Consider the following 54,496-nt stretch of genomic DNA (forward strand, 5'->3'; position numbering starts at 1 on the left):
ACAGTCCTCGATGTAGCGCCCCGGGTTGTAGACCGGGACGACGACGCTGACCTTGACCGGCATGGGCTCCAGGTCCCCTCGGGGTCGCTTGTCGTTTACGGAACGGTTCGGTACGCGTTGCCAGATGCTAACCCCGCCGGGGCGGTCGACACCCTCTGCGAGCACCGGCCGTCCTACCCTGAAGCCGTGCGTCTGCTCCTGATGTCCGACACCCACCTGCCGAAACGCGCGAAGGAACTGCCGGCCCCGCTGCTCGCCGAACTCCCGCACGCCGACGTCGTGTTCCACGCCGGGGACTGGATCGACACCGCCACCCTCGACCTGCTGGAGAACCGCTGCCGCCGGCTCGTCGGCGTGTACGGCAACAACGACGGCCCCGAGCTGCGCGCCCGCCTCCCCGAGGTGGCGTACGCCGAACTCGACGGCCTGCGCTTCGGCACCGTCCACGAGACGGGCTCCGCCCAGGGCCGCGAGTCCCGCTGCGCCGCCCGCTTCCCCGACCTCGACGTCCTGGTGTTCGGGCACAGCCACATCCCGTGGGACACCACCGCCCCCACCGGCCTGCGGCTCCTCAACCCGGGCTCCCCGACCGACCGCCGCCGCCAGCCCCACTGCACCTATATGACCGCCACGCTCGCCGACGGCCGCCTCACGGACGTGACACTGCACCGGCTGCCGCCGCGCTGAGCGCTGTTTCGCCCGGCCGGACAGCCGTGCGGCGCCCCCTCAGGTGATCAACGGCGCACTCCACGACAGCGCCTGACCACGGCATGGCTCCGCACCGCTCGGGGCCGCCTCCGCCGACGTGCGCGCGCGACTGCCACGACCACCGCGACGGCCGCCGCCACACCCGCCGCAGCCGCCACGCGCTTGGCCACGGCAGGACCGGCCGCGCGGAGCAGGTCCAGGGGTTCCGACGGCTCCGGGACCTCTGCAAGGTCCACAGGGCGGGGCTCCGCCGTCGGCTGCTCAACGGCCCCCGCGGGCGCCGGCGTGAGCCGCTCCGACAGACATGCCGCGAACTCGCCGACGAGCCGGTCGCCCACCTCCGCCAGCACCCCGCGCCCGAACTGGGCGGGCCGCCCGGTCACCGCCAGATCGGTCCGCACCGACACCGCCGTACCGCCGTCGCGGTCGGTCAGCGTGCTGGTGACGGTGGCCCGTGCGGTGCCGGGCCCCCGGGTCTCCCGCCCGCTCGCCAGCAGCACCATGCGGTGCGCCGACTCGTCCTGCTCCTCGAAGACGGCAGTGCCCCGGTACGTCACCGTGACCGGTCCGACCTTCACCTTCACCGAGCCCGTCATGGTCTTGCCGTCGTACTCCTCCACTGTCGCCCCCGGCAGACACGGCGCGACCCGCTCGATGTCGAGGAGCGCCCGCCAGGCCTCGTCGACCGGCACGGGCACGGTGAACTCGTGGTGCAGTTCCATCTGTTCCTCCTCAACGGCCGCCACACATCGACGGCCGGAAATCGGCGGCTTACGGCGACGGGTGGATCGCGCCCTCCGTGGCCGTCAGCGGGGCCCCGCTGCCGCCCCAGCGCAGCGCGACGATCTCGGCGGCGACGGACACGGCCACCTCCTCGGGTGTACGGGCCCCCAGGTCGAGCCCGACGGGCGAGCGCAGCCGGGACAGTTCACGCGGGGTGAGTCCGGCCTCGGTGAGCCGTTTCTCCCGCTCGTCATGGGTACGGCGGCTGCCCATCGCCCCGATGTATTCGGCGGGCCGGCGCAGCGCCTCCTCCAGCAGCGGCACATCGAACTTCGGATCATGGGTGAGCACGCAGATCACCGTGCGCTCGTCGGTTTCGGTGCCGCGCAGGTAGCGGTGCGGCCAGTCGACGACGACCTCCACGCCGGGCGGGAAGCGCTTGGCGGTGGCGAAGACGGGGCGGGCGTCGCACACGGTGACCCGGTAGCCGAGGAAGTCGCCGATGCGGGCCACCGCCGCCGCGTAGTCGATCGCGCCGAACACCAGCATCCGCGGCGGCGGCGCGAAGGAGTGCAGGAACACCGAGACGGTGTCCTCGCGCCGCTCCCCGTGCGGCCCGTAGTGCCGAACCCCCGTGGCGCCCAGGGCGAGTTCGCCGCGCGCGTCGGCGGTGACGGCCACGTCCAGGCCGCTCGCACCCAGCGTGCCGGACACCTGGTCCGGCCACACGGCGAGCGTGGCCCCGCGCGGCGCCGGCCCGTCGATCACGGTCGCCACGGTCACCGGGCGGCCCGCGGCGACCGACTCCGCGACCGCACCGAAGGACGGGTCGCGCTCGGGCGTCACGGGCCGGACCAGTACGGTGATCTCACCGCCGCAGGTCAGCCCCACCGCGAACGCGTCGTCGTCGCTGTACCCGAAGGTCTCCAGCTGTGCCTCGCCGCTCGCCACCACCTCCTGGGCGAGCTCGAACACCGCGCCCTCCACGCAGCCCCCGGACACGCTGCCCACCACCTCGTCGTCCGGTCCCACGGCCATCGCGGCGCCCGGATCGCGGGGTGCGCTGCGGCTCACCGCGACGACCGTGGCCAGGCCGAACGGGGCCCGGGCTGTGTACCAGCCGCTCAGTGCCGGAAGGATGTCTCGCACGATCCGCTCCTCTCACCGTGGCCGCGCACCACCGCCGCCAGCCGCTCCAGCGCCGCCAGGCTGTGCCCCTCGACAAAGGCGTCCACGCTCGGCAGCGCCGCCGCCATCCCGGCCGCCAGGGGCGCGTAACCGGGGCGTGCCTTGCGCGGATTGGCCCAGATCACCTGGTGCGCCAACCGGTGCAGGCGCCGCATCTGGGCCCCGAGCAGCTGCGGATCGTCGCGCTCCCAGCCGTCGGACAGCAGCAGCACGACCGCGCCGCGCGCCATGCCCCGCTGCCCCCAGCGATCGAGGAACTCGCGCAGCAGTTCCCCGAGCCGGGTGCCCCCGCGCCAGTCGGGCACGGCCGCCGCCACCTCCGCCATCGCCCGGTCGGGGTCGCGGTGGGACAGCTCCCGGGTCACCCGGGTCAGCCGCGTGCCGATGGTGAACACCTCCGTGCGCGCCCCGCGGGCGGCCGCGTGCGCGAAACGCAGCAGCGCGTCGGCGTACGGCGCCATCGAGCCGCTGACGTCCACCAGCAGCACCACCCGCCGCGGCCGTTCGGCCCGGGCGTGCCGCCGCAGCAGCGCGGGCTCCCCGCCGTGCCGCAGCAGCTCCCGCACCGTACGGTGCGGATCGACGTCGCCGCGGCGGGCCGGGCGCCGTCGTGCGGTGCGGCGCGCCTGCCCGGCCAGCGTGAACGCGGCCAGCAGCCGGTGCAGTTGCGCGCGTTCGGCGGCGTCCAGGTCGGCCACGTCACGGTGGCGCAGGACTTCCGCGGAGCTCGCGAGCGTGGCGGCGGGCGGGGCCCGGTCCTCGTCCGGCGAGGAGGTGCGGGGGCGGCTTCGGGCGTCGCGGGCGACCAGGCCGAGGCGCGGCGGGGGAGCGGTACGGGCCGGTTCGGCCGCCCCACCGGAGCCGAAGTACGCCGCGAACACCCGCTCGTACCGCTCCAGGTCGTCCCGGTCGCCGCACAACGTCAGCCGCCCCGCCCAGTACACGTCCCGGCGCACTCCGGGCCGCAGCACCTCCACGGCACGCAGAAACGCGTGCACCCGCTCGGCGCTCGCGTCGACGCCGGCCGCCCGCAGTGCACGGGCGAAACCGAGGAACGCCGCCATGCCCATGCCCGTCACCTCCCGTGCGCCGCCAGCACCGCCGTCAGGTCGAGTCGGCGGGCCCGTTCGGTGTCCTCCCGGTACTTCAGCACCGACCCCAGCGTCGTCACCGCCAGCTCCGCGTCCACCTCACTCGCGCCCAGCGCGTCCAGGGCCGCCGCCCAGTCGATGGTCTCCGCCACGCCGGGCGGCTTGAGCAGATCCTGTGCGCGCAGCGTCTGCACCAGCGCGGTCACCTGCTCGGCCAGCCGTGCCGACACACCGGGCAACCGCCGCCGCACGATGGCCAGTTCGCGCTCGAAGGACGGATGGTCGAACCAGTGGTACAGGCAGCGCCGCTTGAGGGCGTCGTGCACCTCGCGGGTCCGGTTGGAGGTCAGCACCACCACGGGCGGCTCCTGGGCGCGCAGTGTGCCCAGCTCCGGCACGGTCACCGAGAACTCGGACAGCAGCTCCAGCAGGAACGCCTCGAACTCGTCGTCCGCCCGGTCGATCTCGTCGATCAGCAGCACCGACGGCGTGGTCTCCAGGGCCTGCAGCAGCGGTCTGGCCAGCAGGAACCGGCGGTCGTACAGCTCGCCCTCCAGCCGCTCGGCGTCCCTGACCCCGGCCGCCTCGGCGGCCCGCAGATGCAGCAGCTGGCGCGGGAAGTCCCAGTCGTACAGAGCCTGCGCGGCGTCGATGCCCTCGTGGCACTGCAACCGGATCAGCGGGGCGTCGAGCGCCTGAGCGAGGGCGGACGCGAGCGCAGTCTTGCCGACGCCCGCGTCGCCCTCGCAGAACAGCGGCCTGCCGAGCCTGAGGGCCAGGAAGCAGGCGACGGCCAGCCCCTCGTCGACGAGGTACCCCGTCTCCTCCAGCCGGGCCCGCACCTGCTCCGGGCCGTCCATCGGCGTGATCGGCCCTCACCCCATTCCGGCGGCGGCCAGGACCGCCCGCTTGGTCAGCACCCGCGCGAGGTGCGCCCGGTACTCGGGCGAGCCCGAGGTGTCCTGCGGCGGCCGGGTGCCGTCCGCCGCCGACTCCGCGGCCCGCGCCACGGCCTGCGCGTCCCCGGCACCGGACAGGGCCGCCTCGGCCGCCGCGGCGCGCAGCGGGGTCGCGCCCATGTTGGACAGTCCGATCCGCGCCTCGGCGATGCGCCCGTCGTCGCGCCGCACCAGCGCGGCCACGCCGACGATCGGCCAGGACTGGGCGACCCGGTGGAACTTCTCGTAGTGGAAGCCCCAGCCGTCCGCCTTCGGGATCCTGACCTCCACCAGCAACTCGTCGGGCGCGAGTGCGGTCTGCAGATAGTCGACGAAGAACTCGCGCGCCGGGACGGTGCGCCGGCCGCCCGGTCCGACGGCGACGAGTTCGCCGTCCAGCGCGAGCAGCACCGCGGGCAGGTCGCCGGCGGGGTCGGCGTGCGCGAGCGAGCCGCCGAGGGTGCCCCGGTGTCGTACGGCCGGGTCGGCGACCGTTGCCGTGGCGGCGGCGAGCAGCCCGGCGTGCCGACGCACCAGCGGATCGCGCATCACGTCGTGGTGCGTGGTCGTGGCACCGATGACCAGGGCGTCGCCCTCCTCGCGGACCCCGCGCAGCTCCGGGATCCGGCCGACGTCCACGACGAGCTCCGGGAAGGCCAGCCGGAGCCGCAGCAGCATCAGCAGACTCTGACCGCCGGCCAGCACCTTCGCCTCCTCGCCCACGTCGGTGAGCGCGCGTACCGCCTCGTCGACGGTCGTCGGCCGGGCGTAGTCGAATGCCGGGGGAATCATGCCTGCGCCTCCTTGACCGCACGCCATACGCGCTCGGGTGTACAGGGCATCCGCACGTCCGTCACACCCAGCGGCCGCAGGGCGTCCACGATCGCGTTCACCACGGCCGGCGTGGACGCGATGGTGCCTGCCTCCCCGACTCCCTTGACGCCCAGGGAGTTCGTGGACGCCGGCGTCTCCGTCCGGTCCGTCACGAAGTCGGGCAGGTCGGGCGCGGACGGCACGAGATAGTCGGCCAGGGTGCCGGAGACGAGGTTGCCGTCTTCGTCGTACACGGCCTCCTCGTACAGGGCCTGCGCGATGCCCTGGGCGAGTCCGCCGTGCACCTGACCCTCGACGATCATCGGGTTGATCACCCGGCCGACGTCGTCCACGCACACGTACGAGCGGATCCGGGTCTGCCCGGTCTCGGTGTCGACCTCGACGGCGCACAGGTGGGTGCCGTGCGGGTAGGAGAAGTTGTCGGGATCGACCACGTGCTCGGCGTTGATGGTCGGTTCCATGCCGTCGGGCAGGTCGTGCGAGGAGAACGTCTCGAAGGCGATCTCCTGGATGGTCTTACGTGCCTCCGGGGAGCCCTTGACGGAGAACACGCCGCTCGTGAACTCCAGGTCCTGCTCACTCGCCTCCAGGAGGTGGGCGGCCACCTTCCGTGCCTTGTCCACCACCTTCGTCGCGGCCCGGTGCACGGCTGTTCCGCCCACGACGAGCGAGCGCGAGCCGTAGGTGTCCATGCCCTGCGGGCTGGCCTTGGTGTCGCCGTGCACCACCTCGACGTCCTCGAAGGGCACGCCCAGCACGTCGGCGGCGATCTGGCTCCAGCACGTCTCATGGCCCTGCCCGTGCGGGCTCGTGCCGGTCACCACCTCGACCTTGCCGGTGGGCAGCATTCGGATGCTCGCCGCCTCCCAGCCGCCGGCCGCGTACCGCAGGTCCCGCAGCACCCGGCTCGGCGCCAGCCCGCACATCTCGGTGTACGTCGACACGCCGATGCCGAGCCGCACGGTGTCCCCGCGCTCGTTGCGGTCCGCCTGCTCGGCGCGCAGCTTGTCGTACCCGAACAGTTCCAGGGCCTTGTCGGTGGCGGCCTCGTAGTTGCCGCTGTCGTACGTCAGACCCGCGATCTGCTCGTACGGGAACTCCTCGTGCCGGATCCAGTTGCGGCGCCGCAACTCCACTGGATCCAGGCCGAGTTCGGCCGCCAGATCGTTCATGATCCGTTCGATGGCGAAGGTCGCCTCCGGGCGTCCGGCGCCGCGGTAGGCATCGGTGGGCGTACGGGTCGTGAACACACCGGTGCAGGTGAACTCGTAGGCGTCCATCTTGTAGATCGCCGGATACATGAACGCGCCCAGGATCGGGATACCCGGTGTGACCAGCATCAGGTAGGCGCCCATGTCGGCCAGCAGGTCCACCTTCAGGCCGAGGAGCCTGCCGTCGCGGTTCGCGGCGATCTCGACGTCCTGGATCATGCCGCGGCCGTGGTGTGTCGCCAGATAACCCTCGGAGCGGGACTCGGTCCACTTCACCGGCCGGCCCAGGCGCCGGGCGACGTCGAGGGCGATCGCCTCCTCGCCGTACACCTGCAGCTTGGAGCCGAAGCCTCCGCCCACGTCGGGGGCGACCACCCGCAGCTTGTGCTCGGGGACCCCGGTGACCACGGAGAGCATGACCCGCAGGATGTGCGGGATCTGCGTGGCCGAGTACACCGTGAACTCCCCGGATGCGGCGAGCGGGGTGACGACGACGGCGCGTGGCTCCATGGCGTTGGGAATGAGGCGCTGCTGGTGGTAGCGGCGCTTCAGCGTCACTTCGGCGCGGTCCCGCACGGCATCGAATGCCTCGCCGGTCTGCAGCGGCCAGACGTAGCAGCGGTTGGTGCCCTTGTCGCTGTGGACCAGGGGGGCACCGTCGGTGAGTGCGACCTCCAGATCCAGCACGGGGGGCAGCGGCGTGTACTCGACCTCGATCGCCTCCAGCGCGTCGGCGGCCGCATACCGGTCGCGGGCCACCACGACCGCCACCGGGTCACCGGCATACCGCGCCTCGTCGACCGCGACCGGCGGATGGTCGGGCAGCACGATGTCCTCGGTCACCGGCCAGGCACAGGGCAGCGAGCCCAGCCCGTCGGCGAGGTCGGCGCCGCTGAACGCCGCGACGACGCCGGGGCGTTCGAGAGCGGGGGAGACGTCGATCCGGTCGATGCGGGCGTGCGCCATGGGGCTGCGCAGGATCGCCAGGTACAGCAGCCCGGCGACCTGGATGTTGTCGGTCCAGTTGGTCTGCCCGGTCAGCAGCCGGGCGTCCTCCTTGCGGGCGCGGGAGCGGCCGACCTCGGGCTCGGCGATCTGGTCGGTCATGCCGTCACCTCCTCCTCGGAGGCAGCGAGCACCGCGCGCACGATGTTCTGGTAGCCGGTGCAGCGGCAGAGGTTGCCCTCCAGGGCGTGGCGCACCTCGTCGGGGGTGGGGTGGGGGTTGTCGCGCAGCAGATCGCGCGCCGCCATGATCATGCCCGGGGTGCAGTAGCCGCACTGCAGGGCGTGCCGGTCGTGGAACGCCCGCTGCAGCCCGGTCCACTCCCCGTCGGTGGCGAGTCCCTGGACGGTCGTCACCTCGGCGCCGTCCGCCTGGACGGCGAGCACCGAGCAGCTCTTGACGCTCACCCCCTCCAGGTCGACCGTGCAGGTCCCGCAGTTGGAGGTGTCGCAGCCCACGGGGGTGCCGGTCAGTCCCAGCCGGTCGCGCAGGTAGTGGATCAGCAGGAGCCGGGGCTCCACCTCGTCCTCGTACGTCGTGCCGTCCACTTTCACCGAGATACGAGTCATGTGCCCTCCCGAGCCGTGCGGGCGGAATGAGGGAAATCAGCGGCTGAGCGTGATGGAAGTCACTCTATGGCGAGGTCTGGTCGACGGCGAGTCGTGCGGCGGGCCTTGTTGAGCGTTAATCCATTGCCCGTGGATGCCCGGTTCTGCTGCACTGCACGGACCCCGTCACCGCACCGTGAGGAGCAGCAGATGCGCGCAGCGTTCGTGTCCACCCAGGAAGGAATCCCCCTCACCCCTAAGGACATGACGCTCAGTGCCCCTGCTCAACCTTGGCATCCTCGCGCACGTCGACGCAGGTAAGACCAGTCTGACCGAACGGCTGCTGCACACCGCCGGAGTGATCGACGAGATCGGCAGCGTCGACGCCGGCAGTACGCAGACCGACACCCTCGCGCTGGAGCGGCAGCGCGGCATCACCATCAAGTCGGCCGTCGTCTCGTTCCCGGTCGACGACGTGACCGTCAACCTCATCGACACACCCGGCCACCCGGACTTCATCGCCGAGGTGGAGCGGGTGCTCGGCGTCCTGGACGGCGCCGTACTGGTCGTCTCGGCCGTCGAGGGCGTCCAGGCGCAGACCCGCGTCCTGATGCGGACACTGCACCGGCTGCGCATCCCCACGCTGGTCTTCGTCAACAAGATCGACCGCCGCGGGGCGCGCTACGAGGACGTGCTGCGGGCGATCTCGCAGCGGCTCACGGCGGCGGTCGTACCCATGGGCTCCACCACCGGACTCGGTACCCGCGCGGCCCGCTTCACCCCCGGACTCGGCCCGGCCGCGCTCGACACCCTCGCCGACCACGACGACGACCTCCTCGCGGCCTACGTCGAGGACACCGTCTCCCCCGACCTCCTCCGTGCCTCCCTCACCGCCCGCACCCGTCAGGCCCTGGTCCACCCGGTGTACGCCGGCTCCGCCATCACCGGAGCGGGCGTGGCCACGCTGCTCGACGGCATCAAGGAACTGCTCCCCGCCGCCGACGGCGACCCCGACGGCCCCGTCTCCGGCACCGTCTTCAAGGTCGAGCGGGGACCGGCGGGGGAGAAGATCGCCTACGCGCGGATCTTCTCCGGCACCCTGCGCATCCGGGACAGGGTGCCGTGCGGCGACCCGGGCCGGGAGGGCCGGGTCACCGCGATCAGCGTCTTCGACCACGGCACCGACGTCCGCAGCGACGCCGTACCGGCCGGCCGGATCGCCCGGCTGTGGGGCCTGGCCGACATCAGGATCGGTGACTCGATCGGCGAACCGCGTAGGCCGTACGGGCACCTATTTGCCCCGCCGACCCTGGAAACGGTCGTCGTACCGGGGCCCGCGGCCGACCGGCGCGCCCTGCACCTCGCGCTCACCCAGCTCGCCGAGCAGGACCCGCTCATCGGCCTGCGCCACGACGAGGTGCGCCAGGAGACCTCCGTGTCCCTCTACGGAGAGGTGCAGAAGGAGGTCGTCCAGGCGACGCTCGCCGACGAGTACGGACTGGACGTCGGCTTCCGGGAGACGACCCCCCTGTGCATCGAGCGGCCGGTCGGTACGGGGGCGGCGGTCGAGTTCAACAAGAGAGACCCGAACCCGTTCCTCGCAACCGTCGGACTGCGCGTCGACCCCGCACCGGCCGGTTCGGGCACCGCGTTCCGGCTGGAGGTGGAGCTGGGATCGATGCCGTACGCGTTCTTCAAGGCCGTCGAGGACACCGTCCGGGAGACCCTCGCGCAGGGCCTGCACGGCTGGCAGGTCACCGACTGCACGGTCACCATGACCCACTCCGGCTACTCGCCCCGCCAGAGCCACGCCCACCAGGGGTTCGACAAGAGCATGTCGAGCACGGGCGCCGACTTCCGCGGTCTGACGCCGCTGGTGCTCATCGAGGCGCTGCGGCGAGCGGGCACCCGGGTCCACGAGCCGATGCACCGCTTCCGCGTCGAGGCCCCGGCGGACACCCTGGGCGCACTGCTGCCGGTCCTGGCCGGGCTGCGGGCCGTACCCCGGACGACCGAGACCCGGGGCGCCGGCTGTGTCCTGGAGGGCACGGTGCCGGCGGTCCACGTCCACGCGCTCGAGAAGCAGCTGCCCGGGCTCACCCGAGGGGAGGGCGAGCTGGAGAGCGCCTTCGACCACTACGCGCCCGTCGCGCAGGGCGCGGTCCCCGAGCGGCCGCGCACCGACCACAACCCGCTCAACCGGAAGGAGTACCTGCTCAACGTCACGCGTCGCGTCGGCACTTGAGGTGGCCGAGAACGAACTTACTCCAGAGTCAGAAGTGTTGACGGTGTCCGGAAATGGTCGGACTGTAGTGGACATGCCGAATAAACGTGCGCGTCTGCTCGTTGTTCTGGTTCTCCTCTGTGGATTCCTGACGGTGGCGGGCACCCATCCCGCCACCGCCGCCCCCCTCTCCGACTCCCTCTGGTTCGACGGCTCCCCGCTCACCGTGCAGAACGGCCGCTTCACCGACGCCTCCGGCCGGGAAGTGGTCCTGCGCGGCTACAACGTCTCCGGCGAGACCAAGCTGGCGGAGAACGGCGGCCTCCCGTTCGCCTCGGTCGCCGACGCCCGCAAATCCGCGACCGCACTGAGGGCCCTCGGCGGCGGCAACACCGTCCGCTTCCTGCTCTCCTGGGCCTACGCCGAGCCCGTGCGCGGCCAGGTGGACACGGCGTACCTGGCCGCAGCCACCGACCAGATGCGCGCGTTCCTCGACGCCGGTGTCCGCGTCTACCCGGACTTCCACCAGGACCTCTACTCCCGCCACCTCTTCGACCCCGACAGCTGGTACACCGGCGACGGCGCCCCCAAGTGGGCGGTCGACGCCGGGAACTACCCCGACGAGTTCTGCGGGATCTGCCTGTTCTGGGGCCAGAACATCACCCAGAACGAGGCCGTGAAGCGGGCGTCGTACGACTTCTGGCACAACGCGCACGGAGTCCAGGACGCCTTCCTCACCACGGCCCAGAAGACCATGGCCTACGTCAGACAGCACCTGTCGGCCGAGGACTTCGCCGGCATCGTCGGCTTCGACCCCTACAACGAACCGCACGCCGGCGTCTACGACCCGGGCCAGACCAGCCGCACCTGGGAACGGGACGTGCTGTGGCCCTTCTACGAGAAGTTCCGTGCCCGCATGGACGCGGCAGGCTGGCAGACCAAACCCGCCTTCGTCGAACCGAACCTGTTCTGGAACGCCAACCTCGACTTCCAGAAGGAGGAGGGCGGCCTGCTGGACGCGGGCACCCTCGGCCCCCGTTACGTCTTCAACACCCACTTCTACGACCAGAAGGCGATCTCGGGCGTCTTCATGTGGGGCAAGGCGGTCGACGGTCAGTACGCCGGCGACTTCGGCACGGTCCGCGACCGGGCGGCGGCGACGGCGACGCCCGCGATCGTCAGCGAGTTCGGCCACCCGCTGTCCGGCAGCGTCTCCGACAAGGCCCCGACCGTCCTCAAGGCCATGTACCAGGCCATGGACTCCCGTCTGCCGGGCGCCCGTTGGTGGTCGAACCCGAAGGCGTCGGGGCCGGTCCTGTCCGGCACGCAGTGGCAGTGGGACATCTACAACGGCCGGCACCACGAGCTGATGAACGGCAACCCCGACAAGGTGCTCACCGAGGGCGACGCCTGGAACGACGAGGACTTGTCCGCCGTCCACCTGGACGACGCGGGCACGGCGGCACTGCGGCAGGACGCCCGGCTCCTGGACCGCGTCTACCCGAGCGCGACCGCCGGTACGACGGTCGCCTTCACCTACGAGGACCGCTCCCGGGACGGTTCCACGACCCTGACCTGGAACCCGGTGCCGGGTTCGCTGCCGAATGCCGCCCGTCTGGTCGGCTCGGGCCAGTACGCGCTGCTGCTGTGGCGGTCGGACGGCGGCGAGGCGCCCACGGAACTGCATCTGCCGACGTCGTTCCCGACCTCGGCGACCACGGTCGTCTCCGACCTCGGCACGGCGTACGCCCCGCCGTCGTACACCGGCACCACCCCGATCGGCGTGACCGCCGAACCGGGCGGGACGGGCAGCCGCCGCCTGCTGCTCACCGCGCCGGACTCGGGCGTCCTGCACTACGCACTGGTGACCAACGGGGCGACGGCGCCGTCCGCGGGCCTGCTGGGCGCGGCCCGCGCCGAGCTCACGGCGTGGGCCGCGCAGGCGGTCAACTAGCCGACGGGCCGGTCCAGTCGGCGGGCACCTGGGCCAGGCGCACACGCTGGGGGTGGTCGCCGACCGGGACCGACACCGTCTTGCGGCCGGTGGCGAAGTCGATCGCGGTGACCTGGTCGGCGCCGCTCTCGGAGACCACGCAGGACCTGCCGTCACCGCTGACGGTCGACCAGTAGGGCTTGGAGACGGGGACGAGGGGGCCTTCCTGAAGGGTGGCGCGGTCGACGACGGTGGCGTAGTCGTCCATGGTGCCCGCGATGCACAGCTTGGTTCCGTCGGGCTTCATGGTGATGCCGTGGTGGCGCGAGTCGTTGACCCAGGTGGTGCGGTCCTCGCTGGTGTCCGGGTTCTCGGGGAGGGTCTTGGTGCGGGTGATCTTGTCGGAGGCGACGTCGTACTCGAAGAAGCCGTTGAAGAACGACACCTGGAAGTACAGCTTGCTCTCGTCGGGGCTGAAGGCCGCGGGGCGGACGGCGTCCGAGTGGTCGTCGAGGCCGATCGCGTCCAGGCGTGCGCGCATGTCGATCACCTTGACCTGCTCGAAGGTGGTCGCGTCGACGACGGTGATGCGGCGGTCGCCCTTCGTCCAGTCCAGCCAGGGCTCGTCGAGGGCGGTGTTGACGTCGCCGATGGCCATGTTCCAGATGTACTTGCCGTCCCGGCTGAAGACGTTCTCGTGCGGCTTGTCGCCGGTGGCGAACGAGCCGACCTGCTCGCCGGTTTTGATGTCCAGGACGTGCACGGTGTTGGACGTCGAGGCGGAGACGGCGACGCGGGTGCCGTCGGGGGAGACCGCCATGTGGTCGGAGCGGTAACCGGACACGGGGAAGCGCCAGTTGATGTCCCCGGTGGCGAGGTCGATGGAGACGACGTCGGCGAAGCTCGGCCGGGAGACGACCATCGACCGGCCGTCCGGGGTGGAGTACATGTCGTCGACGAACTGGTCGTGTCCCTCGCCGACGCTGTTGCGGATCGCCATGAAGTAGATCCACTTGATGGGATCGGCGTTGATCTCCGCCAGCCGCTCCTCCTTGTCGGGGATGACGTTGATGCGGCCGATCTTCGCGAAGTCGCTGGTGGACCTGATGACATCGGCGGTGCCGTCCCAGTTGTTGCCGACGAACAGCACCTCGCGCAGGGCGGCGGAGTCGGGGCCGTCGGCGACGGCGGTGGTCGCGGGGGCGGTGAGGGTCAGGGCGAGGGCGGCTGCGATGGAGCAAAGGTGCCTGGGGCTGACGGCAGGCATGGGTGCTCTCTCCTCTGGAGATGGGTGGCTGGCGCGGGCATGCCAACGAGCGAATCTGAATACGAGGTCGTTCAGACTTTGACTTACTGGAAAGTAAGGAGCGGGCACCCTTCTCCACAAGACTGCGTACACGACAAAATTGGCGAACGGCGAAGGACAGGAGGGACGTTGGTAGGCAGGCTCAGGGCGCCGACCGGCCGCTACGGCGGCAGGTCCGCCGAGGAACGGCAGGCCGAGCGGCGCCGACGCTTCCTGGACGCCGCGCTCCAGCTCTTCGGCGACAGCCCCGGCTACCGGTCCACGACCGTCGCCGCGCTCAGCGAGGCCGCGGGACTGTCCACCCGGCAGTTCTACGAGGAGTTCCGCACCCTGGAGGACGTACTGGCCGACCTGCACCTGAAGGTCAACGACTGGGCCGAGGAGGCCGTCCTTGCCGCCGCGGCCGACACCGAGGGCCTGCCGATCGAGGACCGCGCCACCGCCATCTTCCGTTCCTACGCCGGGAACGTCACCGCCGATCCCCGCCGCATCCGCATCACCTTCGTCGAGATCGTCGGCGTCAGCCCCCGCCTCGAGGAGCAGCGGCTCGCCCGCCGCGCCCGCTGGGTCGACTTCATCTGCGCCGAGGCGCAGGCCGCCGCCGAACGCGGGGAAGCGGCACCCCGCGACTACCGCGTCGCCGCCACCGCGTTCATCGGCAGCGTCAACGGACTGATCCACGACTGGAGCGCCGGATGGGTCCCGGCGACGCTGGACGAGGTCGTCGACGAGCTTGTACGGCAACTGCTGGGGATCCTGCGGCCGGGGGGCTGGGGCCCGGCAGCGCCCTGACGCACCACGGCGAACGGGCCTTGGGCGCACGGCCCCGGACCGGGTGACCGAGGCCGTGCGGCGCCGTACTGACTACTCCTGCTCGTCCCAGGCCTGGATCAGGGTCTGTTCGGCGATCTTGCCGCCGCGCAGCGTGATCATCGACTCGGCGAGGACGCGGGCCCCGTCGGCGTACTCGCAGGACTCGCTGTAGGCCGCGCGGTCACCCTGGATGACACAGTTCTCCAGCTTGTGCGTCATATCGCGGCTGTAGACGTCGTCGAGCATGGCGCTGATCTCGTCGCGGCCGTGCAGCACCCGTGGGTGGCTGGGCTGTGAGTTGCGGTCCACGACACGCAGTTCGGCATCGTCGGCGTAGAGCGACAGGAGAGTGTTCGGATTGCCTTCTATGCCCCGGCGCAACGTCTCGGTGTCGAAGCTGGGGCTTGCCGCAGTACCCATCGTGACCTCCTTCGAGGGCCGCGGCCCGGCGGGGGAGCGGGCCGTACAGGGCCTCTCCTACGAGATTCCTCCGCCCGGTCGGCCTCGGCAAGCGCGGCAGGCCTGCCCGGCCCGGCCGCTCAGTCGGCGTCGGCCGTGGCGAGGAACTGGGTGGCCGCCAGCTCCGCGTACAGCGGGTCGGCGGCCACGAGTTCGCGGTGGGTGCCCACCGCACGGACCTTGCCGGCATCCATGACCACGATCCGGTCGGCCATCGTCACCGTGGACAGCCGGTGGGCGACGACCAGCACCGTGGTCGTCCGGGCCACATCGGCCACGGTGTCGCGCAGCGCGGCCTCGTTCACCGCGTCCAGCTGCGAGGTCGCCTCGTCGAGAAGCAGCAGCCGGGGGCGGCGCAGCAGGGCGCGGGCGATCGCCACCCGCTGACGCTCACCGCCCGACAGCTTGGTGCCGCGGTGCCCGACGAGCGTGTCCAGTCCGCGCGGCAGCCGCCCGACCAGACCGTCGAGCCGGGTCGTCTTCAGCACCCGCGCGAGGGTGTCGTCGTCCGCGTCCGGGTTGCCCAGCAGCAGGTTCTCGCGCAGCGAGCCCGACAGGACGGGCGCGTCCTGCTCCACATAGCCGATCGCGGATCGCAGCTGCGGCAGCTCCCACCGGGCGAGTTCCCGGCCGTCCAGCGTGATCTCGCCCGACTCGGGGTCGTAGAACCGCTCGATGAGGGAGAAGACGGTGGTCTTGCCCGCGCCGGACGGGCCGACGAACGCCGTCATGCCCCGTGCGGGCACGGCGAAGGTCACCCCGTGGTGCACGTACGGCAGGTCGTCGGCGTACCGGAAGCGGACGTCGGTGAAGGCCAGCGCGGCCGGTTCGGCGTCGGCCGACGGCAACGGGGCGGCCTCGGACGCGGGTTCGGCGGGCAGCCGCAGCGCCTCCTGGATGCGGGACAGCGCCGCGGCACCCGTCTGGTACTGGGTGATCGCGCCGACGACCTGCTGGATCGGCGACATCAGATAGAAGACGTACAGCAGGAACGCGACCAGTGTGCCGACGTCGACGGCGCCGGTCGCGACCCGTGCCCCGCCCACCGCGAGCACCGTGATGAAGGCGATCTGCATCGCCAGTCCGGCCGTGTTGCCCGCGGCCGCCGACCACTTGGCGGCACGCACACTCTGCCGCCACGACTCCTCCGCCGCGGCGTGCAGCGCGCCCTCCTCCCGGTGCTCGGCGCCGGACGCCTTCACCGTGCGCAGCGCGCCCAGCACCCGCTCCAGCGAGGCGCCCATCACGCCGACCGCGTCCTGCGCCTGCCGGCTGGCCCGGTTGATCCGGGGCACGATCACGCCGAGGACCGTGCCCGCGCACAGGATCACGGCCAGCGTGACACCGAGCAGCACGGGGTCGACGAAGCCCATCATCACCACGGTCGCGACCAGCGTGAGCCCGCCGGTGCCGAGGCCCACCAGGGAATCGGTGGTGACCTCGCGCAGCAAGGTGGTGTCCGAGGTGATACGGGCCATCAGGTCGCCCGGCTCGGTACGGTCCACGGCGGCTATGCGCAGGCGCAGCAGATACGACGACAGGGCGCGCCGCGCGCCGAGGACCACCGACTCCGCGGTGCGCCGCAGCACGTACGAACCCAGCGCGCCCACCGCCGCGTTGGCGACGACCAGCGCCGACATCGCGACCAGCGCACCTGTGATGGCCCGGTCGTGGGAGAGGTCGTCGATCAGGTCCCGCGCGACCAGCGGCAGCAGCAGGCCGGTGGCCCCGGTGACCAGCGAGAGCACCGCGCCCGCGAGCAGGGCCCACCGGTGCGGCCGTACATAGCCGAGGAGCATGCGCCACGGGGGCGTACTCGTCTGCGTCTGTGCCTTGCTCACGCTGCTCCTTCGCCGGTCGAACAGGGCGTTCAGCCTACGGTGGAGCCGAGCCGTACGGCCGCCCGTTTCGCCGTCGGCCTACCGGGCCGTGAGCGCCGCCAGGGTGGCGTCCAGGTCGGCGGGGCGCGGCCGGTTGTGCGGCAGCTTGCCGAGGACGACGGCCATGCCGCAGGTGTTGGTCAGGGCGGAGAAGACCAGTCCGCCCGCGATCCCGGCGGCGAGCAACTGCCAGGCGGGGTGCAGCAGTCCGAGACCGAGGCCGGTCAGGACGATGCTGCCCGCGGTGAACCGGACCTGGCGTTCCATGGACCAGGTCGTGCGGGTGCTCTGCTGTGGCCGGGCCAGTTCATGACCGCGCCGGGCCCAGTCCTGGGTTCCGCCGGTCAGCGTCATGGCGCCGATGCCCTCCGCGGCGAGGGCCGTGCAGGCCTGCTCGGAGCGGGCCCCGGAGGCGCACACGAGAAGCAGTTCGCCGTTCACCTGACGGAGCGTGGGCAGGGCCCGGCGGAGCTGGTCCAGGGGGATGTTGAGGGCGCCGGGCACGTGGCCGGTGGCGTACTCGCCCGGGGTGCGGACGTCGATGACGGTGAGCTCGGGCAGCCGGGTCCGGGCCTCGTCGGCGTCGAGAGTGCGGGGAGCGTTCATGGTGCGTGCGATCCTTCCTTGGCATGCGGTGAGGGGTACACACCCCGGGGGAGGTAAAATACCCCCAAGGGTATACAGAGGAGTGGGTGGCCGTGGATGTGCGGTTCGAGGGTGATGAGCTGAAGTCGGTGCTGAACCGGCTGCGCCGGGCGCAGGGTCAGATCACCGGAGTGATCAAGATGATCGAGGAGGGACGCGACTGCGAGGACGTCGTCACACAGCTCGCCGCCGCCTCGCGCGCCCTCGACCGGGCCGGTTTCGCGATCATCGCGACCGGGCTCCAGCAGTGTCTGACCGACGCCGGCAACGGTGACGGCAACGGCGAGACCACGGACGAGATGAAGGCCCGCCTGGAGAAGCTGTTCCTCTCCCTGGCCTGACCGTCCGGCCCGTCCTCACAGGACGGCGTCGGCCAGCATGAACGCGGCCACCGCCAGCAGGGCGCCGGCGAAGATCCGCTGGAGCGAACCGGCGGAGATGCGGGCCGCGAGGCGTTTGCCGTCCCATGCGGCGAGGACCGCAGCGGCGGCGAAGGGTGCGACACGCGCCCAGTCGACGCTCACGTCCGCCCCCGCCCGGGCCGCCAGCGCGACCAGCGAGTTGAGCGTGATGACCAGCAGGCTCGTACCCACGGCCGCCCGCATCCGCAGCCCCACCACGTTCACCAGCGCCGGTACGGCGAGAAAGCCGCCGCCCACCCCCAGCACCCCGGTGACCGCGCCGAGTCCCGCCCCGGCCGCGGCGACCCGAACCGGGCGGGCCGGCGCCTCGGTGGGCGCGGAGGCCGACGGGCGCAGCATCCGCAGCGCGGCGACTGCGGCGATCACGGCGAAGACGCCGGTCAGCACTCCGGCCGGGAGCCGGGTCGAGACCGCGCCGCCGACCGCCGCGGGCCCGAGTCCCGCGAGGGCGAACAGGAGGCCGTGCTTCCCCCGCACGGTGCCCTCGCGGGCATGCCCGATCAGGGCGGTGGCGGACGTGACGGTGACGACGACCAGGCTCGCGGTGGCCGCCGCGGCAGGGGTGAGGTCGAGCAGGTAGATCAGTGCGGGCACCGCCAGCACGCTCCCACCGCCCCCGAGGGCGCCCAGGGCGAGACCGGTGAGAGCCCCGGCGACGAGGGCGAGGACGAACGCGCTCACGCGGGCGAGGTGCGCTGCTCGTCGCGCACGACCGGCAGACCCGCCTCGGCCCACGCCTGCATACCGCCCGCGACGTCTGCCGCGCGGACGCCGCGCGTGGCGAGCAGGTCCGCCGCCTCTCGGGAGCGCCGCCCGGAGCGGCAGATCACGACGACCGGCCGGCCCTGGGCGCGCTGCGGCAGTTCACCCCCGGCCGCGAGGCCGGACAGCGGGGCGCACACGGCGCCGGGGGCGTGTCCCGCGGCCCACTCGGCCGGTTCACGGACGTCCAGGAGCACGGCGTCCGCACGCGTACGGTCGCGGGCCTCGGCCGGAGTGAGGCGGTCCGGGATCAACCCGGCCTCGCGCGCCGCGTCGAAGCGGTCGTCGACGGCGACGACGTCACGCCCCGCCGCGTCGAGGAGGGACGCCGCGATGGCCGCCCGCATCCCCCCTGCGCAGTGCACCCACACGGTGCCGTCCGGAATCTCGGCGAGGCGCTCCCGCAGTCGGTGCAGCGGTATGTGGAGCGATCCCGGGATGTGCCCGGTCGCACGCTCGGAGTCGCGCCGCACGTCGAGGACCACGACAGCCTGTTGGGGCACCAGCTCCGCGAAGGTGGCGCGCGGGAACGCGCGGGGCCGCTCTCCCGCCGGCACCCAGTCGCCGGGCGAGCCGGTCGCCGCCGCGGCGGGCCGGTCGATGCCGACCCGGACGAGCTCGCGCTGGGCGGCGGCCAACTGGGCGGCCGACTCGGCGAGCAGCGTGACCGGCCTGCCCCAGGGCAGCAGCCAGGCCAGATACGTGGCGAGCTGCCCGTCGGCCTCGAAGTTCAACGCCCCGGCGGCATGCCCCTCGGCGAACGCGACCCGGTTGCGCAGGTCCACCACCCATTCGCCGGCGGCCAGCCGGGCTGCGATCTCCTCGGCGTCCGCGCGGCGGGGCGGGGTGAGGTCGACGGGGGCCGGGCCATCGGCGTTGGCCGGGCCCATGTGGGCGTAGTACGCGGGTACGTCGTCCAGGCCGGCCAGCAGGTCGGCGACAAAGGTGTCGACGTCCTTGACGAGCGCCTCGTTGGCGGTGCGCTCCCGGCCGATCGTCGTCTCCGCGCCCGTGTCGCTCTGCCCGGCGGAACAGAAGCTGCCGAAGCCGTGCGTGGGCAGCACCTCGGTCGTGTCCGGGAGCTCCGCGGCCAGGCGGTGCGCGGAGTCGTACTGGGCGCGGGCCAGCTGTTCGGTCAGCCGCGGCTCGACCAGATCGGGACGCCCGACCGTGCCGATCAGCAGGGAGCCTCCGGTGAAGACGGCCACCGCCCGTCCGTCGTCCTGAAGGACGTACGACGTGTGGTGCGGGGTGTGGCCCGGCGTGGCCAGCGCGCGCAGCGCCAGCCCCGCATCGATCTCCGCCCGGTCCCCGTCGGCGACCGGCACGCGCTCGTACGCGACCTGGGCTCCGGCCGGCACGAGATACGAGGCGCCGGTCACCCGGGCCAGCTCCAGGCCGCCGGTGACGTAGTCGTTGTGGACGTGGGTCTCGACGACGTGCGTGATGCGCACGCCCCGCCGGGCGGCGGCCGCGATCACCCGATCGACGTCACGCGGGGGATCGACGACGACGGCGCTGTGCGCACCCCCCGCCACATAGCCGCGGTTGCCCAGTCCCGGCACTTCGATGGTGTCGACGAAGTACACGGCAGCGCTCCTCTCCTCGCGAAACCCCCGGTTGATTACCCCTGGGGGTATAGGCCCACCGTAGCAGAATTACCCCCGGGGGTATGTGGAGGGCCGGCCGGAAGCAGCCATGACTGTCGGGCCGCGGGCCTGCAAACCGCGCCCTTACCGATCAGTCGCGCGTAAGGTCGGCACCGGGACGGACGCCCGCCGACAGAAGGGGTCAGCACGATGGCGCAGGAAGTACGCGGCGTGATCGCACCGGGGAAGGACGAGCCGGTCCGGGTCGAGACGATCGTCGTGCCCGACCCCGGCCCGGGGGAGGCCGTGGTGCGGGTCCAGGCCTGCGGGGTCTGCCACACCGACCTGCACTACAAACAGGGCGGTATCAACGACGAGTTCCCCTTCCTGCTCGGCCACGAGGCCGCCGGGATCGTCGAGACGGTCGGCGACGGCGTCACCGAGGTGGCGCCCGGGGACTTCGTGATCCTCAACTGGCGTGCCGTGTGCGGTCGTTGCCGGGCCTGTCTGCGCGGCCGCCCCTGGTACTGCTTCGACACCCACAACGCCGGGCAGAAGATGACCCTCGCCTCGACCGGCCAGGAGCTCTCCCCGGCCCTCGGCATCGGCGCCTTCGCCGACAAGACACTGGTCGCGGCCGGCCAGTGCACCAAGGTCGACCCCGCGGTCTCCGCGGCCGTCGCCGGACTGCTGGGCTGTGGCGTCATGGCCGGCATCGGCGCCGCGATCAACACGGGGAACGTCGGCCGTGGCGACACGGTCGCCGTCATCGGCTGCGGCGGCGTCGGCGACGCGGCCATTGCCGGGTCCCACCTGGCCGGCGCGGCGAAGATCATCGCGGTCGACATCGACGACCGCAAGCTGGAGACCGCCCGCACGATGGGTGCCACCCACACCGTCAACTCCACGCAGACCGACCCGGTCGAGGCGATCCGTGAACTGACCGGCGGCTTCGGCGCCGACGTCGTCATCGAGGCGGTCGGCCGCCCGGAGACGTACCAGCAGGCCTTCTACGCCCGCGACCTGGCCGGCACGGTCGTCCTCGTCGGCGTCCCCACCCCCGACATGAAGCTCGAACTCCCGTTGCTGGACGTCTTCGGCCGCGGCGGCGCCCTCAAGTCCTCCTGGTACGGCGACTGCCTGCCCTCCCGCGACTTCCCGATGCTGATCGACCTGCATCTGCAGGGGCGTCTGGACCTGGCCGCGTTCGTGACGGAGACCATCCAGCTCGACGAGGTGGAGAAGGCGTTCGAGCGAATGCACCACGGCGACGTGCTGCGCTCGGTGGTGGTGCTGTGATGACCGCCCGCATCGAACGACTCGTCACCTCCGGCCAGTTCACGCTCGACGGCGGCACCTGGGACGTCGAGAACAACGTGTGGCTCGTCGGCGACGACCACGAGGTCGTCGTCATCGACGCCGCCCACGACGCCGACGCCATCGCCGAGGCCGTGGGCGAGCGCCGGCTGACCGCCATCGTGTGCACCCACGCCCACAACGACCACATCGACGCAGCCCCCGCCCTCGCCGAGCGCACCGGAGCCGTCATCTGGCTGCACCACGACGACCTGCCACTGTGGAAGCAGACCCACCCCGACCGGGACCCGGACTCCTGGCTGCTCGACGGCCAGATCATCGAAGCCGCCGGCGCCGACCTGACGGTTCTGCACACGCCCGGCCACGCCCCCGGCGCGGTCTGCCTCTACGACCCCGGACTCGGCACGGTCTTCACCGGCGACACCCTCTTCCAGGGCGGTCCGGGCGCGACCGGCCGCTCCTACTCCCACTTCCCGACGATCATCGACTCCATCCGCGACCGCCTCCTCACCCTCCCGCCCGAGACCAAGGTCCTCACCGGCCACGGCGACTCGACCACCATCGGAGCCGAGGCGCCGCATCTGGAGGAGTGGATCGCGCGGGGCCACTGAAAGCGTCGTGGAACGACAGAAGGCACCCTCAAGAACGGCCCCCCGGGGGGCAGGAGCCGGGCGAGCCAGTCGGTGCGGGTTCGACGGGCTGTGGCCGAGATGTGTGCCTGCGGGTACAGGGCGTCGAACCCGTGGAAGCCGCCCGCCCAGACGTGGAGTTCGGCCTGGCCGCCGGCCGCCCAGATGCGGGTGGCGTAGTGGGTGTCCTCGTCGCGGAAGACTTCGGCGGAGCCGGTGTCGATGTAGGTGGTCGGCAGGCCTGCGAGGTTGTCGGCCAGCGCGGGTGAGACGTACGCGGGTACCTCGTCGTCGGTGAGGTCGCCGAGGACGGCGCGCCATCCGAACTCGTTCGTCTCGCGGGTCCAGACGCCGGGCCCGCCGGAGTACTGGCGGCTGGAGGTGGTGGTGTTGCGGTGGTCGAGCATGGGGCAGATCAGCATCTGCGCGGCGATCGCCGGGGTGCCGAGGTCGCGGGCCAGCAGGGTGACGCCGGCGGCGAGGCCGCCGCCCGCGCTGGCGCCGGCGACGACGATCCGGGCGGGGTCGATGCCCAGTTCGGCGGAGTGTTCGGCGATCCAGAGCAGTCCCTGGTAGCAGTCGTCGACCAGGGTGGTGCCGGTGGCCTCGGGGGCGAGTCGGTAGTCCACGCTGACCACGACCGCGCCGAACTGGTCGAGCCACTCCAGCGGGATGTCGAGCTGTGAGAAGCGGTCGCCCATGACCATCCCGCCGCCGTGGATCCAGTAGATGCAGGGTGCGGCGGGGGTGGTGCGGTCGGCGTGCGCGGGGCTGAAGACCGACAGGGGGATCTGGGCACCGTCCTTGGCGGGCACGGTGATTTCGCGCCGGTCGAGCTGCCTATGTGCAAGGAGGGACTCGACAGCGGTCGAGGGGAGCTGACGCAGTTGCGTGAGCAGTTCCGGGGTGAGCTGGGACATGAGGGGCATGTCGGCCAGGAATTCACGCAGTTCGGGGTCCAGGGCGGGTCGTGCCGCGGTCATGTCGTTGCCTCTCGTGGGGTGGTGCCGGACGGTCGGGCGAGAAAGGGGGCCCGCATTGGCAGGGGCCGGGCAGGCGGTCGGCCGGGCTTCAGAAGGCGGCCTTGCCGCGGACCGGGACGTAGTCGGTGTACTCGGGCTCCTTGGCCAGCAGCCCGTCGATCTGAGCCACGATGGCCTGGGCGGCTTCGCCGGCGAAGACGCGGTGGTGGTCCTCCTCGCTGGTCCAGCCCTCGGTGACGTGGACGACGTCGGCGTCGGACGCGGAACGGGAGACGAGGTAGACGACGCAGTGTTCGCTCGCGCCGGGGCTGCCCTCGTTCAGGCCGGTCAGCAGCAGGTCGACCAGCCGGTCGCCCATGTGGGGCTTGGCGGTCAGGGTGGCGTTGAAGCCGTAGTCGGTGATCATGGATGCCTTCTTCTCGGTGAGGGAGTGAGGTGTTTCCATTCAACCGAGCTGACCTGCGGAAACGTTAGAACGAAGCTCGCTGGCACTTGCACGATCCTCGCAGATGTGGGAGCAATGGCGTTGGAACGGTGCTGCAATGGACGCATGTGCCTCGAAGAGCTCCGCATCCTGCTGGCCCGGCATGCCCGCCCCGACTGGACCACCGCCATCGACGGCGTCCTCATCTCGAAGGTCGACCGGCCGGATCCGCCGGCGCCCTCCATGTCCGGCACGGTGCTCGCTGTCATCGCCCAGGGCGCCAAACGCCTGGCACTGGGCGACCGGGTCTACGCGTACGGCCCCGGGCAGTACCTGGTCGCATCCGTCGACCTGCCCGTCACGGGGCAGTTCACCCGGATCGAACCCGAGCGGCCGGCCCTCGGCTTCGGTCTCGTGCTGGAGCCGTCCGTCGTCGCCGAGTTGCTGTTGCAGGCCGGGCCCGGAGACATCCCGCGCACCGGGGGAGGCGTTCCGTCGGGGATCGCCGTCAGCGACGCTTCAGCCGCGCTGCTCGACACGGTGGTCCGGATGCTGCGCCTGCTCGACGAACCCCGCGACCGGGCCGTGCTGGCGCCGCTGATCAAACGCGAGATCCTCTGGCGCCTGATCACCGGCGAGCAGGGTGAGACGGTTCGCCAACTCGGCCTGGCCGACAGCGGCCTCAGCCATGTCTCACGGGCCGTGCGCTGGATCCGCGAGCACTACGCGGAGCCCTTCCGGGTCGAGGACGTGGCCAGGATGGCCGGCATGAGCGTCTCCGCCTTCTACCGCAACTTCCAGGCGGTGACCGCGATGAGCCCCATCCAGTTCCAGAAGCAGATCCGGCTGCAGGAGGCCCGGCTGCTGCTCGCCACCCACCCGGGCGACGTCACCGGGGTCGGCCGGCGCGTCGGCTACGACAACCCGTCGCAGTTCAGCAGGGAGTACCGCCGCCAGTTCGGTGCGCCCCCGAGCCGGGACGCGGCCCGCCTGCGGAACACCGGACGCACCCCCGTGGGCGTGCTGCCCTGAGCAGGCTGGCCATGGAGGAGGATCGTGCAAGAGGAAGCGAGGATAGTTCTACTGTTTCCGCAGGCCAGAGCGATTCAATGGGATCACCGGTTCTCCCGCGGAGCAGGAAAATGCCTGTCCCTCCGCGGATCCCATCACATCGCAAGGGTCACAGCATGAAGACCGTTCTGATCACCGGTAGCTCCTCCGGATACGGGCGGGAGACCGCCCTCCACTTTCACGCGCAGGGGTGGAACGTCATCGCCACGATGCGCACCCCGCGTCCGGACGTCCTTCCCGAGTCGGACCGGCTCCGCGTCGTCGAGCTCGACGTGACCGAGCCCGAGAGCATCACCGCCGCGTTCGAGGCAGCGGGGCCCGTCGACGTCCTGGTCAACAACGCTGGCGTCCCGTCGATCAGCGTGTTCGAGGGCACCTCCACGGCTTACGTGCGGGAGGTTTTCGAGACCAACACGTTCGGCGTGATGGCGACGACGCAGGCGGTGCTGCCCCGGTTCCGCGAGCGCGGCTGCGGCGTGGTGGTCAACGTGACCTCCAGCGTGGTGCTGGGCCACATGCCGCTCTCGGCGGTCTACAAGGCGAGCAAGATGGCCGTCGAGGGATTCACGGCATCCCTCGCGCTCGAGCTCGCGCCGTTCGGTGTGCGGGCGAAGACGGTCCAGCCGGGCGCCTGCCTGACGACGAGTTTCGCAGCCAGGGCGACGAACAGCGCTTCGCCGGACGAGCTGGTCCCGGCGCCCTACGCAGCCTTTGCGAAGAAGACCATGGACGGCTTCATGGGACAGGACGTGTTCACCAAGGAGAGCGACGTCGCCGAGACGGTGTGGCGAGCCGTGCACGACACCACCGGCCAGCTCCGGTTCCCGGCCGGCCCCGACGCGGTCTGGCTCGCCCAGGCGAAGTGACCGACCCGCAGGCAGGGTTGACGCCGTACTGATGCCACGAGCCGGCCCCGCGCACACGCACGGGGCCGGCTCGCTGTCGCGGAGTGGCCGTGCGCCAAAGGCGACAGAAGACGTCCGGATTTCGCGGCATGCTCGTCGGTGACGGAGTCGGACGGCACGGGAGGACGGACATGTCGGGACCCTTGATGGGCAAGGTGGCGCTGGTCGCCGGTGCGACCCGCGGTGCGGGCCGCGGAATCGCGGTGGAACTCGGCGCGGCCGGCGCCACCGTCTACGTCACCGGCCGCAGCACCCGCGAGCGGCGCTCCGAGTACGACCGCCCCGAGACCATCGAGGACACCGCCGACCTGGTCACCGAGGCCGGCGGCCACGGCATCGCCGTACCCACGGACCACCTCGACCCCGCGCAGGTCCGCACTCTGGTGGACCGCATCGCGGACGAGCAGGGCCGCCTCGACGTCCTCGTCAACGACATCTGGGGCGGCGAGAAGCTCTTCGCCTGGGACAGCCCCGTCTGGGAACACGACCTCGACAACGGCCTACGGCTGCTCCGCCTCGCGGTCGAGACGCACGCGATCACCAGCCACCACGCCCTGCCCCTGCTCCTGCGCCACCCCGGCGGACTGGTGGTCGAGATGACCGACGGCACGCAGGAGTACAACCGCGAGAACTACCGCAACTCCTTCTTCTATGACCTGGCCAAGTGGTCCGTCCTGCGCATGGCCTTCTCCCTCGGCCATGAACTGGCTCCGCGCGGGGCCACCGCCGTCGCGCTGACCCCGGGCTGGCTGCGCTCGGAGATGATGCTCGAAATCTTCGGCGTGCGGGAGGAGAACTGGCGCGACGCCCTCGAGCGGGTCCCCCACTTCGCCATCTCGGAGACCCCGCGGTACGTCGGCCGCGCCGTCGCCGCCCTCGCCGCCGACCCCGACGTGGCCCGCTTCAACGGCCGCTCCCTCTCCAGCGGTGGCCTCGCCCAGGAGTACGGCTTCACCGACCTCGACGGCAGCCGTCCCGACGCCTGGCGCTACCTCGTGGAGGTCCAGGACGCGGGCAAACCGGCGGACACGACCGGCTACCGGTGACGCGCCGGCGGCGAATATCACCGTTTGGTCGCAGTTGGTGCGTGCCTACAACCGATTCCCGTCGCTGTCGGTCCAGCTGGCAGAGATTGCGCGAGATCCGCGCATTCCAGGTGAAAGGCAAGGCCGGGCATGGGGGACGTACGCAGACGGGGAACCGTTGTCCTGGGGGCCACCGCGCTGGTGGCGCCGCTCACGCTCGCGCTGGGCGCCGGCACGGCGCAGGCGGCGAGCTGCACCACGCAGACAGGTCCGTATCAGAAGCAGGTGGAGAAGTTCCTCGGGCGGCCGGTGGACGGTGTGCAGTCCGCCGGGGACTGCAAGGCGATCCAGGCCTTCCAGACCAAGCACGGCATAAAGCCGAACGTCGGCTACGCGGGCCCGGTCACCTGGGGCGTGATGGACCTGATGCTCAAGCAGCGGGCCGTCGGGAACACGCCCGACAAGGACGGCAAGTGTCCCGTCAACAAGGGCCGTATCGCCTGTGTGAACCTCAGCCTCCAGCTGAGCTGGATCCAGGACGGCAAGAAGCTCGTCTACGGCCCCGTTCCGGTCCGCACGGGACGCGACGGCTACGAGACCCGCACCGGCCTGAAGAAGATCTACTGGCGGAACATCGACCACGTGTCGACCATCTACAACGTGCCGATGCCGTACAGCCAGTTCTTCGACGGCGGCCAGGCCTTCCACTCCGCCGGCGTCAGCATGTGGAACCCGCCCGGCTCGCACGGCTGCGTCAACATGACCGGCACCGCCGCCAAGAAGTACTGGTCGCTGCTGAAGAAGGGCGACGACGTCTACGTGTACGGCCGCAAGCCGGGCACCTGACGATGCCCGGCCCACCCCGGACGCGTCACGCCTGAGGCGCGTCCCCGAAGTCCGGGATCTCCAGCCGTACCCCGCCCTGCCGGGCGGACTCGTGGGCGATGATGCCCGGCAGGGTGTAGCGGGCCGCCGCCCACGCGTTGACCGACGGTAGGGTGCGGGTGTTCACCGCGGTCACGAAGTCGTCCACCAGGAAGTGGTGGCTGCCCTCGTGGCCGTTGTGCAGGTGGTCGAACTCCCGCGGCAGGCGGGAGCGGTCGTGCACGGGCGCCGACCCGGAGGTGAAGGCGGCCCGGAGGTCCGGCGCGATGTGCTGGAGTGACGGGTCGTCAGGGGACATGGTGGGCTTGGGCTCGAGCAGCTCGCTGATGTCCTTCACACCGTTCTTGTCCTGCCACAGGGCGACCGTGGCGAGCTGCTCCATGCTCCCTTCCGTCCCGAAGAACCGGAAACGCGACTCTCGTATGTGCGAGGGGTAGCCGACCCGCCGGAACTCGTTCGTACGGAACGACCCGCCGCCCGCCACCTCGAACAGCGCGGTGGCGTTGGAGACGTCGTTGTCGAACTGACTGACCGACCGGTCGAAGACCCCGTCGCCCCGGTCGTCGACCACCCCGATCGCCGACACGCTCACCGCGTGCGTCTGCCAGGCGCCCAGCACCCCGCCCACCGAGTGCGTCGGGTACAGCAGCGGGGGATAGCTGGCGGTCGCCTTCCAGTTGTCGCCGCCGCTGTACTGGTAGGCCTCGTAGAACCCCAGATCCATGTCGTGGACGTAGTCGCCCTCGGCGTAGAAGATCCGCCCGAAGGCACCCTTCGCGATCTGGTTGCGGGCGTGCACGGTCGCCGGGTTGTACTGGCTGGTCTCGCCCATCATGTACGTCAGTCCGGTCGCCTTGACCGCGTCGATGATCGCCGCTATCTCGTCCGTGCTGATCGCCATGGGGACGGCGGAGTAGACGTGCTTTCCGGCATTCAGTCCCTGGACGACCAACGGGCCGTGCGTCCAGCGCTGGGTGAAGATCGCGACCGCGTCGACCGCCTTCGACTCCAGCATGGCCTCGTACGTCGGGAAGGTGCCCGTGAGGCCTTCGGTGGCGGCGAGTTGCTCGGCCCGTTCGGGGAGCAGGTCGGTGACGTAGACGTCGCTGACGCCGGGGTGGGCGAGGAACAGTTTGGCGAACTGCCCGGAGAACTGCCCGGCGCCGACGATGCCGAGGGAGAACGTCATGTAAGTGGTGCCCTTCACTGGTCGAGGATCAGGTTGATCTGGTCGGTGGTCTGGTCGAGGCTGCTCACGGACTTGCCATTGCCGTAGATGGCTTCCATCGCGGGTTGCATGAGGGCCGTGACGTCCGCCGCGTAGTTGGTGATCGGGTAGGAGAAGGTCCGGAAGTCCTTCTTGTCGTCCACGGGCTCCGTGAAGGCCGAGACTTCGATGCCCTTTTTCTTGTAGGCGGCGATGGCGGCCTCGGTGCCTGCCGGAGTGGCGGGGAAGACGACGCCGTAGTCACCCACGACCTTCTGGCACTTGTCGGAGGCCAGGTAGGCCACCCATTTGCGGGCGCCCGCCTTGTTCTTGGAGGCCTTGCTGATGGAGTCGGCGAGGCCGTTCATCATCGTGGCGCGCTTGCCGGTCGGGCCGACGGGAGTGAGAGCGGTCCTGATGTCCCTGCCCTTGAAGCCGTTGTAGGTGGAGATCATCCAGGCGCCGTCGAAGACAGCGGCGGCCTTGCCCGCGGCGATCTGCGTGTTGCCCTGGTTGGACTGGACGTTGTAGTCGGAGAAGGGGGCCATGTATCCCTTCTCCGCCAGGCCGAAGTACCACTCGATGACGGACTTGAAGGTCTTGCTGTCGTACTGGTACTTCGTGCCCCAGCGCGCCTTCTCCGTGTAGCTCCACCCGGCGGATCCGGTGAAGGGACTCCACTGTGTCTGGCCGTCGCCGTAGCCGCCGCCCTGGGTGGCCAGCCCGTACACCTTGACGTTGTTCTTGTCGAAGCCGGGCTCGTCGCCCCGCTTGCCGTTCCTGTCGACGGTGAGATGGGCGATGGCCTTCTCGAAGGTGCCGCCGTCCTCGGGGTTCCAGGAGAGGCCGCCCAGCTGCTCGGCGGTGAGCCCGGCGTCCTTCGCCATCTTCTCGTTGTAGAAGAGTGCGACGGTGTCCCAGTCCTTCGGGGCGCCGTAGCGGTGGCCGTCCTGGCCGATCCAGTTGGCGGCGAGGCCCGGCTGGTAGTCGGAGTCCTTGATGCCCAGGTCGTCCAGGGGTTCCAGCACCTGCAGATCGGCGAACTGGCCGAACTTCTGGATGTGGTCGGTGAACACGTCCGGCTGGGTGCCCGCGATGAACCCGGCGGTGAGCTTGGTCCAGTAGTCGCTCCAGCCCAACTGCGTGATCCTGACCTCGAGTCCGGGGTTCTCCTTCTCGAACCCCTTCGCGCAGGCCTGATAGGCGGGCAGCTGGTTGGCGTCCCACAGCCAGTAGGTCACGGTGTTCGCGGACGACCCGGTGGAGTCGCCCTTCGCGCATCCGGTCACCAGGGACAGCGTGAGCGCTCCGGCCAGCGCGGTCAGCGTACGAAGTCGCATCAGTGGTCCCTCACTTGATCCCGGTGAAGCCGATGGAGCTGACGATGCGGCGGGCGAAGCAGGCGAAGAGCACCAGCATCGGCAGCGCGGCGATCAGCGTCGCCGCCGTGAGCCCGGACCAGTCGACGCCGGTCGCCGGGGTCTGCGCCCGGAAGATCGCCAGCGCCACGGTCAGCACGCGCGAGCTGTCGCTGTAGGAGACCATCAGCGGCCAGAAGTAGTCGTTCCAGGAGGTGATGTACGTCAGCACGGACAGCGTGAGGATCGGTGTGGACGCCATCGGCAGGACCACCCGGAAGAAGATCCTCACCTTGCCGGCGCCGTCGAGCAGCGCCGCCTCCTCGACCTCCCGGGGGATGTTCATGAAGAACTGCCGCAGGAAGAAGACGGCGAACGGGGTCATGAAGAGGCTGGGCAGCGCGATGCCGAGCAGTGTGTCCACCAGGCCGAGCTGCTTGATGAGCACGAAGTTCGGCAGCAGCGTGAAGAGGGTCGGCACCATCAGCCCGGCCAGGAACAGACCGAACACCTTGTCCCGGCCGCGCCAGCGCAGCCGCGAGAAGGCGTACGCGGCCATCGCGGAGAAGAAGATCTGACAGCCGGTGACGAGCGTCGAGACGATCACCGAGTTGAGCAGGTAGCGCCAGAAGTCGAGCCCGCCGCCCGCGCCGCCCTGCGCCACCGCTTCCTCGGCGGACTGCAGACCGAGGGCCCGCTCGAAGCCGCTGGTGGTGAGGTCCACAGGGAGGGGGTTCGTGGGGTCGGCGGCCAAGCCCGCGTTGGTGGAGAGCGCGGTGCGCAGGATCCAGTAGAACGGCAGCAGGGTGATGAGGACGATCAGGCCCAGCACGGTCCAGGCGGCGGCCCGGCCGAGGGAGAACCTGCGCTTCAGCGGTCGTATGCCGGTCGTTGTCGTTGTCGTGGCGGTCACGGCGGCCATGTCGGTGTCTCCTTTCCGTCAGCCGAGGTCGGTCCGGCCGGCCCGGGTGAGCCGGTACTGCAGGACGGTGATCGCGCTGAGCACGACCAGCAGGGCGACGGACATCGCCGAGGCGTAGCCGAACTGGAAGCGGCCGAAGGCGGATCCGTAGATGTAGAACTGGAGCACGTTGGTCGCGTTCGCCGGACCGCCCGCCGTGGTCACCGCCACGGTGTCGAAGACCTGGAACGAGCCGATCACCGTCATGATCAGCACGACCGCCAGCACCGGCCGCAGCAGCGGCATGGTGATCCGCCAGAACATCCGCCACTCGCTCGCGCCGTCGACCCTGGCCGCCTCGTACATGTCGTTCGGGATCGCCTGGAGACCCGCGAAGAGGAGCAGGGCGGTGTAGCCGACGTGCCGCCAGACGTTGATCAGGGCGATGGTGGGGATCGCCCAGGTCTCGTCGGCGAGGAAGGGGATGCGGTCGGCGCCGAGGGCACTGATGATCTCGTTGCCGATGCCGAGCTGGGTGTCCAGGATCCACAGCCACACGAGGCCGGCGACGACGTTCGACATCAGATACGGGGTGAGCACGATGCCCCGCAGCAGAGCCGACCGGGTCAGCCGCTGGAGCAGCACGGCGATGGCGAGTGCCGCCACCGTCTGTATGCCGATGTTGATGACGACGTACTCGACGGTGACCTTCAGCGAGTCCCAGAAGATCGGATCGTGGATCATCCGGCCGTAGTTGGCGAGCCCCACCCACTCCGCGGGCGTCAGGAGATTGAAGCGGGTGAAGCTCAGATAGACGCCCCGCAGCGTCGGCCACAGCAGGAAGACCAGGAAACCCAACAGGGAGGGAGCCAGGAACACGGCCGCGAGACGGCCGTCACCTCGGCGCGTCGGCGGACTGCTGGAGGCGATGCTCATCGGGAGACTCCTCGGCTACGGCGGCTCATCCTCGGGGCACTTACTTTTGAGGTGAAAGAATCCATGCGTCAAGAGGCATGCAGACATCTTCCTGATCCGGTCCGGTCGGTCTAGTGTGGGGATCATTACTTCCGTGGTGAAAAAATCTTGGGGAGTCAGGCCGTCATGACCGCAGGTACCGCCAGCTGGTTGCCGCTGAGTGCGGGGGAGCGCTCGGTGGCGATCGAGGTGCTCGTCCACGGCCCGCTGTCCCGCTCGGACCTCGCGCGCCGGCTGAGCCTCTCGCCCGGCAGCCTCACCCGGCTGACCAAGCCGCTGATCGAGTCCGGGCTGCTGATCGAGGTCCCCGACGGCGGCGCGCCGGCCGAGGGCCGGCAGGGGCGTCCCTCACAGCCGCTGGACATCGTCGCCGAGTCCCGCTCCTTCCTCGGCTTCAAGGTCACCGAGGACATGGTGTACGGCGTCGTCACCACCCTGCGGAGCGAGATCGTCGCCCGCCACGACCGCCCGCTCACCACCCACGACCCCGGCGAAGTCGCCGATCTGCTGGCGGAGATGACCGCCGAGCTGGCCCACGTCCACCCCCGCCTCGCCGGCATCGGTATCGGTGTGGGCGGACTCGTCCAGGACCGGGCCGTGGTCGGGGAGTCGCCCTTCCTGCAGTGGCGTGACATCCCGCTCGCCGCCCTCGTCGAGGAGCGCACCGGGCTGCCCGTGGTCGTGGAGAACGACGTGGCGGCCTTCGTCGAGGCCGAGACCTGGTTCGGGGCGGGCCGCGGACTGGACCGTTTCGTCGTCCTCACCATCGGCGCCGGGATCGGCTACGGGCTGGTCCTGGGCGGCAGACGCGTGCCGTCCGACGGTGAGGACCGGGGTTTCGGGCGCCGCTGGATCCTGGACCCCAACGGGCCCCTCACGCCCGACGGTGACCGCGGCAGCGCGGTCTCACTGCTGACCATCCCCAGCATCCGCTACCAGATCCGGGCCGCCACCGGACGCGATCACAGCTACGAGGAGATCCTCGCCGGCGCCGCGGCCGGGGAGCCCATGCCCGCCCGAGTCGTCGACGAGGCCGCACGGGCCCTGGGCACCCTCGTCGCCCACATCGCCAATTTCGCCATGCCGCAGAAGATCCTCCTCGCCGGTGAAGGGGTCGGCCTGATGGATGTGGCCAGGGACACAGTGGAGGAGACGATCCGTGCCCGCAGGCATCCGCTGGCCACACCGGTCGACCTGGAGACCAGGGTGTCCGACTTCCACGACTGGGCGCGCGGTGCGGCTGTTCTCGCCATCCAGGTGCTGGTGCTGGGCACGGCGGACGGGTGAACCCCCCGGCGGGTTCGGAGAGATGGACGTGATCAGTACCACTGCCCGATATGTCCGATTGACTCGCGATTACTCACAACGCCTTCACCTCTGGCGCCGTATGCTTCACACCATGTCCACCACTGTTGAAGCCGCCACCGAGCGATCGGCCGCGGAGGTCAACGAGGAGATCCGGGCGCTGTGGCGCCGGTCGGGCGGGACACTGAGCACCGAGCAGCGCGAGGAGTACCAGCGCCTCGTCATGGAGTGGGCCGCCGCGACGCCGCAATCGGCGCAGGCCGCCTGACCGGCATCCGGTGCCGGAGGCCCGGCCAGGGCCGCGCCGGCCGGGGCTCCCCGGCCTGACGGCGCCTCCCGTACCCCTTCGTCAACCCCACGTCGCCGAGTAATACCGCTGGTAGGCCTTGCGGTCCTGTTCCGTCCGGATCCACCGCGTGGCCACCAGCGCTATCAGGCTGCCCGCGATGATCAGCAGACCCGGGCCGACGTTCTTGGGGTCCGCGAGCCGGGACAGCAGCGCCGAGACGTCCTCGCCGGACACCGGAGCCGACGCCCCGGGTTCCGCCGCGTCCGGGGGAGCGATCGCGCTCTGGGTTCCCGAAGCGGAGGGCGCGGGAGAGGCGCCCTGCTCCGGCGTGGAAGTGATCAGGCGTACGCCGAGCGCGGACAGCGCCTGCCCCACCGGCTGGAAGAACGTCGTGCCGCCGGCGTTGCAGTCCCCGTTGCCGCCCGAGGTCACCCCGAGCGCGATCCCCTCGGAGAACAACGGCCCGCCGCTGTCCCCGGGTTCGGCGCACACGTTCGTCTCGATGAGGCCGGTGACCGTGCCCTCGGGGTAGTTCACCGTGGCGTTGAGCCCGGTGACCTCACCGTCGCGCAGCCCGGTGGTGCTGCCGCTGCGGAACACCCGCTGCCCGACGGACGCCTCGCCCGTGCCCGTGATCCGCACTCCCTGCCCGTCGCCGACGACCACGACGTCGGCGCCTTGTCCGGCCCGGCCGTTCGCGTACTTCACGAGGGAGTAGTCGTTGCCGGGGAAGCTCCCGGTCACGGTCTTGCCCACCTGCTCGTTCCCCTGGTTGTCGGCGAACCAGACGGAACCGTCGGGGCCGCAGTGACCGGCGGTGAGGATGAAGTCGGTCTCACCGTCGGTGACGTTGAAGCCCGCGGAACAGCGCCCGGCGGTGGAGACCATGGCCTGCGCGCCGTTGAGGCGGGTCGTGAAGGTGCCCTCGGTGCGCTCCATGCGTACGAAGCCGCCGATGCCGTCCGCGACGTCGGTCAACTCGGACCAGTCGGCGGCGGATACGGTGCTGTCACCCCGTACCACCACCTCGTTCGACCGGTAGTCCATGACCCATGCCGTGCCGACCACCCGCGGAGCCGAACGCAGCGTCGCCGTCGCCGACTTCAGCTCACGCATGCTGTGCCGCACGACCTTCGCGGTCGCGCCGGCCCGCCGGACCTCGGCCGCGGCGTCCTCGTCGGTGACCGCGACGACCGGTCGCCCGTCGGAGCCGATCCAGGTGCCTGCCGTACGGGCGGTGCCGAGCCGCTCCACGAGGTCCGCGCCGGTGCCCGCGGCCGACCGGACGGAGGCGTTCGGCGCTCCCGGGGAGCCGGAGGGTTCGCTCGCCACGGCCTGGGTGACCATCCCCGCCCCGAGCAGAAGTCCGCCGACCGCCGCCAGCCGTGTCACTCGCCGGACGATCCGTCGTCGTGCGTGCCTCATGCATGGCTCCCGAACCCCGAACTCGCGGCTGCAACACCGCGGGGCACCCGGGTGGTTGAGCGCCCCCCCTCCATACGTGCCGGGGCCCGGCCGCGTTCACCCGGAGGGCGAACGGCTCAATTCCTGCGGTCGTGCGGGCCGCTCCTCGGCGGTCGGTCACCGGCCTCCCGATTCCCGGTCACACCGCAGCCGCCTATCTTGTGGCCATGACCAGGATCCTGCACGAACCGTCCGGTGAACCGAACCCGTTGCGCGCCCTGGGCCTCGAGCTCCTGCGACGCCGTACGAGCATGAAGTGGCGGACCTACCCCGACGACGTGCTGCCGCTGTGGGTGGCCGAGATGGACGTGCCGCTCGCCGAACCCGTCGTGCGCGCCGTCACGGACGCGCTCGCGCTCGGGGACACCGGCTATCCCGCGGGCACCGCCTACGCCGAGGCGCTGGCCGACTTCGCTCAGAAGCGGTGGGGGTGGGCCGGGCTCGCGGTGGAGCGCACGGCGATCGTGCCGGACGTGATGCTGGGTGTCGTGGAGATGATCAGGCTGGTGACGGGACCCGGGGACGCCGTGGTGGTCAATCCGCCCGTGTATCCGCCGTTCTTCCAGTTCGTGACGCACATGGACCGGCGGGTGGTCGAGGCTCCGCTCGGCCCCGACCTGCGGATCGACTTCGGCACGCTGGAGGAGACCTTCCGGCAGGCCGTGGCGGGCGGACGGCGGGCCGCGTTCCTGCTGTGCAGCCCGCACAACCCGACAGGCACCGTGCACACCGCCGCGGAACTGTCCGCCGTCGCCCGCCTCGCCGAGCGGTACGGCGTGCGCGTGGTCGCCGACGAGATCCATGCGCCGCTCGTCCTCGCCGGGGCCGACTTCGTGCCGTACCTGAGCGTCCCGGGCGGCGAGCGCGGACTGTCGCTGATGTCGGCGTCCAAGGCGTGGAACCTCGCCGGGCTCAAGGCCGCCCTCGCCGTCGCGGGACCGGCGGCCGCCGCCGACCTCGCCCGGCTGCCCGAGGAGGTCAGCCACGGCCCCAGCCACCTCGGCGTCATCGCCCACACCGCGGCCCTGCGCGAGGGAACCGCCTGGCTGGACGCCGTGCTCGCGGCCCTCGACGACAATCGGCGCCTGCTCGCCGACTTCCTCGCCGAGCACCTGCCCGCGGTCGACTACCGACCCGGCGAGGCCACCTACCTCGCCTGGCTGGACTGCCGGGCGCTCGGCCTCGGCGACGACCCGGCGGACGTCTTCCTGCACCGCGGCCGCGTCGCTCTCAACTCCGGGATCCCCTTCGGCGCAGGGGGCGTCGGGCACGTACGGCTGAACCTGGCCACGTCACCGGAGATCATCACGGAGGCGGTACGGCGGATGGCCGCCGCGCTGGGGTGAGCGGGGCCTGCCTACACTTCCGGCCATGGACGACTCGTCACTGGACCGGCTCGGTGCCGGCAAGTACCTGCTGATCACCAGCTACCGCAGGAACGGCACCCCGGTCCCCACCCCCGTCTGGGTGGTCGCCGACGGTGACGCGCTCGGCGTCTGGACGGTCGCCGACTCCTGGAAGGTCAAGCGGATTCGGAACCGCTCGGACGTTCTCGTCGGCCCCTGCGACCTGCGCGGCAACCCCACCGGCGAGCAGGTCCCGGCCACCGCCGAGATCACCGACCCGGCGACCACGGCACGCTATCGGCAGCTCATCGCCCGCAAGTACGGCGTCGTGGGCCGCCTCACGCTGCTCGGCAGCCGACTCAGGCGCGGACCGAACGGCACCGTGGGGATCCGCGTGACGCTGAAGAGCTGATTGACGGGCCGTCAGGTCCAGGCCCGGTAGGGCTCGTCGACCAGCTGGAACACCGGCTCGCCCCGCACCGGGTCCTTGGCCGTGGACAGTCGTACCCGGTCCCCGCTGTGGATGCCCACCGGCGGGCCCATGACGCGACCCCGCACCACGAACCCCTCGGACATCTCGATCAGGGACACATTGCGCGCCGCAGGCGTGTTGCGGTGCACGACCGTGCTGTGGCGGACCGTGCCGGTGCCCTCGCTGCGTTCCGTGCGCAGGTCACTGCCCTGGCAGACCGGACACAGCAGCCGGTGGTACATGGCCGTGCCGCACCATGTGCAGCGCTGGTAGAGCATCGCGTCCGTGTCCTGGGCCGTGGGGTCGAGGACGCCCGCCGCGGAGCCGGATGCCTGCTGAGTGACGCTTCCTGAGTGGTGGTACACGCTGGTCAACTCCCTGCGCTCGGCCGGAGATCCGCGTGCACGCCGCACCGTGCACGCGGGTGCGCGGTTCGCCGTGCCACCGTGCACGGCCACAGCGTATGGCACTGAGTGTCACTCGTAAAGACACTCCGTACCCTCAGTTTCCGCGACCTGCCGCCGGGATCAGTCGCGGGTCAGCGTGGTTTCGATCTCCTGCACCACACGCCACAGCGGCGCCCCCCGCCGGGAGACGACGACCACCACGTCCTCGGGCCGCTCGTCGGCCGGGGGCGGGGGAGCGGTGCCGAAGGCGGACTGGACCAGACCCAGCGCGTGGTCCATCGCGGCGGTCGCGTCGCCCTGCCCGTCCGAACGCAGCCAGGAACGCAGGGCGTTGTTGTGCGCCGCGACCACCGCGGCCGCGATCACGTCGGCCCGCAGGTTCCCGTCGCGGCGGCTCGCGAAGCGCGCGCGCAGGTACTCGGCGAGGGCGCGCTCGTAGCGCCACACCACGGACAGTTCGTACGCCCGCAGGCCGGGCACCTTCTTGGTGAGCCGGTAGCGCTGCACGGAGAAGGCCGGGTTCTCGGCGTACAGGCCCAGCACCAGGCGGGCGGCGTCGCAGACCCGCCCGACCGGCTCCTCGTCCCCGGTGCCGGCCGCGAGGAAGGCCGTCATGTCGGCCAGGCACCGTTCGTGGTCGGGGAAGACCACGTCCTCCTTGGAGGGGAAGTAGCGGAAGAAGGACCGCCGCCCGACTCCCGCGAGGGCCACGATGTCGTCGACGGTGGTCTGTTCGTAGCCTCGCTCCAGGAAGAGCTGGAACGCCGCCGCGACCAGGGCTTCCCGCATCGGCGGTTTGGCGTCGGCCGCCCGTGCCTTGGCGTCTCGGCCGGGGGCCGTGCTGCTGGAGCTCATGGACGGAAACTAGCACCCGGGCTGGTGTGATGGCACTCAGTGCATCGATCTAAGGGAACTGAGTGCCGTGCAGGGGGTGGGTCGCGCAGCCCGACGTGGCGGGGCGCAGCTACGCGGACGTGGACAGCCGGGCCACAGCCGCGGCCACCTCGTGCTGCACCGCTTCCGGCAGTGGATCCCCCTGTACGGCGGTCACCAGATCCTCGGCCAGGCGATGGAGCTTGGTGTTCGTGTGCTGCGACACCGTCACCAGCACCTGCCAGGCGTCCTGCGGGCTCAGACCGAATGTGGCCATCAGCACCCCGCGGGCCAGATCGATGGTCGGCCGGGTCTGCATGGCCCGGCGGAGCTGGACGACTTCGACCCCGAGTGCGTGCTCGCCGTCTCCGTCGCCGTCGGAGTTCTCGGACCCGGGCATGAACAGCGGCAGAGTGCCCGTCAGGGCGAACAACCGCTCGGCGCCGGGTCCGACGGCGCAGATCGTCACCGTCTTGCCCTCCGCCACGGCCTGCTCGCGGATGCCGAGCAGGACGTTGAGTGCCGAGCAGTCGCAGAAACCGACACCGCTCAGGTCCAGGTCGATGCCCTCGGCCGCCGCCCCGAGGGCGCCGCGGAGGGCGGCCCGCAGTTCGTCGTCGACCTGCAGACCCAGCTCCCCGCGGACCACCACGACCGTGCGGGCGCCGTCGGGGCGGGTGTCGATCGACAGTGTCCGTGGCCGCAGCGTCGCGGAGGTGCCGTCCGCCCCGCTGGGGGCGACGAGTTCAGCGGTGGGGGGTTGCGGGGAGTACGGAGACTCCGGCATGGCCGACGCTCCCTCGGAATTTCCTGCCTGCCGTCGTCTCCAGAGTCTTCGCCCAGCTGGAGGACGTCAAGGGATACATGAAATGAATTTCGCGTTTTGATATGCGGGAACGCTCGGTCGTATGGTTGGAGCATGGGTGGAGTGCTTGAGCCGCATACCGGATGGACCTTCCTCACCAATCACGCCCGTGTGCTGGCCGCCATCGCCGATGACCACAACGCCCGCGTGCGCGACATCGCGGCACACTGCAGGCTGACCGAGCGCGCCGTGCAGAAGATCATCGCTGATTTGGAGCAGGCCGGATACCTGTCCCACACGCGTGCGGGGCGCAGCAACACGTACCGCATCGAGCCGGGCAAGGTGCTGCGTCACCCGGCCGAGTCCGGGCTGACCGTGGCCGCCCTGCTTGCTCTGCTCGTCCGTGACGAGGACAGCCGCACCCGGGATCCGGCGGACAGGGGAGCGACCGTCGGCGACGGCTGAGCGCGGCCTCGAGCATGATGCCGTCGGGCAGTTCGACGGCGCTGAACCAGGACTCGCTCCTCAGCGACCGGCGTTGTGCTCCACCAGCGCCTCGGTGACCGCCCGCACGCTGCGCGCGATGTGCTGGAGCTGGAGTACCTCGGCGGCGTACAGCTTGATCGTGTGCTCGATGACCGACTCCGGCATGCCGAGCCTCGGCAGGTCGGCCCGCGCGGTCTGCAGAGCGGTGCGGGCCACCCGGATCTCGTGCTGCACCTGGATCTGGGCGTGGCGGGCGAGCAGCACGGGGTGGCGGATCAGCGCCGGATAGCCGGCGTAGCGCGCCGGCACCAGCTCACGCAGCCACTTGGCCGCCGAGCGCTCCCAGTCGTAGCTGCCGGGGGTCTTGACCTGGCACGGCCAGTCCGGGCTGATGCGCGTGGACGTCAGGGGCATGATCATCGCTTCCGGTGTGCTGCGTCGCAGAGGGCGGTCCGACGGGTGGGGCGGCCCCGGTCTAGGGGAGTGACCGGGACCACCCCGGGTGCGGATCCGCGAGCAGTATTTATATATGCCGATCGCTTTGCAAGGCGTATGAAAACATTCATGCGTGATTTGTTGTGGATGATCCGCTTGTGATGCTTTACGGCGTGGGCGAACCGAGGGCGGATCAGTCCCGCAGGAAGAACTGGTGCTGGTCCGAGACCTGTTCGTACGCCTCGAGCCGCGCCTGTGTCCGTTCCGGGTCGGCGTCGGTCATCGCCTGCAGCAGCGCGGCCGCCATCACACCCGGCGCGGCATAGGAGTCGAACACCAGGCGCGAACCCGTCCCGGTGGCGAAGGTGACGTCCGCCTCGTCGGCCACCGGGCCGAGCGCCAGGTCGGTGATCAGGGCCACGCGCAGCCCGGCGCCGCGCGCCAGACGCACCGCGGCCAGTGTCTCCTGGGCGTGCCGGGGCAGGGAGAACGCCAGCACCCAGGTGCCGCCGGCCTCGCGGGACTGGAGCAGCGCGTCGTAGGCGACGCTGCCGCCCAGGGTCACCAGCCGCACGTCCGGATGGATGCGGCGCGCGGCGTAGGCGAAGTACTCGGCCAGCGAAGCGGAGATGCGCAGGCCCAGAACGGTCAGCGGGGTCGACTCCGACAGCTTGCGGCCGATCTCGATGACCTGGTCCGGGTCGGCGAAGTCGCGGCGGAGGTTCTCCAGGTTCTCGATCTCGGCGTCGACCGCCGCCTGGAGTTCGTTGCCGCGCTCTTCCTCGGCCGCAGCGGGGCCGCCCGCGAGGGCGCCGAGGGCGATCGACTGGAGTTTCTCCCGTAGCGCGGGGTAACCGCTGAAGCCCACCGCGGCGGCGAAACGCGTCACCGACGGCTGGCTGACGCCGACGCGGTCGGCGAGATCGGTGATCGAGAGGAACGCCGCTTCGGTGATGTGCTCGATCAGGTACTGGGCGATCCGCCGCTGACCCGGTGACAGCCGCGGCCGGTCGAACAGTGCCCTGAGCTGGGAAGTCGGGGCAGCCCCCGGCTCGGTGGCGGTCTTCCCCGAGGTGATCGCGGATGCCTGTGCGCGTGCCTGCTGCGGCGATGGCACCGGTGCGCCTCCTTTGCTTCCCACGGAGCTTCAACATAGCTCACGGACCGTGGCGATCAGGGGCGTACGTTACTCGTCGGCGCCTGCCGTGTTACCGGCGGTACAGAGTGATCGAGTGCCCGACCTCGTCGACCGGCCGGCTGCTCGCGATCAGCTCGGCCAGCCGCCCGGTGGCCGTGGCGGCCGCCGAGTCGGACACGACCAGCAGCCCGTGCACTTCGTCGGCGGGCACCCGGCGCGGATCGGCCGCCTCGATGCCGTAGAACGAGGGCACCCCGCTGCCCTTGTACACGAGCCAGATCCGCTCGCCCCCGTGGCGCTCGCGCAACCGGTCGGCGAGTCGGCCGAGGTCCTGTCCCCAGTCCACGTTGGAGTCGTGGAGCCGCAGACGGGTCTTCTCCGGTCCGCCGAACGCCTCGTTGGAGTACGGCAGGTAGTAGGGGTACGTTCGCAGGGAACTGACGGCCACGAAGATCACCAGCGCCCCCGTCACCGCGGGAGTCCACCGCCGTGGCACGACGAGGACGCAGCCGGCTGCCACCGCGAGGAACATCGGCAGGAAGACGGCGTACCGGGTGCCGAAGTCCCGGGCGCCCTCCATGGCCGAGACCAGCAGCACGGCGGCGGGGGCCAGCAGATACGGCGCGGCCGGCCACAGCCGCCGTACCACCACCACCGTCACGGTCCCCGCCGCCCAGAGGACGAGCATGCCGAGCGGGGTCTTCACCAGCAGCGCGGCCGGCAGGTAGTACCAGAGCGAACCGGTGTACTGACGGCCGAACAGGAAGCCCCGCCATGGCTTGTGCTCCAGCCCGAACTGGATACGCATCCCGTCCCGGTACGCCTCGGGGAACGGAAGCAGGTCGACCAGGTGACCGCGCAGCCCGTGAACGGCCGGCACATGCTGCCGGGGTGTCCAACGCAGCGACGGATCGACCGCGACGTACGCGGCCCATACGACGGCGACGGCGGCCAGCGTCATCAGCGCGGCGCCCCACAGCAGATCCCGCGGCCTCGGGCGCGTGCACCTGACCGACAGCACGGCCAGGACCAGCAGCACCGGAACCGCCGGGAGCGCGCTCATCTTCGTCGCCAGGGCCGCCCCGAGCGCCGCGCCCGCGAGCGGCAGGTACCGCCACGGCCGGTGTCTGGCCCGCCACAGCAGCCACACCGCCGTCAGCAGGAACCCGGCCGTCGGAACGTCCAGCGTGGCCAGCGAGCCGTGGGCGATGACGTCGGGGGAGAGGGCGTACAGGGCAAGCGCCGCCAACCCGCCCGCCCTGCCTGCCAGTTCACGTGCGAAGGCGAGCACCACGAGCCCGAACAGCAGCGTCAGCACGATCACCGGCAGTCGGGCGAACAGCATCAGCCGCCGGGGATCGTTGCCGGACTCGTACAGCAGATGCCGCCCGAGCGCGGCCTGGCCGCCCTCGAAGGAAGAGTCGAGGTGCGGATCGGCGAGGGCCGTCCCGACGCCGATGACGAGCTTGCCGAGCGGCGGATGCTCCGGGTTGTGACGCAGCTCGTGCTCGCGCAGGTACACGGTGCCCGTGCCCACGTAGACGGGCTCGTCGATCGTCGGCGTCTGCTGCGCGGCGCCGGTCACCATGGCGACGGCCATCTGGCCCAGCAACAGGGCCGCGACCAGCGGCGCCGGCCACCGCTTGCGGCTGATCCAGTGCCGGACGTGCGTCATCATCCGCCCCGCGGAAGTCGTACCGACAGACCGTCTGCCGTGCAGTGGGGTACGGCGCGCAGCGTGCCGGAGTTCAGCTCGATCCGGTCGGGGGGAATGCACGCCGGACACGGTCCGCTTGTCCGCGTTCCGCGAGACGCTGGTCTCCCCCGCGGAAAGGGGCGAACTGACGTGCATCTCCCTTATCAGCGGCGCCCGTTGCACGATCTGCCGGACACACCGGAGGCCTGCGACGCAGTTCTCGCGGACGTCGCCGAGCAGGCGCTGGCGCGGATCACGCGGGACGGCAGCCTCGAACACCCGGCGGCCGTTCTCGACGTCGGCGACACCTCCCTGGGTGTCACGTCCCTGCTTGCGCTCGCCCGGCAGCACGGCAGAGACCCTCGGCTGCCGCCGGCCGTGCGTCGCAGCCTCACCTTCCACCTGCGCGAACGGGTGTTCCGGGAGGACAACCCCGGCTATCCGAACCTCAGGATCCGCGACTCGGGTCTGCCGTACGCCCGTTACGTCCTCGAGCCGGGCGCCCACCCGCACGGCGACTGGCCGAGCACGGTCTGGGCGCTGCTCCAGGCGGTCGACGTGCTCGACACGGCCGGCGGACTCCTCGACGACGAACCACGCCTTCACCTGCTTGAGTTGGCGGTCGGGTACTGGGGCTGGCTGACCGAGGCCACCTTCTTCAACCCGCAGGAGGCGGCCAACCAGGCGATCGGCTGCGTGGTCGCCGGCCTGATGCTGGCCCGCCATCTCCCGCCCGCACAGGGGGAGTCGGTCCGCGCACGCGCGATGCGTCTGTACGCCGAGGAGATCCGCGCCCGCCGCATCCATGACCGGGGTGTGCTGCTGCCGCCCGAGCACGGCGGGGCGTACGACAACAACTACGGTCCCATCTCCCTGTCGTTCCTCGCCCAGGCCCACCGGATCAGCGGCGAGAAGGTCTTCGCCGAGGACGGCGACGCGCTCGCCCGCTATCTCGACGCCCGCCTGACCACCGGCGGCTTCGACGTGGGCGGGCCGCGCTACAGCGAACAGCACTGCGGCTTCGAAGCGGTCCTGGGCCTGCGCCACTTCGGCCGCCGGATCGGCGCCGACCTGGGGCGCTACCGGGGCGACAGCCGCTGGGCCCGGCACGCGAGAAGGCCCGACGGCGGCCTCGACGGCCACTTCGCCTTCATGCTCGTCTGGCAGATCCAGGACACGCCGGGCTGGCACCGTACGCCCTCGACCGCCCCGGCCCGCCACCAACTGCGCGCGGGCAGCGTCTCGGTGGCGTTCGACGACCGGATGACCCCGTCGCTGATCGAGGCCGGCGGCACCTACCACCTGCCTGCCGTCGTCCACTGGCAGCACGGCTTCGGGCCGGTCACCGACGGCTTCCTGCTGTGCCGCCCGTTCGGCGCGGTCCGCGTCCGTGACGTGAGCACCGGCGAACTGACCGGCAAGCTGGTCACCAAGCCGGTCGTCGACCGCGACCACGTCCTGCGCCATGTGCGGTCCCTGTACGTCACCGACGGAACGCGCCTGTGGACGACGGTCGCCGTCGAGCGGCTGGACGGGACGCCGTATCTGCTCGCCGGCCTGCCCTACGCCGCGGACGACGGCGAGCGCGTGCGCAGGACCGCGCAGGCCGCCGACGTGGCGTCCGCCGGGACCCTGCGGCTGATCCACCCTCCGACGCAGGACGCACAGCACTTCGACGCCCGCGCGGAGGTCACCCAGGAGCAGGCGGCCTTCGCGCTGGCCGCCGACCCGCGCGGCTTCGGCAACCCGGACGAGGGCTGGCGCCACCTTCTCGCCTCCACCGCTCTGGAGGCGGGCCCGGCCCCGGGCGCCCCGGAGGACCTGCATGTCTTCGCCGTCCGCCACGGCGGCACTCCGGGCGCCCCGTTCACGCCGTCCTTCGAGGCGGGGCCACACGGTCTGACCGTCCGCACCGAGGCCTTCACCGCCCTGATCGGCGACGCGGCGGGCGACGCCCATGGGGAACCGGAGCTGACGCTGGAGGCCGGTTTCCGGTCGGGCAGCTAGCCGGTGGGCACGACCAGGTCCGCCCGGTCCCGTGTCGTTGCCACCAGGTCGGCATTGCGCTGGTCCGGGCCCAGTACCCACGCCCGCGCCTGTCCGGGGCCCTTGCCGAACTCCTCGTGCCGGGCGATCAGACGGCGGATCCGCTCGGGTTCGGCCAGTTCGCAGAACCACACCTCGTCCAGCTGGGGTCGCACGCGCGCCCACGCCCCCGTGTCCAGCAGCAGGTAGTTGCCCTCGGTCACGATCAGCCGGGCGGTCGGCGGCACCGGGATCGCCCCCGCGATCGGCTGTTCCAGGACGCGTTCGAAACCGGGCGCGTACACGATGCCGTCGTCGGCCTCGTCATGCAGGCGCCGCAGCAGGGCGGCGTATCCGGCGGCGTCGAAGGTGTCGGGTGCGCCCTTGCGGTCCCGGCGGCCGAGCCGGTCCAGTTCGGCGTCGGCCAGGTGGAAGCCGTCCATGGGGACGTGGGCGACCCAGGGCCGGCCGGTGCCGTTCAGGTCCCGCACCAGGCGCTCGGCGAGGGTCGTCTTGCCCGCGCCGGGGCTGCCGGCGATGCCGAGGACGGCCCGCCGGCCGGGCGCCGCGAGGGCCCGGGCACGGGCCAGGAGGTCATCGAAGGTCACCGGCACACAGCAGAGTGTGTCATCCGGGTGTGCGGCGATGAATTCCGGGACCGCGGGGAGTCGGACCAGAGTGAGGAGAAAGGAGTTGAAGGGTCATGACGGACGACGAACAGCAGATCCGCACCCTCGTCACCAGGTGGGCCGACGCCGTCCACCGCGGCGACCTCGACGCGGTCCTTGCGGACCACACGGAGGACATCGTCATGTTCGACGTGCCCCCGCCCCACGAGGGCATCCACGGACTCGCCGCGTACCGCGCCAGCTGGCCGCCGTTCTTCGAGTGGCAGGCCCAGGGCGCCTCCTTCGAGATCGACTCCCTGGACGTCACCGCGGGCACCGACGTCGCCTACGCGCATGCCCTGCTGCGCTGCGGCACACCCCAGGAACTCGCCGAACGGCCCACCCTGCGCCTGCGGCTGACGCTCGGCCTGCGCAAGGAGGACGGCCGCTGGCAGGTCGCGCACGAGCACCACTCGTTCCCGCACGACTGATCCCCCCCCGCGGGGAACCCCTTCCGGTATGACGGAGCTCGGTCTTCCCGAAGAAATCCTGGCCTGCCTGTTCGACCTCGACGGGGTCGTCACCAGGACGGCCGTCGTGCACGCGGCCGCCTGGAAGGACACGTTCGACGCCTTCCTGCGCGACCGCGAGGGCGAGCGTTTCCGGCCGTTCGACGCCGTCGCCGACTACGACGAGTACGTGGACGGACGTCCCCGCGCGGACGGCGTCCGCACCTTCCTCGCCTCCCGCGGCATCCACCTGCCCGAGGGCCACCCGGACGACCCGCCGGACGCCCCGACGGTGCACGGCGTCGGCAACCGCAAGAACGACCTCCTCCTGGAGAAGATCCGCACCGGCGGCGTCGAGGCCTACGACAGCACCCTGCGCTACATCGAGGCGGCCCGCGCCCAGGGCCTGCGCACCGCGATCGTCTCCTCCAGCGCCAACTGCCGTGCCGTGCTGCGCGCGATCGACGCCGAGGGCCTGTTCGACGTACGGATCGACGGCGTGGTCGCCGCCGAGCGCAAGCTGCCGGGCAAGCCGCGGCCGGACACCTTCCTGGCCGCCGCCCACGACCTCGGCGTCGAGGCCGGGCGGGCGGCCGTCTTCGAGGACGCGCTGGCCGGCATGGACGCGGGCCGTGCGGGCGGATTCGGGTACGTCGTCGGCGTCGACCGCGCCGGACAGGCCGACGCGCTCTACGCGCACGGCGCGGACACCGTGGTGAAGGATCTCGCCGAACTGGGGAGCACACCGAACGCCCGCTGAGCCGGCGTGTGGCCGTATGCAGCGCTGCGCATCCCGTCCGCGTGGGTTAGTTTTTGCATGTTTTCCCTGATTTTCGCCCCCGCGTCCGCGGACCGCAGGAGGGCGTCAGCAACCCTGTGAGCCGTGGGGAGGGGCCAGGACGATGACCGACAGCGTGCGCGTCACCCGGGCCGGCGCGCTGCGTCGCGGGGGCCCGGCCGCATGACGCCCGAGCAGTACGCCGTCCCCCTCACCCGCCGACGGGCCTTATGGCAGGCCCTCCTCACCCTCGCCGTCCTGGTGGCCGTCGGCCTCCTCGCCCGGCGGCACTGGCCCGTGCTGGAGACCGGCGTCGGCCGGCTCGCCGTCGCCGACCCCGGCTGGCTGCTGGTGGGCGCGACAGCGGTGGCCGCGACCTGGCTGTGCTCGGCGCTCGCGCAGCAGGGCGCGGTGCCCCAGCCGCTGCCCGCGGGGCGGCTGGTCGCCGCCCAGTTCGCCGCCTCGGCGGCCAACCACGTGCTGCCCGCGGGCCTCGGCGCGGGCGTGGTGAACCTGCGCTTCCTGATGCGCTGCGGCCTTCCGGCAGCCCGATCGCTGACCGCGCTCGCGGTCAAGGCCGCGGCGGGCGGGCTGGTGCGCGTCGCCCTGATCGCCGCACTCGCCCTGGCCTGCCCGGGGTTGCTGCGGCTGCCGCACGTTCCCGGCGTGTTCGTGGCAGGGGTACTCGCCGCCGTCTCCCTCGCGGCGCTCCCGGCCGGCCGGCTCTGGCCCCGGTGCCGAACGCTCCTGGCGACGGTGTCGGCGGACGTCCGGGCCGTGCACGCCCTGCCGCAGCGGGCGGCCGCCCTGTGGGGCGGCTCGCTGGCCTTCGCCGCGCTGCACACCGTCGCTCTGATCGCCGTCGCCCAGGCCGTCGACCTGTCCCTGCATCCCGCCCGGGTGGCCCTCGTGTACCTGGCCGCCAGCAGCGCCGCCGCCCTGCTGCCCACCCCGGGCGGCCTGGGCTCCCTCGACGCGGTCCTCGCCCTTGCCCTCACGGCCGCCGGAGCGCCGGGCGCGGCGGCGGCGTCCGCGGTCCTCGGCTACCGGCTGCTGACCGTGTGGCTGCCGCTGATCCCGGGCCTGCTGGTGCTGGCGGTACTCGTCCGGCGCAAGGCGCTGTGACCGCGACGGCGTTTCCCGTCCGCCCGCTTCAGGTAGGAGTCCGGTTGTCGACCCATGGACGAGGGGGAAGTGGCATGGCAGGACACGAGAGCGGCGGACGTCTGGGGGAGGAGTTCCTCACTCCCGGCAGCTCCTCCTTCACCGAGTTCCTCACGGCGCACCGCCCGGCGCTGCTGCCCACTCGCCCGCCCTTCCCCGACGGCGTCCGGGCGGCTCCGGAGCAGTTCCCGCACGGCACCACCGTCCTGGCGCTCGCCTACCGCGACGGGGTGATGGTCGCCGGGGACCGCAGGGCCACCATGGGCAACCTCATTGCCCAGCGCGACCTGGAGAAGGTGCACCCCGCGGACGACTACACCGCGGTGGCCTTCGCGGGCACCGTCGGGCTCGCGCTGGACATGGTGAAGCTCTATCAGGTCGAGCTGACCCACTTCGAGAAGATCGAGGGCATCCCGATGACCCTCAGCGCGAAGGCGAGCCGGCTCGCCGGGATGATCCGGCAGAACCTCGGCCAGGCCATGCAGGGTCTCGCCGTCGTTCCCCTCATGGCCGGTTACGACGTCAGGGCCGCCGAGGGCGAACGGGGCCGCATCTTCAGCTTCGACGTCGCCGGCGGCGCGTACGAGAAGCGGGACTTCCACGCCGAGGGCTCCGGTTCGCCGTACGCGCGAGGCGCGTTGAAGAAACTGTTCCACCCGGGCATGTCCCGGCGCGAGGCCGCCCTGGCCGCGCTCCAGGCGCTCTACGACGCGGCCGACGACGACTCCGCGACCGGCGGCCCGGACATCAGCCGCCGTATCTTCCCCATCGTGTCCGTCATCACCGAGGACGGGTTCGAGCGCATGCCCGCCGCGGAGACGGAGGAACTCAGCCGCGAGATGGTCGAACAGCGCCACAGCCGACCGGACGGGCCGACCGCGGCGCCGTGACGGGCCACGGGTCACACCTCGTGGGGAGCGAAGAGTTCCAAGTGCCCGCACGCGGGGCAGCGGTAGGCGTCGATCTGGTAGCGGGGCCGGCCGAAGCGCTTGGCGCCGCCGAAGATCCCGCGTTGCAGGGGGCCGGGTATCCACCGGGCGTACCCGTTGGAGTGGTCGCCGGCGTCCTCGATGAAACCGGCTTCCAGGCCGACCGCTGTGCACTGCGAGCACTTCATGTCCATGCCCGCACTGTAGGGCCGGCCAGGCGGGATGCGGGGGTCACTTCGTGGCGACTTCCAGCAGGTGACCGTCGAGGGCACGTTCCACGGCCCCGCCCCGTCCGTCCGGTTCCACCCGATGGAGACGAGCGGCCCGGGCACGCGTGACCGTCTCCGTGAGCAGGCCTTCCGTGAAGAGCGCCCCCACACCGTCGTCCACCGCCCACCCCGCGGGCAGCGCGCCGGACGCCACCGCCTCCCGGTACGAGGGGCGGCGGCCCGGTTCACCGTCGTAGTGCGGGCAGACCGAGCCGGGCAGCAGCCCCAGGCCGTCGCGCAGGACGTCCAGCGGGCCGAAGGAGTCGGTGTGAGAGGCCTCGGCCCAGCAGTTGGCGCCGGCGCTGATTCCGCACAGCAGGGTCCCGCGGTCGTACGCCTCGCCCAGCAGCCGGTCCACGCCGTGCGTGCGCCAGACCGCCAGCAGGTTCGCAGTGTTGCCGCCGCCGACGTACACGACGTCCTGCGCGAGCAGGAACGTGCGCAGCGCGTCGGCGTCGAGTTCCCGTCGGAACAGCGGGAGGACGGAGGGCTCGCACGCGCGTGACCGGAAGGCGGTGAGGAACCGCTCGATGTAGGCGGGCGCGTCTCCGCTCGCGGTGGGCACGAAGCACACCTTGGGCCGCGAGGTGCGTGCATGGCCGAGCACCCAGTCGTCCAGCAGCCCGTCCTCGTCGGTGGAGAAACCGCCGCCGAGCAGAGCCAGACGTCGCGGGGGTGCGGACGGTGTCACGGGGATGCCTCCTGGGCGGGTGTGGGGGAACGGAACGTGTCAGGGCAGCGGGGCGGGAAACGCGGAGGGGGATGGACCGATCGCAGTGTGACAGGGAGGCAGCCATGGGGACGGAAGGGACTGAGCCCGAACCGATGGCGGACGATGTGTACCAGCCCACCGGAACCAACGAGGAGCAGGAGGACGCCGCACCCCTCGACCTGCAGGACGCCGTCGACGAGCGGACCTACGACGACACCCTGGACGAGGGCTACTCGCCGCCGGAGAAGCCGCTCGGCGTCACCCGGCACGGCACCACGGCCGCGGAACAGCACACCGGCGAGAGCCTCGACCAACGGCTCGCCCAGGAACGGCCCGACGTGGACGAACCCGTCGGGGACGACATCGGCGACCTCCCGGGCGGCGACGGCGAACCGGTCGACCCGGAGTCCGGCACCGAACGCGCCGGCCGCCTGGTGGCCCCGGACAAGGGCCTGCGCCCCGACACCACGAAGGAAGCGGTCGCCGACGACAGGGGCGTCGACGCCGGCGCCGCGGGCGCCGAGGAGGCCGCCGTGCACGTCGTCGACGACGACACCACCTGACCGGTGCTTCCTCAGTCCGCGATCCGGTCGATCTGCCGGAGCTTGTTGGTGGCGTCCAGGGCGGCCACCTTGTAGGACTCCGCGAGCGTCGGATAGTTGAATACCGCATTGACCAGATAGTCGACCGTGCCGCCGCACCCCATCACGGACTGACCGATATGGATCAGCTCGGTCGCCCCGGAGCCGAAGCAGTGCACACCCAGCAGCGTGCGGTTCTCGGGGGAGACCAGCAGCTTCAGCATCCCGTGCGAGTCCCCGACGATCTGCCCCCGGGCCAGCTCCCGGTAGCGGGAGATCCCGACCTCGAACGGCACCCGGTCCTCGGTGAGCTGATCCTCCGTCCGCCCCACGAAGCTGATCTCCGGGATGGTGTAGATGCCGATCGGCTGGAGGTTGTGCATCCGGCCCACGGGCTCCCCGCAGGCGTGGTACGCCGCCGCCCGCCCCTGCTCCATCGACGTGGCGGCCAGGGCCGGATAACCGATGACATCACCCACGGCGTAGATGTGCGGCACCTGGGTGCGGTAGTGCTCGTCGACCGTGATCCGGCCGCGCGCGTCCGCCGACAGGCCGGCCTTGCCGAGGTCGAGGTCGTCGGTCAGACCCTGCCGGCCCGCGGAGTACATCACCGCGTCGGCCGGGATCTTCTTGCCGCTCTCCAGCACGGTGAGGGCGCCCCGGGGGTGACGCTCGACGGCGGCGACGGTCTCCCCGAAGCGGAACGTCACCGCAAGGTCCCGCAGGTGGTACTTCAGCGACTCCACGACCTCCACGTCGCACATGTCGAGCATCCCGGCCCGCTTCTCGACCACCGTCACCTTGCTGCCGAGCGCCGCGAACATCGAGGCGTACTCCATGCCGATCACGCCCGCGCCGACGATGACCATGGAGCGCGGGACCCGTTCCAGGGCGAGGACATTGTCCGAGTCCATGATCGTCCGCCCGTCGAACTCGACGCTGCCGGGCCGGGCGGGCCGGGTGCCGGTGGCGATCACGATGTGCTCGGCGCCGATCAGCCGCTCATGGCCGGTGACCTCGCGCAGCGCCACGGTGTGCGGGTCGACGAAGCGGCCGGTGCCGGAGAACAGGGCGACGTGGTTGCGGGACAGCTGGCTGCGGACGACGTCGACCTCGCGGCCGACCACGTGCTGGGTGCGTGCGGTCAGATCCGCGACGGTGATGTCCTCCTTCAGGCGGTAGCTCTGTCCGTAGAGGTCGCGCTGGGTGAGGCCGGTCAGATAGAGCACCGCCTCGCGCAGCGTCTTGGAGGGAATGGTGCCGGTGTGGATGGAGACCCCGCCGACCATGTCGGGGCGGTCGACGACGGCGACCCGGCGGCCCAGCTTGGCCGCGGCGATGGCGGCCTTCTGGCCACTCGGGCCGGATCCGAGGACGAGCATGTCGTAGTCGGGCACCCTCCGGAGTCTGACAGCCCGGACACCGTCTTCGATAGGGTGAACGGTCAACCGGCGCTACGGTCAACTGCCCGAAGGCACACGGGAGTCGGCGGGCACACCTCACCGGAACGCGCCCGATGTCCCCCCGGAAGACCCTAGGGCAGCAGCTTGTCGAGGGCCGCCGGTCCCTCCCGGTCCAGCTTGCGCCGGGCCCATTCCAGGTTCTTCGGCGTGATGTCCTTGCCCGAGGCAAGCACCACGTCCTCCGGCGACACGTCCGTGCCGGTGCGGGTGTGGAGCAGGGCATCCGGGGTGACGCGGTCCGTGACCGGCTTGGACGCGTCGGGCTGTGGCGTCGACATGATCTCTGCTCCTCCGGTCCGGGGTTGTGCTGCGAACCCGGTGCGGTCATCGGGTCCACTAACACCATTCAACGTCGGAGCGCACACTGCATCCGGAGCGGGTGATGCCGAGGTCAGAGGGTCGGCGGCGGCCGAGGAGCGAGCACGAGCATCGTGACGTCGTCGCGTATGACCCGGCTGTGCCGCAGCAGGTCCGCCCACACCCGGTCCGTCAGGGCGGCGGGGTCGTGCTCGGCCAGGACGGTCAGCCGCTCGGTCAGCGGGTAGAAGGCGCCGGTCCGGTCACGGGCCTCGAGGACCCCGTCGGAGGCCAGGACCAGCGTGTCGCCGGGCTCCAGGAAGACGGAGAGCGCACCTTGCGGGATGCCGTCGGCAAGGCCGAGACCGAGCGGCATCGACGGCTCGACCCCGATGTCCGTGGCCGTTCCCGCCCGCAGCAGCACCGGGGGCGGATGGCCGCACGTCACGATCCGCACCGAACGCGCGTCGCGGGTGAACTCGAGCAGCAGGGCGGTCGCGAACAGCTCGGCGTGCCGGGCGCTCGCCGAGTCCACCCGCAGCCGTCGGTCGAGGCGGCCGGCGACCGCCTCCAGATCCGGCTGATCGAGCACCGCCTCCCGGAAGGCGCCCAGCAGGGAGGCGACCGTGCCCACGGCCGCCAGACCATGCCCCTGGACGTCGCCCAGCACGGCGCGCACCCCGTACGGGCCGTCGCGCACGTCGTAGAAGTCACCGCCGACCAGCGTCCCGCGCTGCGCCGCCCGGTACAGGCCCCAGCAGCGCACCGGGCCGACCCCCTCGGGCAGCGGCGGCATCAGCGCCCGCTGTGCGGCCTCGGCGGTGGTGCGTTCGATGTCGAGCTGGACGTCGCGGTGCCTGCGGACGAAGGCCACGAACACGCTCATCGCGGAGACGAAGACGATCGTCCACAGGTCGGTGTCGCCGGGCCGGTTCAGCTGGAGGGCCGGAATGTGCAGCAGCGTGATCGTCAGCGCGCCGAGGACGGCGGTCCCCAGCGGTCCGTACGACAGGACGGCCAGCGGCGGGATGGCGCCCAGCAGGAAGCCGATGTCGAGGGCATCGTCGCTGAGACCCGTGGCCACGCCCACGCCCACGATCAGCGCGACCGGCAGCACCCGCACCCAGCGTGGCGGTGGCGCGCCCCTGAGCCAGCTCTGCCGGTCCCGGTGCCGGAGAGGTGACAGGACGGACGCCTTCTCCACACCACCACGCTGCTACGCCGGGTCGCGCGCCGCACGCCGAGCTGTGCCGGCGCCCCCACCGTCACTCGGTGCCGAGCGTGTCCTCGACCGAGGCGAGGATCTCGGTGACCCGCAGCCCGAACGCCGCGTTGCAAGGGTGCGGTCGGCCGGAGTCGGCGGCGGCGAGGAGGGCGTCGGCCGCGCGGGCGAACGCGGGAAGCGCCCCCTCGGAGCCCGCCGGAAGGGCCGTCACCCCCGCCGTGCCGCGCAGTTCTACGGTGGCCCCCGCCGCCGCGGGCGGAGCGGTGAGGCTGAGGGTCAGGGTGCTGGATGCGCCGGTGGCGTGCTCGAGGACCGCGTGAACGGTGTCCTCGGGACCGCGTGCCGCGGCCGCCACGCCGGTCACGTCTCCGAGGACCGGCAGCAGCACGGACAGGGCATGCGGGCCGACGTCCCACAGGGCACCCTTCTCCCGCCGCCACGGCGAGGCCGCGAACGGGCTGTCCCCGGAGAACACCGCGCCCAGCCACTGCGCCCGCGCCATGAACCAGCCGTCCCGTCCGGCCTGTTCGGTGATCCAGGCCTCGGGGGCGGACTGGAAGCGCGTGGTGAAGAACACGACCGAGGCGACACCGGCCCCGCGTGCCGCCTCGACCACGGCACGGCCGTCGTCGACCGTCGCGGCGACGGGCTTGTCCAGCAGCAGATGGCATCCCGCCCGGGCGGCACGCGCCGCGAGCTCCGCCTGCACCGCCGGCGGCAGCGCCACGGCGACGGCGTCCACCTCCGCGAGCAGGGCGTCGACGTCGTCGTAGGCACGGGTGGAATGACGGTCGGCCAGTTCCTTCGCCGCTGCCGGGCGGCGCCCCCACACGCCGACGAAGTCCAGTCCGTCGTGCGCGGCCAGGGCGGGGGCATGCACCATCTGCGCCCACGGGCCGGTGCCGAGCAGTCCGATACGCATACGGGTCGCCTCTCCAACGCTGCCGAACCTTGCGACGGCCGGCGCCACGAGGCCGGCCGGGTGCGAGCGTGTCACACGAACGGCGGACACGGACACCAGGCCTGCCATCGAACGCGCTCGAAGAGGCGCCCGGGCCGCGGATCACCGCGGCTGCGGCACGAGGGGGCGGCTGCTGTTCACGGCCCAGCTCGACGGGCGGACCCGCCAACGGGTGCGCGCAGGCCGACCCGGGCCGCCACGGCTCCCCCCATTCAGCACTCCGGCCACTGAATCCGTTCGCTTTCCTCTATTGGACCGCCGGCCGCAAGCCCAGCCAGGCTGGGACATCTCCCGTACGAC

55 protein-coding genes and 1 pseudogene (1 of these 56 cut by a window edge) are annotated in these 54,496 nt (G+C 71.4%); 22 read left to right on the forward strand and 34 right to left on the reverse strand.

Features of this window, described 5'->3' with window-relative positions:
* Positions 1-63, reverse strand: the 5' end (the start) of a protein-coding gene (locus tag ACFVJQ_RS13520; protein ID WP_385783505.1) for a glycosyltransferase family 2 protein. The gene continues 1,866 nt to the left of window position 1, outside the view; 63 of the gene's 1,929 nt are visible here — the first part of the coding sequence; it begins with the start codon at positions 61-63; its stop codon lies off the left edge, out of view.
* Positions 64-186: 123 nt separating this feature from the next.
* Between ACFVJQ_RS13520 and ACFVJQ_RS13525 the strand changes: the two genes are divergently transcribed.
* Positions 187-687 carry a metallophosphoesterase family protein gene (locus ACFVJQ_RS13525; RefSeq protein ID WP_385783508.1) on the forward strand — a complete coding sequence of 167 codons (501 nt, stop codon included), beginning with the start codon at positions 187-189 and terminating at the stop codon, positions 685-687.
* Between the two features lie 47 nt (positions 688-734).
* On the opposite strand, the gene ACFVJQ_RS13530 is transcribed toward ACFVJQ_RS13525, so the two are convergent.
* Genes ACFVJQ_RS13530 through ACFVJQ_RS13560 form a run of 7 tightly spaced genes read right to left on the reverse strand, consistent with a single transcriptional unit; the run spans position 735 to position 8,267 of the window.
* The gene (locus ACFVJQ_RS13530; RefSeq protein WP_385783511.1) at positions 735-1,430 is read right to left on the reverse strand and encodes an SRPBCC family protein; all 696 of its coding nucleotides are present in this window, start codon (positions 1,428-1,430) and stop codon (positions 735-737) included.
* 49 nt (positions 1,431-1,479) lie between these two features.
* Positions 1,480-2,580 carry an XdhC family protein gene (locus ACFVJQ_RS13535; RefSeq protein WP_385513989.1) on the reverse strand — a complete coding sequence of 367 codons (1,101 nt, stop codon included), beginning with the start codon at positions 2,578-2,580 and terminating at the stop codon, positions 1,480-1,482.
* Positions 2,556-3,689, reverse strand: coding sequence for a VWA domain-containing protein (locus ACFVJQ_RS13540; RefSeq protein WP_385783514.1), 1,134 nt, complete (start codon positions 3,687-3,689; stop codon positions 2,556-2,558). Before ACFVJQ_RS13540 ends, ACFVJQ_RS13535 begins: the two co-directional genes overlap by 25 nt.
* 5 nt (positions 3,690-3,694) lie before the next feature.
* Complete coding sequence (locus ACFVJQ_RS13545; RefSeq protein ID WP_385513987.1) at positions 3,695-4,570, reverse strand: AAA family ATPase; 876 nt, start codon at positions 4,568-4,570, stop codon at positions 3,695-3,697.
* 15 nt (positions 4,571-4,585) lie between these two features.
* Positions 4,586-5,440, reverse strand: coding sequence for an FAD binding domain-containing protein (locus ACFVJQ_RS13550; RefSeq protein ID WP_385513986.1), 855 nt, complete (start codon positions 5,438-5,440; stop codon positions 4,586-4,588).
* Positions 5,437-7,800 (reverse strand): xanthine dehydrogenase family protein molybdopterin-binding subunit, encoded by a 2,364-nt coding sequence (locus ACFVJQ_RS13555; RefSeq protein ID WP_385783518.1) that lies wholly within the window; start codon positions 7,798-7,800, stop codon positions 5,437-5,439. The genes ACFVJQ_RS13550 and ACFVJQ_RS13555 overlap by 4 nt, the downstream gene beginning before the upstream one ends.
* Positions 7,797-8,267, reverse strand: a complete 471-nt coding sequence (locus ACFVJQ_RS13560) for a (2Fe-2S)-binding protein (protein ID WP_385783521.1) — start codon at positions 8,265-8,267, stop codon at positions 7,797-7,799. The genes ACFVJQ_RS13555 and ACFVJQ_RS13560 overlap by 4 nt, the downstream gene beginning before the upstream one ends.
* 253 nt (positions 8,268-8,520) lie before the next feature.
* Between ACFVJQ_RS13560 and ACFVJQ_RS13565 the strand changes: the two genes are divergently transcribed.
* Positions 8,521-10,491, forward strand: a complete 1,971-nt coding sequence (locus tag ACFVJQ_RS13565) for a GTP-binding protein (protein WP_385783525.1) — start codon at positions 8,521-8,523, stop codon at positions 10,489-10,491.
* 73 nt (positions 10,492-10,564) lie between these two features.
* Positions 10,565-12,424 (forward strand): cellulase family glycosylhydrolase, encoded by a 1,860-nt coding sequence (locus ACFVJQ_RS13570; protein ID WP_385783528.1) that lies wholly within the window; start codon positions 10,565-10,567, stop codon positions 12,422-12,424.
* Here the strand turns inward: ACFVJQ_RS13570 and ACFVJQ_RS13575 are convergent.
* Complete coding sequence (locus ACFVJQ_RS13575; RefSeq protein WP_385783530.1) at positions 12,417-13,670, reverse strand: YncE family protein; 1,254 nt, start codon at positions 13,668-13,670, stop codon at positions 12,417-12,419. The genes ACFVJQ_RS13570 and ACFVJQ_RS13575 overlap by 8 nt on opposite strands.
* 168 nt (positions 13,671-13,838) lie before the next feature.
* Here ACFVJQ_RS13575 and ACFVJQ_RS13580 point away from each other — a divergent pair, with 168 nt between their 5' ends.
* Complete coding sequence (locus tag ACFVJQ_RS13580; RefSeq protein WP_385513980.1) at positions 13,839-14,501, forward strand: TetR/AcrR family transcriptional regulator; 663 nt, start codon at positions 13,839-13,841, stop codon at positions 14,499-14,501.
* Between the two features lie 72 nt (positions 14,502-14,573).
* Here the strand turns inward: ACFVJQ_RS13580 and ACFVJQ_RS13585 are convergent, their stop codons facing one another.
* The 3 genes from ACFVJQ_RS13585 to ACFVJQ_RS13595 all read right to left on the reverse strand — a co-directional run bounded on the left by ACFVJQ_RS13585 (position 14,574) and on the right by ACFVJQ_RS13595 (position 17,467).
* Entirely contained in the window at positions 14,574-14,942 is a 369-nt protein-coding gene (locus ACFVJQ_RS13585; protein WP_224738296.1) for a nuclear transport factor 2 family protein, read from the reverse strand.
* A gap of 119 nt (positions 14,943-15,061) precedes the next feature.
* Entirely contained in the window at positions 15,062-16,780 is a 1,719-nt protein-coding gene (locus ACFVJQ_RS13590) for an ABC transporter ATP-binding protein (RefSeq protein WP_385514034.1), read from the reverse strand.
* Between the two features lie 120 nt (positions 16,781-16,900).
* Complete coding sequence (locus ACFVJQ_RS13595) at positions 16,901-17,467, reverse strand: rhodanese-like domain-containing protein (protein ID WP_385513979.1); 567 nt, start codon at positions 17,465-17,467, stop codon at positions 16,901-16,903.
* A 92-nt stretch (positions 17,468-17,559) separates the two neighbouring features.
* Between ACFVJQ_RS13595 and ACFVJQ_RS13600 the strand changes: the two genes are divergently transcribed.
* On the forward strand, positions 17,560-17,847 hold the full coding sequence (locus tag ACFVJQ_RS13600; RefSeq protein WP_129803368.1) for a metal-sensitive transcriptional regulator: 288 nt from the start codon (positions 17,560-17,562) through the stop codon (positions 17,845-17,847).
* A gap of 15 nt (positions 17,848-17,862) precedes the next feature.
* Here ACFVJQ_RS13600 and ACFVJQ_RS13605 read toward each other — a convergent pair whose 3' ends face one another.
* Entirely contained in the window at positions 17,863-18,609 is a 747-nt protein-coding gene (locus tag ACFVJQ_RS13605) for a sulfite exporter TauE/SafE family protein (RefSeq protein WP_385513978.1), read from the reverse strand.
* The gene (locus tag ACFVJQ_RS13610) at positions 18,606-20,279 is read right to left on the reverse strand and encodes a rhodanese-like domain-containing protein (RefSeq protein ID WP_385783535.1); all 1,674 of its coding nucleotides are present in this window, start codon (positions 20,277-20,279) and stop codon (positions 18,606-18,608) included. Before ACFVJQ_RS13610 ends, ACFVJQ_RS13605 begins: the two co-directional genes overlap by 4 nt.
* A 210-nt stretch (positions 20,280-20,489) precedes the next feature.
* On the opposite strand from ACFVJQ_RS13610, the gene ACFVJQ_RS13615 reads away from it, so the two are divergent.
* Both ACFVJQ_RS13615 and ACFVJQ_RS13620 read left to right on the forward strand, forming a co-directional pair.
* Positions 20,490-21,578: an S-(hydroxymethyl)mycothiol dehydrogenase gene (locus ACFVJQ_RS13615; RefSeq protein ID WP_385513976.1), complete on the forward strand. Its 1,089-nt coding sequence runs from the start codon at positions 20,490-20,492 to the stop codon at positions 21,576-21,578.
* Positions 21,578-22,207: an MBL fold metallo-hydrolase gene (locus ACFVJQ_RS13620; RefSeq protein WP_385513975.1), complete on the forward strand. Its 630-nt coding sequence runs from the start codon at positions 21,578-21,580 to the stop codon at positions 22,205-22,207. Before ACFVJQ_RS13615 ends, ACFVJQ_RS13620 begins: the two co-directional genes overlap by 1 nt.
* Before the next feature lie 50 nt (positions 22,208-22,257).
* On the opposite strand, the pseudogene ACFVJQ_RS13625 reads toward ACFVJQ_RS13620, so the two are convergent.
* Both ACFVJQ_RS13625 and ACFVJQ_RS13630 read right to left on the reverse strand, forming a co-directional pair.
* Positions 22,258-23,208: pseudogene (locus ACFVJQ_RS13625) on the reverse strand (alpha/beta hydrolase); the annotation flags it as partial.
* Positions 23,209-23,296: 88 nt separating this feature from the next.
* Positions 23,297-23,614, reverse strand: coding sequence for a putative quinol monooxygenase (locus ACFVJQ_RS13630; protein WP_385514033.1), 318 nt, complete (start codon positions 23,612-23,614; stop codon positions 23,297-23,299).
* Between the two features lie 144 nt (positions 23,615-23,758).
* Here ACFVJQ_RS13630 and ACFVJQ_RS13635 point away from each other — a divergent pair, with 144 nt between their 5' ends.
* The 4 genes from ACFVJQ_RS13635 (at position 23,759) to ACFVJQ_RS13650 (ending at position 27,479) form a co-directional block, all read left to right on the forward strand.
* Positions 23,759-24,664 (forward strand): AraC family transcriptional regulator N-terminal domain-containing protein, encoded by a 906-nt coding sequence (locus ACFVJQ_RS13635; RefSeq protein ID WP_385783539.1) that lies wholly within the window; start codon positions 23,759-23,761, stop codon positions 24,662-24,664.
* Positions 24,665-24,819: 155 nt separating this feature from the next.
* The gene (locus tag ACFVJQ_RS13640) at positions 24,820-25,569 is read left to right on the forward strand and encodes an SDR family oxidoreductase (RefSeq protein WP_385783542.1); all 750 of its coding nucleotides are present in this window, start codon (positions 24,820-24,822) and stop codon (positions 25,567-25,569) included.
* Positions 25,570-25,739: 170 nt separating this feature from the next.
* Positions 25,740-26,654 (forward strand): SDR family oxidoreductase, encoded by a 915-nt coding sequence (locus ACFVJQ_RS13645; protein WP_385513971.1) that lies wholly within the window; start codon positions 25,740-25,742, stop codon positions 26,652-26,654.
* Positions 26,655-26,783: 129 nt separating this feature from the next.
* Entirely contained in the window at positions 26,784-27,479 is a 696-nt protein-coding gene (locus tag ACFVJQ_RS13650) for a L,D-transpeptidase family protein (RefSeq protein ID WP_385513970.1), read from the forward strand.
* 25 nt (positions 27,480-27,504) lie between these two features.
* On the opposite strand, the gene ACFVJQ_RS13655 is transcribed toward ACFVJQ_RS13650, so the two are convergent.
* The 4 genes from ACFVJQ_RS13655 to ACFVJQ_RS13670 are packed head-to-tail and all read right to left on the reverse strand — an operon-like array spanning position 27,505 to position 31,920.
* The gene (locus tag ACFVJQ_RS13655) at positions 27,505-28,707 is read right to left on the reverse strand and encodes a Gfo/Idh/MocA family protein (RefSeq protein WP_385514032.1); all 1,203 of its coding nucleotides are present in this window, start codon (positions 28,705-28,707) and stop codon (positions 27,505-27,507) included.
* Positions 28,708-28,721: 14 nt separating this feature from the next.
* Complete coding sequence (locus tag ACFVJQ_RS13660) at positions 28,722-30,065, reverse strand: ABC transporter substrate-binding protein (RefSeq protein ID WP_385783545.1); 1,344 nt, start codon at positions 30,063-30,065, stop codon at positions 28,722-28,724.
* A gap of 10 nt (positions 30,066-30,075) precedes the next feature.
* Positions 30,076-31,005: a carbohydrate ABC transporter permease gene (locus ACFVJQ_RS13665; protein WP_385783548.1), complete on the reverse strand. Its 930-nt coding sequence runs from the start codon at positions 31,003-31,005 to the stop codon at positions 30,076-30,078.
* Between the two features lie 18 nt (positions 31,006-31,023).
* On the reverse strand, positions 31,024-31,920 hold the full coding sequence (locus ACFVJQ_RS13670; protein WP_385783551.1) for a carbohydrate ABC transporter permease: 897 nt from the start codon (positions 31,918-31,920) through the stop codon (positions 31,024-31,026).
* A 165-nt stretch (positions 31,921-32,085) separates the two neighbouring features.
* Here ACFVJQ_RS13670 and ACFVJQ_RS13675 point away from each other — a divergent pair, with 165 nt between their 5' ends.
* Positions 32,086-33,246: an ROK family protein gene (locus ACFVJQ_RS13675; protein ID WP_385783554.1), complete on the forward strand. Its 1,161-nt coding sequence runs from the start codon at positions 32,086-32,088 to the stop codon at positions 33,244-33,246.
* 100 nt (positions 33,247-33,346) lie between these two features.
* Positions 33,347-33,532 carry a hypothetical protein gene (locus tag ACFVJQ_RS13680; protein ID WP_224736265.1) on the forward strand — a complete coding sequence of 62 codons (186 nt, stop codon included), beginning with the start codon at positions 33,347-33,349 and terminating at the stop codon, positions 33,530-33,532.
* An 81-nt stretch (positions 33,533-33,613) separates the two neighbouring features.
* Here ACFVJQ_RS13680 and ACFVJQ_RS13685 read toward each other — a convergent pair whose 3' ends face one another.
* Complete coding sequence (locus ACFVJQ_RS13685) at positions 33,614-34,978, reverse strand: S1 family peptidase (protein WP_385783557.1); 1,365 nt, start codon at positions 34,976-34,978, stop codon at positions 33,614-33,616.
* A 206-nt stretch (positions 34,979-35,184) separates the two neighbouring features.
* Between ACFVJQ_RS13685 and ACFVJQ_RS13690 the strand changes: the two genes are divergently transcribed.
* Entirely contained in the window at positions 35,185-36,363 is a 1,179-nt protein-coding gene (locus ACFVJQ_RS13690; RefSeq protein WP_385783560.1) for a MalY/PatB family protein, read from the forward strand.
* Positions 36,364-36,388: 25 nt separating this feature from the next.
* Positions 36,389-36,775, forward strand: coding sequence for a PPOX class F420-dependent oxidoreductase (locus tag ACFVJQ_RS13695; protein WP_385513963.1), 387 nt, complete (start codon positions 36,389-36,391; stop codon positions 36,773-36,775).
* Positions 36,776-36,786: 11 nt separating this feature from the next.
* Here ACFVJQ_RS13695 and ACFVJQ_RS13700 read toward each other — a convergent pair whose 3' ends face one another.
* The 3 genes from ACFVJQ_RS13700 to ACFVJQ_RS13710 form a co-directional block, all read right to left on the reverse strand.
* Positions 36,787-37,200, reverse strand: coding sequence for a Zn-ribbon domain-containing OB-fold protein (locus tag ACFVJQ_RS13700; RefSeq protein ID WP_385514031.1), 414 nt, complete (start codon positions 37,198-37,200; stop codon positions 36,787-36,789).
* A gap of 162 nt (positions 37,201-37,362) precedes the next feature.
* A complete protein-coding gene (locus ACFVJQ_RS13705; RefSeq protein ID WP_385513962.1) occupies positions 37,363-38,097 on the reverse strand; it encodes a TetR family transcriptional regulator in 735 nt (244 codons plus the stop codon).
* Positions 38,098-38,206: 109 nt separating this feature from the next.
* Entirely contained in the window at positions 38,207-38,902 is a 696-nt protein-coding gene (locus ACFVJQ_RS13710; protein WP_385513961.1) for an ANTAR domain-containing protein, read from the reverse strand.
* A 132-nt stretch (positions 38,903-39,034) separates the two neighbouring features.
* On the opposite strand from ACFVJQ_RS13710, the gene ACFVJQ_RS13715 reads away from it, so the two are divergent.
* On the forward strand, positions 39,035-39,385 hold the full coding sequence (locus tag ACFVJQ_RS13715) for a MarR family transcriptional regulator (protein ID WP_385513960.1): 351 nt from the start codon (positions 39,035-39,037) through the stop codon (positions 39,383-39,385).
* Positions 39,386-39,445: 60 nt separating this feature from the next.
* Here the strand turns inward: ACFVJQ_RS13715 and ACFVJQ_RS13720 are convergent, their stop codons facing one another.
* The 3 genes from ACFVJQ_RS13720 to ACFVJQ_RS13730 all read right to left on the reverse strand — a co-directional run bounded on the left by ACFVJQ_RS13720 (position 39,446) and on the right by ACFVJQ_RS13730 (position 42,654).
* Positions 39,446-39,826: a hypothetical protein gene (locus ACFVJQ_RS13720; RefSeq protein WP_224736273.1), complete on the reverse strand. Its 381-nt coding sequence runs from the start codon at positions 39,824-39,826 to the stop codon at positions 39,446-39,448.
* 208 nt (positions 39,827-40,034) lie between these two features.
* On the reverse strand, positions 40,035-40,958 hold the full coding sequence (locus ACFVJQ_RS13725) for a MurR/RpiR family transcriptional regulator (RefSeq protein ID WP_385783565.1): 924 nt from the start codon (positions 40,956-40,958) through the stop codon (positions 40,035-40,037).
* 91 nt (positions 40,959-41,049) lie between these two features.
* Positions 41,050-42,654, reverse strand: coding sequence for a glycosyltransferase family 39 protein (locus tag ACFVJQ_RS13730; RefSeq protein ID WP_385783818.1), 1,605 nt, complete (start codon positions 42,652-42,654; stop codon positions 41,050-41,052).
* A 171-nt stretch (positions 42,655-42,825) separates the two neighbouring features.
* Here ACFVJQ_RS13730 and ACFVJQ_RS13735 point away from each other — a divergent pair, with 171 nt between their 5' ends.
* Complete coding sequence (locus tag ACFVJQ_RS13735) at positions 42,826-44,682, forward strand: hypothetical protein (protein ID WP_385783568.1); 1,857 nt, start codon at positions 42,826-42,828, stop codon at positions 44,680-44,682.
* On the opposite strand, the gene ACFVJQ_RS13740 is transcribed toward ACFVJQ_RS13735, so the two are convergent.
* Complete coding sequence (locus ACFVJQ_RS13740) at positions 44,679-45,314, reverse strand: nucleoside/nucleotide kinase family protein (RefSeq protein WP_385513957.1); 636 nt, start codon at positions 45,312-45,314, stop codon at positions 44,679-44,681. The two genes, ACFVJQ_RS13735 and ACFVJQ_RS13740, sit on opposite strands and share 4 nt — an antisense overlap.
* Positions 45,315-45,403: 89 nt before the next feature.
* Between ACFVJQ_RS13740 and ACFVJQ_RS13745 the strand changes: the two genes are divergently transcribed.
* The 4 genes from ACFVJQ_RS13745 to prcB all read left to right on the forward strand — a co-directional run bounded on the left by ACFVJQ_RS13745 (position 45,404) and on the right by prcB (position 48,649).
* Positions 45,404-45,799, forward strand: coding sequence for a YybH family protein (locus tag ACFVJQ_RS13745; protein ID WP_385513956.1), 396 nt, complete (start codon positions 45,404-45,406; stop codon positions 45,797-45,799).
* A 28-nt stretch (positions 45,800-45,827) separates the two neighbouring features.
* Positions 45,828-46,577 carry an HAD family hydrolase gene (locus ACFVJQ_RS13750; RefSeq protein WP_385513955.1) on the forward strand — a complete coding sequence of 250 codons (750 nt, stop codon included), beginning with the start codon at positions 45,828-45,830 and terminating at the stop codon, positions 46,575-46,577.
* A 201-nt stretch (positions 46,578-46,778) separates the two neighbouring features.
* Positions 46,779-47,720: a YbhN family protein gene (locus tag ACFVJQ_RS13755; RefSeq protein ID WP_385513954.1), complete on the forward strand. Its 942-nt coding sequence runs from the start codon at positions 46,779-46,781 to the stop codon at positions 47,718-47,720.
* Between the two features lie 74 nt (positions 47,721-47,794).
* A complete protein-coding gene (prcB, locus tag ACFVJQ_RS13760) occupies positions 47,795-48,649 on the forward strand; it encodes a proteasome subunit beta (RefSeq protein ID WP_385513953.1) in 855 nt (284 codons plus the stop codon).
* 11 nt (positions 48,650-48,660) lie between these two features.
* Here the strand turns inward: prcB and ACFVJQ_RS13765 are convergent, their stop codons facing one another.
* The gene (locus ACFVJQ_RS13765; protein ID WP_374328958.1) at positions 48,661-48,876 is read right to left on the reverse strand and encodes a hypothetical protein; all 216 of its coding nucleotides are present in this window, start codon (positions 48,874-48,876) and stop codon (positions 48,661-48,663) included.
* Between the two features lie 43 nt (positions 48,877-48,919).
* Positions 48,920-49,648 carry a Type 1 glutamine amidotransferase-like domain-containing protein gene (locus ACFVJQ_RS13770; RefSeq protein WP_385783573.1) on the reverse strand — a complete coding sequence of 243 codons (729 nt, stop codon included), beginning with the start codon at positions 49,646-49,648 and terminating at the stop codon, positions 48,920-48,922.
* Between the two features lie 104 nt (positions 49,649-49,752).
* Here ACFVJQ_RS13770 and ACFVJQ_RS13775 point away from each other — a divergent pair, with 104 nt between their 5' ends.
* Positions 49,753-50,232: a DUF5709 domain-containing protein gene (locus tag ACFVJQ_RS13775; RefSeq protein WP_385783576.1), complete on the forward strand. Its 480-nt coding sequence runs from the start codon at positions 49,753-49,755 to the stop codon at positions 50,230-50,232.
* A gap of 11 nt (positions 50,233-50,243) precedes the next feature.
* Here ACFVJQ_RS13775 and sthA read toward each other — a convergent pair whose 3' ends face one another.
* From sthA to ACFVJQ_RS13795, 4 genes are all read right to left on the reverse strand, one after another.
* Positions 50,244-51,647, reverse strand: a complete 1,404-nt coding sequence (gene sthA / locus ACFVJQ_RS13780) for a Si-specific NAD(P)(+) transhydrogenase (RefSeq protein WP_385513950.1) — start codon at positions 51,645-51,647, stop codon at positions 50,244-50,246.
* Between the two features lie 137 nt (positions 51,648-51,784).
* Positions 51,785-51,991, reverse strand: coding sequence for a hypothetical protein (locus ACFVJQ_RS13785; RefSeq protein WP_385513949.1), 207 nt, complete (start codon positions 51,989-51,991; stop codon positions 51,785-51,787).
* A gap of 113 nt (positions 51,992-52,104) precedes the next feature.
* Positions 52,105-53,214, reverse strand: coding sequence for a PP2C family protein-serine/threonine phosphatase (locus tag ACFVJQ_RS13790; RefSeq protein ID WP_385783579.1), 1,110 nt, complete (start codon positions 53,212-53,214; stop codon positions 52,105-52,107).
* A gap of 61 nt (positions 53,215-53,275) precedes the next feature.
* The gene (locus ACFVJQ_RS13795) at positions 53,276-54,157 is read right to left on the reverse strand and encodes a Gfo/Idh/MocA family protein (RefSeq protein ID WP_385783582.1); all 882 of its coding nucleotides are present in this window, start codon (positions 54,155-54,157) and stop codon (positions 53,276-53,278) included.
* Between the last annotated feature and the right edge of the window lie 339 nt (positions 54,158-54,496).

It is taken from the genome of Streptomyces sp. NPDC127197 (assembly GCF_042672405.1).
GTDB classification, from domain to species: domain Bacteria; phylum Actinomycetota; class Actinomycetes; order Streptomycetales; family Streptomycetaceae; genus Streptomyces; species Streptomyces flavusporus.

Coding starts and splice junctions, on each gene's coding strand:
- ACFVJQ_RS13570 (WP_385783528.1), top strand. CDS start 10,565: ATGCCGAATAAACGTGCGCGTCTGCTCGTTGTTCTGGTTCTCCTCTGT.
- ACFVJQ_RS13585 (WP_224738296.1), bottom strand. CDS start 14,942: ATGGGTACTGCGGCAAGCCCCAGCTTCGACACCGAGACGTTGCGCCGG.
- ACFVJQ_RS13795 (WP_385783582.1), bottom strand. CDS start 54,157: ATGCGTATCGGACTGCTCGGCACCGGCCCGTGGGCGCAGATGGTGCAT.
- ACFVJQ_RS13720 (WP_224736273.1), bottom strand. CDS start 39,826: ATGATCATGCCCCTGACGTCCACGCGCATCAGCCCGGACTGGCCGTGC.
- ACFVJQ_RS13765 (WP_374328958.1), bottom strand. CDS start 48,876: ATGAAGTGCTCGCAGTGCACAGCGGTCGGCCTGGAAGCCGGTTTCATC.
- ACFVJQ_RS13695 (WP_385513963.1), top strand. CDS start 36,389: ATGGACGACTCGTCACTGGACCGGCTCGGTGCCGGCAAGTACCTGCTG.
- ACFVJQ_RS13620 (WP_385513975.1), top strand. CDS start 21,578: ATGACCGCCCGCATCGAACGACTCGTCACCTCCGGCCAGTTCACGCTC.
- ACFVJQ_RS13755 (WP_385513954.1), top strand. CDS start 46,779: ATGACGCCCGAGCAGTACGCCGTCCCCCTCACCCGCCGACGGGCCTTA.
- ACFVJQ_RS13705 (WP_385513962.1), bottom strand. CDS start 38,097: ATGAGCTCCAGCAGCACGGCCCCCGGCCGAGACGCCAAGGCACGGGCG.
- ACFVJQ_RS13730 (WP_385783818.1), bottom strand. CDS start 42,654: ATGACGCACGTCCGGCACTGGATCAGCCGCAAGCGGTGGCCGGCGCCG.
- ACFVJQ_RS13640 (WP_385783542.1), top strand. CDS start 24,820: ATGAAGACCGTTCTGATCACCGGTAGCTCCTCCGGATACGGGCGGGAG.
- prcB (WP_385513953.1), top strand. CDS start 47,795: ATGGCAGGACACGAGAGCGGCGGACGTCTGGGGGAGGAGTTCCTCACT.
- ACFVJQ_RS13675 (WP_385783554.1), top strand. CDS start 32,086: ATGACCGCAGGTACCGCCAGCTGGTTGCCGCTGAGTGCGGGGGAGCGC.
- ACFVJQ_RS13575 (WP_385783530.1), bottom strand. CDS start 13,670: ATGCCTGCCGTCAGCCCCAGGCACCTTTGCTCCATCGCAGCCGCCCTC.
- ACFVJQ_RS13785 (WP_385513949.1), bottom strand. CDS start 51,991: ATGTCGACGCCACAGCCCGACGCGTCCAAGCCGGTCACGGACCGCGTC.
- ACFVJQ_RS13560 (WP_385783521.1), bottom strand. CDS start 8,267: ATGACTCGTATCTCGGTGAAAGTGGACGGCACGACGTACGAGGACGAG.
- ACFVJQ_RS13615 (WP_385513976.1), top strand. CDS start 20,490: ATGGCGCAGGAAGTACGCGGCGTGATCGCACCGGGGAAGGACGAGCCG.
- ACFVJQ_RS13710 (WP_385513961.1), bottom strand. CDS start 38,902: ATGCCGGAGTCTCCGTACTCCCCGCAACCCCCCACCGCTGAACTCGTC.
- ACFVJQ_RS13680 (WP_224736265.1), top strand. CDS start 33,347: ATGCTTCACACCATGTCCACCACTGTTGAAGCCGCCACCGAGCGATCG.
- ACFVJQ_RS13670 (WP_385783551.1), bottom strand. CDS start 31,920: ATGAGCATCGCCTCCAGCAGTCCGCCGACGCGCCGAGGTGACGGCCGT.
- ACFVJQ_RS13715 (WP_385513960.1), top strand. CDS start 39,035: ATGGGTGGAGTGCTTGAGCCGCATACCGGATGGACCTTCCTCACCAAT.
- ACFVJQ_RS13590 (WP_385514034.1), bottom strand. CDS start 16,780: ATGCTCCTCGGCTATGTACGGCCGCACCGGTGGGCCCTGCTCGCGGGC.
- ACFVJQ_RS13665 (WP_385783548.1), bottom strand. CDS start 31,005: ATGGCCGCCGTGACCGCCACGACAACGACAACGACCGGCATACGACCG.
- ACFVJQ_RS13630 (WP_385514033.1), bottom strand. CDS start 23,614: ATGATCACCGACTACGGCTTCAACGCCACCCTGACCGCCAAGCCCCAC.
- ACFVJQ_RS13550 (WP_385513986.1), bottom strand. CDS start 5,440: ATGATTCCCCCGGCATTCGACTACGCCCGGCCGACGACCGTCGACGAG.
- ACFVJQ_RS13595 (WP_385513979.1), bottom strand. CDS start 17,467: ATGAACGCTCCCCGCACTCTCGACGCCGACGAGGCCCGGACCCGGCTG.
- ACFVJQ_RS13745 (WP_385513956.1), top strand. CDS start 45,404: ATGACGGACGACGAACAGCAGATCCGCACCCTCGTCACCAGGTGGGCC.
- ACFVJQ_RS13540 (WP_385783514.1), bottom strand. CDS start 3,689: ATGGGCATGGCGGCGTTCCTCGGTTTCGCCCGTGCACTGCGGGCGGCC.
- ACFVJQ_RS13750 (WP_385513955.1), top strand. CDS start 45,828: ATGACGGAGCTCGGTCTTCCCGAAGAAATCCTGGCCTGCCTGTTCGAC.
- ACFVJQ_RS13685 (WP_385783557.1), bottom strand. CDS start 34,978: ATGAGGCACGCACGACGACGGATCGTCCGGCGAGTGACACGGCTGGCG.
- ACFVJQ_RS13775 (WP_385783576.1), top strand. CDS start 49,753: ATGGGGACGGAAGGGACTGAGCCCGAACCGATGGCGGACGATGTGTAC.
- ACFVJQ_RS13690 (WP_385783560.1), top strand. CDS start 35,185: ATGACCAGGATCCTGCACGAACCGTCCGGTGAACCGAACCCGTTGCGC.
- ACFVJQ_RS13645 (WP_385513971.1), top strand. CDS start 25,740: ATGTCGGGACCCTTGATGGGCAAGGTGGCGCTGGTCGCCGGTGCGACC.
- ACFVJQ_RS13545 (WP_385513987.1), bottom strand. CDS start 4,570: ATGGACGGCCCGGAGCAGGTGCGGGCCCGGCTGGAGGAGACGGGGTAC.
- ACFVJQ_RS13655 (WP_385514032.1), bottom strand. CDS start 28,707: ATGACGTTCTCCCTCGGCATCGTCGGCGCCGGGCAGTTCTCCGGGCAG.
- ACFVJQ_RS13555 (WP_385783518.1), bottom strand. CDS start 7,800: ATGACCGACCAGATCGCCGAGCCCGAGGTCGGCCGCTCCCGCGCCCGC.
- ACFVJQ_RS13650 (WP_385513970.1), top strand. CDS start 26,784: ATGGGGGACGTACGCAGACGGGGAACCGTTGTCCTGGGGGCCACCGCG.
- ACFVJQ_RS13660 (WP_385783545.1), bottom strand. CDS start 30,065: ATGCGACTTCGTACGCTGACCGCGCTGGCCGGAGCGCTCACGCTGTCC.
- ACFVJQ_RS13530 (WP_385783511.1), bottom strand. CDS start 1,430: ATGGAACTGCACCACGAGTTCACCGTGCCCGTGCCGGTCGACGAGGCC.
- ACFVJQ_RS13635 (WP_385783539.1), top strand. CDS start 23,759: ATGTGCCTCGAAGAGCTCCGCATCCTGCTGGCCCGGCATGCCCGCCCC.